The organism is Prauserella shujinwangii, assembly GCF_003001955.1.
Lineage (GTDB): Bacteria > Actinomycetota > Actinomycetes > Mycobacteriales > Pseudonocardiaceae > Qaidamihabitans > Qaidamihabitans shujinwangii.
In genome coordinates, this window is the sequence record NZ_PVNH01000004.1 from 505,782 (window position 1) to 561,877 (window position 56,096).

Annotated in this window: 58 protein-coding genes and 2 pseudogenes (2 of these 60 cut by a window edge); 39 read left to right on the forward strand and 21 right to left on the reverse strand. The window is 71.1% G+C overall.

From position 1 onward, the window contains the following. The 21 genes from B0I33_RS12210 to B0I33_RS12305 form a co-directional block, all read left to right on the forward strand. A protein-coding gene (locus B0I33_RS12210) for a hypothetical protein (protein ID WP_106178717.1) crosses the window boundary here: on the forward strand, positions 1–319 show its 3' portion. 47 nt of this gene lie to the left of the window's left edge; only the last 319 of its 366 coding nucleotides appear in the window; its start codon lies off the left edge, out of view; the stop codon is at positions 317–319. Further along, complete coding sequence (locus B0I33_RS12215) at positions 316–2,001, forward strand: AAA family ATPase (RefSeq protein ID WP_106178718.1); 1,686 nt, start codon at positions 316–318, stop codon at positions 1,999–2,001. Before B0I33_RS12210 ends, B0I33_RS12215 begins: the two co-directional genes overlap by 4 nt. A gap of 1,006 nt (positions 2,002–3,007) precedes the next feature. After that, positions 3,008–3,406: a terminase small subunit gene (locus tag B0I33_RS12220; protein WP_106178719.1), complete on the forward strand. Its 399-nt coding sequence runs from the start codon at positions 3,008–3,010 to the stop codon at positions 3,404–3,406. A 34-nt stretch (positions 3,407–3,440) separates the two neighbouring features. After that, the gene (locus tag B0I33_RS30695) at positions 3,441–5,009 is read left to right on the forward strand and encodes a terminase large subunit (RefSeq protein ID WP_106178720.1); all 1,569 of its coding nucleotides are present in this window, start codon (positions 3,441–3,443) and stop codon (positions 5,007–5,009) included. A 10-nt stretch (positions 5,010–5,019) separates the two neighbouring features. Next, on the forward strand, positions 5,020–5,184 hold the full coding sequence (locus B0I33_RS29930; RefSeq protein ID WP_181193261.1) for a hypothetical protein: 165 nt from the start codon (positions 5,020–5,022) through the stop codon (positions 5,182–5,184). Next, positions 5,184–6,404 carry a phage portal protein gene (locus tag B0I33_RS12230; protein WP_106178721.1) on the forward strand — a complete coding sequence of 407 codons (1,221 nt, stop codon included), beginning with the start codon at positions 5,184–5,186 and terminating at the stop codon, positions 6,402–6,404. Before B0I33_RS29930 ends, B0I33_RS12230 begins: the two co-directional genes overlap by 1 nt. After that, positions 6,401–6,715 carry a hypothetical protein gene (locus tag B0I33_RS12235; protein WP_106178722.1) on the forward strand — a complete coding sequence of 105 codons (315 nt, stop codon included), beginning with the start codon at positions 6,401–6,403 and terminating at the stop codon, positions 6,713–6,715. Before B0I33_RS12230 ends, B0I33_RS12235 begins: the two co-directional genes overlap by 4 nt. After that, positions 6,708–7,283 carry an HK97 family phage prohead protease gene (locus tag B0I33_RS12240; RefSeq protein ID WP_106178723.1) on the forward strand — a complete coding sequence of 192 codons (576 nt, stop codon included), beginning with the start codon at positions 6,708–6,710 and terminating at the stop codon, positions 7,281–7,283. Before B0I33_RS12235 ends, B0I33_RS12240 begins: the two co-directional genes overlap by 8 nt. A 181-nt stretch (positions 7,284–7,464) precedes the next feature. After that, positions 7,465–8,787 (forward strand): phage major capsid protein, encoded by a 1,323-nt coding sequence (locus tag B0I33_RS12245; protein ID WP_106178724.1) that lies wholly within the window; start codon positions 7,465–7,467, stop codon positions 8,785–8,787. Between the two features lie 2 nt (positions 8,788–8,789). After that, a complete protein-coding gene (locus tag B0I33_RS12250) occupies positions 8,790–9,146 on the forward strand; it encodes a hypothetical protein (protein ID WP_106178725.1) in 357 nt (118 codons plus the stop codon). Then, positions 9,143–9,508, forward strand: a complete 366-nt coding sequence (locus B0I33_RS12255; protein ID WP_106178726.1) for a hypothetical protein — start codon at positions 9,143–9,145, stop codon at positions 9,506–9,508. Before B0I33_RS12250 ends, B0I33_RS12255 begins: the two co-directional genes overlap by 4 nt. Continuing rightward, the gene (locus B0I33_RS12260) at positions 9,508–9,933 is read left to right on the forward strand and encodes a hypothetical protein (RefSeq protein ID WP_106178728.1); all 426 of its coding nucleotides are present in this window, start codon (positions 9,508–9,510) and stop codon (positions 9,931–9,933) included. Before B0I33_RS12255 ends, B0I33_RS12260 begins: the two co-directional genes overlap by 1 nt. A 2-nt stretch (positions 9,934–9,935) precedes the next feature. Next, a complete protein-coding gene (locus tag B0I33_RS12265; RefSeq protein WP_106178730.1) occupies positions 9,936–10,280 on the forward strand; it encodes a hypothetical protein in 345 nt (114 codons plus the stop codon). Continuing rightward, on the forward strand, positions 10,277–10,549 hold the full coding sequence (locus tag B0I33_RS12270) for a hypothetical protein (protein ID WP_106178732.1): 273 nt from the start codon (positions 10,277–10,279) through the stop codon (positions 10,547–10,549). The genes B0I33_RS12265 and B0I33_RS12270 overlap by 4 nt, the downstream gene beginning before the upstream one ends. A gap of 221 nt (positions 10,550–10,770) precedes the next feature. Continuing rightward, complete coding sequence (locus B0I33_RS12275) at positions 10,771–11,265, forward strand: hypothetical protein (protein ID WP_106178734.1); 495 nt, start codon at positions 10,771–10,773, stop codon at positions 11,263–11,265. After that, the gene (locus tag B0I33_RS12280; RefSeq protein ID WP_106178735.1) at positions 11,266–13,260 is read left to right on the forward strand and encodes a phage tail tape measure protein; all 1,995 of its coding nucleotides are present in this window, start codon (positions 11,266–11,268) and stop codon (positions 13,258–13,260) included. Beyond that, complete coding sequence (locus tag B0I33_RS12285; RefSeq protein ID WP_106178737.1) at positions 13,257–14,444, forward strand: hypothetical protein; 1,188 nt, start codon at positions 13,257–13,259, stop codon at positions 14,442–14,444. Before B0I33_RS12280 ends, B0I33_RS12285 begins: the two co-directional genes overlap by 4 nt. Next, complete coding sequence (locus tag B0I33_RS12290; protein WP_106178739.1) at positions 14,441–15,559, forward strand: DUF5047 domain-containing protein; 1,119 nt, start codon at positions 14,441–14,443, stop codon at positions 15,557–15,559. Before B0I33_RS12285 ends, B0I33_RS12290 begins: the two co-directional genes overlap by 4 nt. A gap of 2 nt (positions 15,560–15,561) precedes the next feature. Next, entirely contained in the window at positions 15,562–16,290 is a 729-nt protein-coding gene (locus B0I33_RS12295) for a hypothetical protein (RefSeq protein ID WP_106178741.1), read from the forward strand. A gap of 15 nt (positions 16,291–16,305) precedes the next feature. Further along, positions 16,306–16,887, forward strand: a complete 582-nt coding sequence (locus tag B0I33_RS12300) for a hypothetical protein (protein WP_106178743.1) — start codon at positions 16,306–16,308, stop codon at positions 16,885–16,887. Beyond that, on the forward strand, positions 16,887–17,171 hold the full coding sequence (locus tag B0I33_RS12305; protein ID WP_106178744.1) for a hypothetical protein: 285 nt from the start codon (positions 16,887–16,889) through the stop codon (positions 17,169–17,171). The genes B0I33_RS12300 and B0I33_RS12305 overlap by 1 nt, the downstream gene beginning before the upstream one ends. A 209-nt stretch (positions 17,172–17,380) precedes the next feature. On the opposite strand, the gene B0I33_RS12310 is transcribed toward B0I33_RS12305, so the two are convergent. The 5 genes from B0I33_RS12310 to B0I33_RS12330 form a co-directional block, all read right to left on the reverse strand. Beyond that, positions 17,381–17,743: a hypothetical protein gene (locus B0I33_RS12310; protein ID WP_106178746.1), complete on the reverse strand. Its 363-nt coding sequence runs from the start codon at positions 17,741–17,743 to the stop codon at positions 17,381–17,383. A gap of 203 nt (positions 17,744–17,946) precedes the next feature. Next, entirely contained in the window at positions 17,947–18,255 is a 309-nt protein-coding gene (locus B0I33_RS12315) for a hypothetical protein (RefSeq protein ID WP_106178747.1), read from the reverse strand. Between the two features lie 289 nt (positions 18,256–18,544). Beyond that, positions 18,545–19,393 (reverse strand): helix-turn-helix domain-containing protein, encoded by an 849-nt coding sequence (locus B0I33_RS12320; RefSeq protein ID WP_106178749.1) that lies wholly within the window; start codon positions 19,391–19,393, stop codon positions 18,545–18,547. A 10-nt stretch (positions 19,394–19,403) separates the two neighbouring features. Then, a complete protein-coding gene (locus B0I33_RS12325) occupies positions 19,404–19,928 on the reverse strand; it encodes a DUF6879 family protein (protein ID WP_106178751.1) in 525 nt (174 codons plus the stop codon). Between the two features lie 4 nt (positions 19,929–19,932). Continuing rightward, the gene (locus B0I33_RS12330) at positions 19,933–20,139 is read right to left on the reverse strand and encodes a hypothetical protein (RefSeq protein ID WP_106178753.1); all 207 of its coding nucleotides are present in this window, start codon (positions 20,137–20,139) and stop codon (positions 19,933–19,935) included. A gap of 407 nt (positions 20,140–20,546) precedes the next feature. Here B0I33_RS12330 and B0I33_RS12335 point away from each other — a divergent pair, with 407 nt between their 5' ends. Both B0I33_RS12335 and B0I33_RS12340 read left to right on the forward strand, forming a co-directional pair. Then, positions 20,547–20,873: a hypothetical protein gene (locus B0I33_RS12335; RefSeq protein WP_106178755.1), complete on the forward strand. Its 327-nt coding sequence runs from the start codon at positions 20,547–20,549 to the stop codon at positions 20,871–20,873. 37 nt (positions 20,874–20,910) lie between these two features. After that, positions 20,911–21,105 (forward strand): hypothetical protein, encoded by a 195-nt coding sequence (locus B0I33_RS12340; RefSeq protein WP_106178757.1) that lies wholly within the window; start codon positions 20,911–20,913, stop codon positions 21,103–21,105. Between the two features lie 332 nt (positions 21,106–21,437). Here the strand turns inward: B0I33_RS12340 and B0I33_RS12350 are convergent, their stop codons facing one another. The 3 genes from B0I33_RS12350 to B0I33_RS12360 form a co-directional block, all read right to left on the reverse strand. Then, a complete protein-coding gene (locus B0I33_RS12350) occupies positions 21,438–22,280 on the reverse strand; it encodes a GAF domain-containing protein (protein WP_106178760.1) in 843 nt (280 codons plus the stop codon). Positions 22,281–22,642: 362 nt separating this feature from the next. Continuing rightward, complete coding sequence (locus tag B0I33_RS12355) at positions 22,643–24,769, reverse strand: ATP-binding protein (RefSeq protein WP_181193262.1); 2,127 nt, start codon at positions 24,767–24,769, stop codon at positions 22,643–22,645. 2 nt (positions 24,770–24,771) lie between these two features. After that, entirely contained in the window at positions 24,772–25,575 is an 804-nt protein-coding gene (locus tag B0I33_RS12360) for a DUF2637 domain-containing protein (RefSeq protein WP_106178762.1), read from the reverse strand. 39 nt (positions 25,576–25,614) lie between these two features. Here B0I33_RS12360 and B0I33_RS12365 point away from each other — a divergent pair, with 39 nt between their 5' ends. The 6 genes from B0I33_RS12365 (at position 25,615) to B0I33_RS12390 (ending at position 36,467) form a co-directional block, all read left to right on the forward strand. Further along, positions 25,615–26,016 (forward strand): single-stranded DNA-binding protein, encoded by a 402-nt coding sequence (locus B0I33_RS12365; protein WP_106178764.1) that lies wholly within the window; start codon positions 25,615–25,617, stop codon positions 26,014–26,016. Between the two features lie 116 nt (positions 26,017–26,132). Further along, positions 26,133–27,809, forward strand: coding sequence for an energy-dependent translational throttle protein EttA (ettA, locus tag B0I33_RS12370; RefSeq protein WP_106178766.1), 1,677 nt, complete (start codon positions 26,133–26,135; stop codon positions 27,807–27,809). Between the two features lie 75 nt (positions 27,810–27,884). Next, the gene (locus tag B0I33_RS12375) at positions 27,885–30,218 is read left to right on the forward strand and encodes a hypothetical protein (protein ID WP_245900619.1); all 2,334 of its coding nucleotides are present in this window, start codon (positions 27,885–27,887) and stop codon (positions 30,216–30,218) included. 213 nt (positions 30,219–30,431) lie between these two features. Next, the gene (locus tag B0I33_RS12380) at positions 30,432–35,399 is read left to right on the forward strand and encodes an NAD-glutamate dehydrogenase (RefSeq protein ID WP_181193263.1); all 4,968 of its coding nucleotides are present in this window, start codon (positions 30,432–30,434) and stop codon (positions 35,397–35,399) included. Between the two features lie 2 nt (positions 35,400–35,401). Next, positions 35,402–35,839, forward strand: coding sequence for an acyl-CoA thioesterase (locus B0I33_RS12385; RefSeq protein ID WP_425440467.1), 438 nt, complete (start codon positions 35,402–35,404; stop codon positions 35,837–35,839). Further along, a complete protein-coding gene (locus B0I33_RS12390; protein WP_106178771.1) occupies positions 35,832–36,467 on the forward strand; it encodes a DUF8010 domain-containing protein in 636 nt (211 codons plus the stop codon). Before B0I33_RS12385 ends, B0I33_RS12390 begins: the two co-directional genes overlap by 8 nt. 12 nt (positions 36,468–36,479) lie before the next feature. Here the strand turns inward: B0I33_RS12390 and B0I33_RS12395 are convergent, their stop codons facing one another. Further along, the gene (locus B0I33_RS12395; RefSeq protein WP_219927182.1) at positions 36,480–36,875 is read right to left on the reverse strand and encodes a type 2 periplasmic-binding domain-containing protein; all 396 of its coding nucleotides are present in this window, start codon (positions 36,873–36,875) and stop codon (positions 36,480–36,482) included. 5 nt (positions 36,876–36,880) lie between these two features. On the opposite strand from B0I33_RS12395, the pseudogene B0I33_RS12400 reads away from it, so the two are divergent. Beyond that, a pseudogene (locus B0I33_RS12400) lies at positions 36,881–37,480 on the forward strand (MFS transporter); the annotation flags it as partial. A 36-nt stretch (positions 37,481–37,516) separates the two neighbouring features. Here the strand turns inward: B0I33_RS12400 and B0I33_RS12405 are convergent. The 3 genes from B0I33_RS12405 to B0I33_RS12415 all read right to left on the reverse strand — a co-directional run bounded on the left by B0I33_RS12405 (position 37,517) and on the right by B0I33_RS12415 (position 39,348). After that, a complete protein-coding gene (locus B0I33_RS12405; protein ID WP_106178775.1) occupies positions 37,517–37,969 on the reverse strand; it encodes an iron chaperone in 453 nt (150 codons plus the stop codon). Positions 37,970–38,019: 50 nt separating this feature from the next. Further along, entirely contained in the window at positions 38,020–38,643 is a 624-nt protein-coding gene (locus B0I33_RS12410; protein ID WP_106178777.1) for a VOC family protein, read from the reverse strand. Positions 38,644–38,709: 66 nt separating this feature from the next. Then, the gene (locus B0I33_RS12415; RefSeq protein WP_106178779.1) at positions 38,710–39,348 is read right to left on the reverse strand and encodes a DUF305 domain-containing protein; all 639 of its coding nucleotides are present in this window, start codon (positions 39,346–39,348) and stop codon (positions 38,710–38,712) included. A 132-nt stretch (positions 39,349–39,480) separates the two neighbouring features. On the opposite strand from B0I33_RS12415, the gene B0I33_RS12420 reads away from it, so the two are divergent. Continuing rightward, positions 39,481–40,905 carry an LVIVD repeat-containing protein gene (locus B0I33_RS12420; protein WP_106178781.1) on the forward strand — a complete coding sequence of 475 codons (1,425 nt, stop codon included), beginning with the start codon at positions 39,481–39,483 and terminating at the stop codon, positions 40,903–40,905. On the opposite strand, the gene B0I33_RS12425 is transcribed toward B0I33_RS12420, so the two are convergent. From B0I33_RS12425 to B0I33_RS12435, 3 genes are read right to left on the reverse strand one after another with little or no spacing between them, the layout of a single operon-like run. After that, complete coding sequence (locus tag B0I33_RS12425; RefSeq protein ID WP_181193264.1) at positions 40,871–42,427, reverse strand: alpha-amylase family glycosyl hydrolase; 1,557 nt, start codon at positions 42,425–42,427, stop codon at positions 40,871–40,873. The genes B0I33_RS12420 and B0I33_RS12425 overlap by 35 nt on opposite strands. Positions 42,428–42,431: 4 nt before the next feature. Beyond that, positions 42,432–42,833, reverse strand: a complete 402-nt coding sequence (locus tag B0I33_RS12430; RefSeq protein WP_106178783.1) for a globin — start codon at positions 42,831–42,833, stop codon at positions 42,432–42,434. A gap of 48 nt (positions 42,834–42,881) precedes the next feature. After that, on the reverse strand, positions 42,882–43,868 hold the full coding sequence (locus tag B0I33_RS12435; protein ID WP_106178785.1) for a mechanosensitive ion channel family protein: 987 nt from the start codon (positions 43,866–43,868) through the stop codon (positions 42,882–42,884). A 445-nt stretch (positions 43,869–44,313) separates the two neighbouring features. On the opposite strand from B0I33_RS12435, the gene B0I33_RS12440 reads away from it, so the two are divergent. Next, positions 44,314–44,814 carry an HNH endonuclease gene (locus B0I33_RS12440; RefSeq protein WP_106178787.1) on the forward strand — a complete coding sequence of 167 codons (501 nt, stop codon included), beginning with the start codon at positions 44,314–44,316 and terminating at the stop codon, positions 44,812–44,814. 71 nt (positions 44,815–44,885) lie between these two features. Here B0I33_RS12440 and B0I33_RS12445 read toward each other — a convergent pair whose 3' ends face one another. Next, positions 44,886–45,221, reverse strand: a complete 336-nt coding sequence (locus B0I33_RS12445; protein ID WP_245900622.1) for a hypothetical protein — start codon at positions 45,219–45,221, stop codon at positions 44,886–44,888. Between the two features lie 351 nt (positions 45,222–45,572). Between B0I33_RS12445 and ctaJ the strand changes: the two genes are divergently transcribed. Beyond that, positions 45,573–45,809, forward strand: a complete 237-nt coding sequence (gene ctaJ / locus B0I33_RS12450; protein WP_106178791.1) for an aa3-type cytochrome oxidase subunit CtaJ — start codon at positions 45,573–45,575, stop codon at positions 45,807–45,809. After that, positions 45,796–46,293 carry a DUF5130 family protein gene (locus tag B0I33_RS12455; protein WP_106178939.1) on the forward strand — a complete coding sequence of 166 codons (498 nt, stop codon included), beginning with the start codon at positions 45,796–45,798 and terminating at the stop codon, positions 46,291–46,293. Before ctaJ ends, B0I33_RS12455 begins: the two co-directional genes overlap by 14 nt. Before the next feature lie 130 nt (positions 46,294–46,423). Here B0I33_RS12455 and pepN read toward each other — a convergent pair whose 3' ends face one another. Beyond that, the gene (gene pepN, locus B0I33_RS12460; RefSeq protein ID WP_106178792.1) at positions 46,424–48,988 is read right to left on the reverse strand and encodes an aminopeptidase N; all 2,565 of its coding nucleotides are present in this window, start codon (positions 48,986–48,988) and stop codon (positions 46,424–46,426) included. Between the two features lie 166 nt (positions 48,989–49,154). Between pepN and B0I33_RS12465 the strand changes: the two genes are divergently transcribed. Continuing rightward, positions 49,155–49,790, forward strand: coding sequence for a mycothiol-dependent nitroreductase Rv2466c family protein (locus tag B0I33_RS12465; protein WP_106178793.1), 636 nt, complete (start codon positions 49,155–49,157; stop codon positions 49,788–49,790). Here B0I33_RS12465 and B0I33_RS12470 read toward each other — a convergent pair. Further along, the gene (locus tag B0I33_RS12470; RefSeq protein ID WP_245900623.1) at positions 49,777–50,604 is read right to left on the reverse strand and encodes an MBL fold metallo-hydrolase; all 828 of its coding nucleotides are present in this window, start codon (positions 50,602–50,604) and stop codon (positions 49,777–49,779) included. The genes B0I33_RS12465 and B0I33_RS12470 overlap by 14 nt on opposite strands. Positions 50,605–50,693: 89 nt before the next feature. Then, positions 50,694–51,467 carry a 2-phosphosulfolactate phosphatase gene (locus B0I33_RS12475; protein ID WP_106178940.1) on the reverse strand — a complete coding sequence of 258 codons (774 nt, stop codon included), beginning with the start codon at positions 51,465–51,467 and terminating at the stop codon, positions 50,694–50,696. A 59-nt stretch (positions 51,468–51,526) separates the two neighbouring features. On the opposite strand from B0I33_RS12475, the gene B0I33_RS12480 reads away from it, so the two are divergent. Both B0I33_RS12480 and B0I33_RS12485 read left to right on the forward strand, forming a co-directional pair. Then, entirely contained in the window at positions 51,527–52,000 is a 474-nt protein-coding gene (locus B0I33_RS12480) for a ribose-5-phosphate isomerase (protein ID WP_106178796.1), read from the forward strand. A gap of 7 nt (positions 52,001–52,007) precedes the next feature. Continuing rightward, on the forward strand, positions 52,008–52,817 hold the full coding sequence (locus B0I33_RS12485; RefSeq protein ID WP_106178798.1) for an Fpg/Nei family DNA glycosylase: 810 nt from the start codon (positions 52,008–52,010) through the stop codon (positions 52,815–52,817). A gap of 70 nt (positions 52,818–52,887) precedes the next feature. On the opposite strand, the gene B0I33_RS12490 is transcribed toward B0I33_RS12485, so the two are convergent. Next, positions 52,888–53,667 (reverse strand): hypothetical protein, encoded by a 780-nt coding sequence (locus B0I33_RS12490; protein ID WP_106178799.1) that lies wholly within the window; start codon positions 53,665–53,667, stop codon positions 52,888–52,890. Between the two features lie 106 nt (positions 53,668–53,773). Then, a pseudogene (locus B0I33_RS12495) lies at positions 53,774–54,175 on the reverse strand (C40 family peptidase); the annotation flags it as partial. Between the two features lie 755 nt (positions 54,176–54,930). Here B0I33_RS12495 and B0I33_RS12500 point away from each other — a divergent pair. Both B0I33_RS12500 and B0I33_RS12505 read left to right on the forward strand, forming a co-directional pair. Further along, positions 54,931–55,815 carry a TIGR03619 family F420-dependent LLM class oxidoreductase gene (locus B0I33_RS12500; RefSeq protein WP_106178801.1) on the forward strand — a complete coding sequence of 295 codons (885 nt, stop codon included), beginning with the start codon at positions 54,931–54,933 and terminating at the stop codon, positions 55,813–55,815. Next, positions 55,812–56,096: the 5' portion of a nuclear transport factor 2 family protein gene (locus B0I33_RS12505; RefSeq protein ID WP_106178803.1), read on the forward strand. 162 nt of this gene lie beyond the right edge of the window; only the first 285 of its 447 coding nucleotides appear in the window; it begins with the start codon at positions 55,812–55,814; its stop codon lies off the right edge, out of view. The genes B0I33_RS12500 and B0I33_RS12505 overlap by 4 nt, the downstream gene beginning before the upstream one ends.

Here is a 56,096-nt window from a genome sequence, read left to right on the forward strand (position 1 = left end):
CACGAACCGCACGGAGGGCATCGTGACTGACCACGTCAACCGACTCCGGGACTGGCTTCGTCCGGGCCACGGCGCCGTGCTGAACTTGCAGCGCAAAGCGCTGACCCTGTACACCAGCCCCGACGAGGCCGCACAGGGGGTCACGTACGAGCTCGCCAAACCCGCTGACCTGCTGGACTGGGATCGAGCATTCCGCAGGGTCGCTGCCCGGGACGCCTGCGTCGCGGCGTACAACAACCGTGCCCGAAGGCTCGCGCTCCACGAGCGGAGTCACAGGCAGGAGTTGCACCTCTGGAGCGTCGAGGACGGCGCGCGGTGAGCGCTACACAGCAGAGCCGCCCCGCGGAAAACGGGGCGGCTCTCCAAGAGTCTCAAGCTAACTCGAAGTCTAACACGGGTACGACGACCGGTATTGAAACCTGGTCTCAGGACGCACTCGATGCAGAGTGGGAGCGGCACAAGCTCCATCTGCAGGAGTTGGACCACACGCAGGGCATTGCTGAGGCACTCGTGCCAGCGGCGCACTTCTACGGTCGCTGGCTCCACGACTCCTCGCGTCCGGATACCGCGCTTGCGCATGAGGTGATCGAAGAGGTCTGGGGTAGCGCCACCGCGCTCGACGATCTGGGGCTCGTGCGCCCGGTCGCGAAGGCGATCGCCGCAGGGCGCAGGAGTCCGATCATCGCTGTGAGCGCCAACGGCATGCCGGTGCCGACTGCAGCCGAGTACGGGCGACTCATGTTCGAGCGCACGGCCGAGGCCGAGAAGACCAAGGAACTGGCCCGGCGGGAGGGTCGCCGCCGAGCAGATGCTGCCGAGGCACAGGCAACCGTCGCGCCGCCTGCCGCACTGACGGGCACTCAGTTGCTGGCGCAACCGGACGACGAGGAGGTTTACCTCATCGACCAGCTGTGGCCGGCGGAAGGCAACATCGTGCTCGCCGCCCAGCGTAAAGCCGGGAAGACGACGACTGTGCTCAATGTGGTGCGGTCGCTCGTCGATGGGCAACCGTTCCTGGGTCGCTACGCCGTGACACCGTTGCGTGGCTGTGTCGAGGTCTGGGATCTCGAAATGAGCCCGAAGCAGTACCGGCGGTGGCTCCGGCGTCAGGGGGTGATGCACACGGATTGGCTCACCGTACGCCACTTCCGCGGCAATGTCGCCTCGCTGAATCTGCTCAATCCGCAGATCCGAGCCCAACTAGCGACCCAGCTCCGGGCGGCCAACGTACAGGTGCTCGTCCTGGACTGTCTCCGGCCGCTGATGGATGCGCTCGGCCTCGACGAGAACCGTGACTTCGGCCGGCTCTCTGGTCCGCTCGACGCGCTCAAGGCGGAGAGCGGTGTGACCGAGTTGCTCGTGGTGCACCATGCCGGGCACGCCGACCAACCCGGAGAGGCTCGCAGCCGCGGTGACTCGCGTATCCGGGACTGGCCGGACGCCGAGTGGTTCCTGGCCCGCAAGGACAAGGCTGACGCCTCGCCGCGGATGTTCTGGACCTTCGGCCGTGAGGTCGACACGAAGAAGGCCGAACTCACCTATGAAGCCGATCACGACCGGCTCTCGTTGGGGCCAGACTTCTCGTCGCGGATACGCACGCTGCAGCAGGTCGGTGTCCACGGACCGGAGAACCCGAAGGACGATCCGGACCTGTACAGCAAGGTCGTCGAGATGATCCGGGACTACGGCGAGCCGATGGCCGTCAGCACGATGCTGGAGGGCCTCGACATCCCGAAGTCGACGTTGCAGCGGTACCTCAAGCTGTGGCGAACGGCGAAGTACCTGCGCGGCGTGCCGCTCAGTACGCGTAGCCAAGCGCTCGGCTACGAGGTTGTTGAGGAGAAGCAGCCCCGTTCGATCGAACCGCTCGACTTTCCTGGCGTTTACGCAGGTCAGCGGCCTGTCGAGGGGAGTCTCAAGATCACGTCTCACGTCTCACGAGACCAAGATCAAATAGAGGGTTACGGCTCACTCGTGACTCACCAAGAGATTCGATCATGAGACGCGAGAAACTACAGGTCAGGCCCTACGCGTCTCACGTCTCGATCACGTCTCGTTCACGGTTCAAGATCACGTCTCACCGGCTCACCGACTATAGGAGGTGAGCCGGTCGTGAGACGCGAGACAAGGGAAGACAGGAAGGCGAAGGCTGAGCCTGAGAACACGCGAAACCAGACAGAACGGGCTGGGGCTGGTGGCAGCGAAACGACAACCTGCACAGCTCCCGCCGTCAAGGAAGCTGGGCTGAGCCGGGCAGTGAGAACAGGCGAAACCGGACGAGACGGCAGATACATGAGCACCGCATGGAAGAAGGGCAGTAGCAGGGCGTGGCGCAAGGTCCGCGCTCTGGTGCTCGCCCGTGACGGCCACCGCTGCCAACTCAAGCTCGACGGCTGCACCACCGTGGCCACTGAAGCCCATCACACCCGGGGACGGGAGGTCAGCGGTGACGACCCCGACCACCTCATCGCGGCGTGTGGACCGTGTAACAAGCGTGCCGGTGACCCTCGACGACACGACCCGCAGCCACAGCCACGAACACGGTGGTGACGTACGCGCGCCACCGTCAACAGCGGAAGCACCGCGGGCCCTCGTTCCCGGGGTCGGGGGAGAACAGTTCTGGGACGAAGTGGAACGTGGCGATCACGATGAACAGCAGGACGAAGGCGCCCAGGATCCAGAGTGCAGCCGTCCCTAGCATCATCAACAGAGCCGCTGCGGCTCGGCCGATCCCCATAACGTGCTCGCTCCTCGACGGAGACGGTGGGTGCCATAGGTCATGGCGGTCTTCCAATGGAGCGTCGTCGTCCGTCGTCACGTTGTACTGAATCGGCTGACATGGCCACCCGTTACCCAGCCTCGTTTTTCACGGGCCGTGATCGCTCTGGACATCCGCGCCCTTGTGTTTCTCTCTCCCCAGGGGTGTGTCGGCGGTCGCGGGTGCGTGGTGGTGTCGGTGTCGAGCGGTATTGTTGTACCGGGATAGGTATACCGTTCGGAGGTTTGCGTGGCGCGGGAGTCGGGTGGGCTGCAGTCGGCGGAGCGGCTGCTGGCGCCCGCGGTCGCGGAGACGCTGGAGAGTCTGGAGTTGCAGCCGGAGGACGCGGCGGTGTCCAAGCTGGCGGAGCGCTACGCCCGGGAGATCGACGGGGCGTCGGCTGCGGCGGCACAGGCGGAGAAGGTGTTGCGGGAGGTGGGGGAGGACCCGGACACGGCGGAGCTGGTGGCGGCGCTGAAGGCGAAGCTGGGTGCGCGGTCGGCGATGGAGAGCCTGGGTCCGAAGCTGCTGGCGGCGCTCGATGCGCTGGGTGCCTCGCCGAAGGCGCGGGCGGCGCGTGGCAAGGGGGGTGCGTCGCGTGGCACGGCAAGCAAGCTCGCCGCGCTCCGCGCGAACCGCGCCGGCTGAACGCGGTGGCGGTGAGTGTCGGCTGAAGGCTTGCGTGGAGCCGAAGTTCGCCTACGGCTACTGCGAGGGGCATCTGCGGGAGCGGCGCCCGGCCGAGTGGGCCAAGCGGCGCGCGGACGGGCAGCGGCGCCCGCGGGATGGTCGCCCGCGGGCGAAGCGGCTGATCGGGTGCACGGCGCCGCGGTTGTTCACGCCGCCGTTGCGGCGGTTGACGCGCAAGACCACCCGCGGTTTCGAGGTGGTCGACTTCGCGCGGGATGTGCTGGGTGAGCCGCTGTTGCCGTGGCAGGAGTGGCTGGTGGTGCATGCGCTGGAGCTGCTGCCGGATGGGACGTTCCGGTTCCGGACGGTGCTGGCGCTGGTGGCGCGGCAGAACGGCAAGACGCATCTGTCGAAGACGTTGGCGTTGTGGCGGCTGTATGTCGACGGGGCGCGGCTGGTGCTGGGTGCGGCGCAGGATCTCTCGATCGCGCGGGAGGTGCTGGAGGCCGCGAACGAGACGATCGACGCGGTGCCGGAGCTGGCGGAGGAGAAGGATCAGTACCTCACCGCCAACGGCAAGGAGGGGCTGCGGCTGTTCGGCGGGGGCCGGTATCTGATCAAGGCGAGCACCCGCTCGGCGGGGCGTGGCTTGAGCGTGGATCACCTGACGATGGACGAGGTGCGTGAGCAGCGGGATTGGGCGGCGTGGTCGGCGCTGTCGAAGACCACCACCGCGCGCGCGAGCGGGCAGATCTGGTGCCTGTCCAATGCCGGGGACGAACAGTCGGTGGTGCTCAACCATCTGCGCTCGGCGGCCGGGGTACAGCTGGGCAGCGACGGTGTGTCGCTGATGGGGGAGGCGCGGGACGCGTCGATCTTTCTGGCCGAGTGGTCCGCGGCCGAGGGCTGCGAGCTGGATGACGAGCGGGCGTGGGCGCAGGCCAACCCGGCGCTGGGGCACACGGTGTCGGTGGCGGCGATCCGCTCGGCGCTGGGCACGGACCCGCCGGAGGTGTTCCGCACCGAGGTGCTGTGCCAGAAGGTGGACCAGCTCAACGGTGCGATCGACCTGGCCGGGTGGAAGGCGGGCGGCGACCCGGTCGGCACGATGGATGGTCTGCGTGACCGGGTCATCGCGTGTGTGGATGTGGCGCCGGACGGTGGGCACGTCACGCTCACCGCGGCGGCCGAGACCCCGGACGGCCGCTACCGGGTGGAGCCGGTGGCCGCGTGGAATGACACCGACACGGCGCGCACCGAGCTGGGGGAGCTGCTGGCGCGCGTGGCTCCGGCGGCGGTGGCGTGGTTCCCGTCGGGCCCGGCCGCCGCGCTGGCTCCGGAGCTGCGCGCCCTGGGCGCGGTGGAGATCAAGGGCGCCGAGGCGAACGAGGCGTGCCAGGGCTTCGCCGATCTCGTCGCGGCTCGCCGGATCCTGCACCCGGAGGACCCGCTGCTCGACGCGCACATCGCGGGGGCGCAGAAGTACCAGGTGGGCGACGGGTGGCGGTTCGTGCGCCGCGGCGCCGGGCACGTCGACGCCGCCTACTCCGCCGCCGGCGCGGTGCATGTGCTGCGCACGCTGCCGGTGGAGAAGCCGCTGCCGAAGCCGATGGTCGTGTGAGGAGGAGCGTGTGAAGGACTCGACGGCCGTGTGGCCGGTGGCCGCGCAGTGCGCCGGGGGCATCTCGGCGGCCCTGGGCCTGTATCTGCTGACCGGGTTGGCGTGGGCGCTGCTGGCGGCCGGGGCGGTCGCGCTGGCCGTCGGGACGCTGGCGGAGATGAAGGGCGGCCGGTGATGGGGCTGGGCAGGCTGCTCACACGGCAGGCGTCGACCCCGGCGCAGACCCGCTCGGCCGGGGCGAACTTCCAGGTGGTCATCGACGGCAACCCGATCAACTATCCGAGCTCGATCTACCGGGGGGCGATGACGATCCCCGGGGCGTGGCGGGCCGCGCTGCTGATCTCCGACCTGCTCGGCGGAGTGCCGTGGGACGCCTACCGGTCCCGCGGCGGCAACCCGATCGAGCAGCTCGACCCGACCCCGCTGTTGCTGGAGCAGCCCGCGCCCCCGGACACCCGCATGACCACCATGTCGTCGCTGGCGCTGGATCTGGTGTGGCACGGCAACGCGGTCGGGGTGATCGCCGCCCGCAACCGCGACGGCTGGCCGACCGCGCTGGTGCCGGTCCCGGCCGAGCAGGTCGGGGTGCGGCGGGTGCCCGACAACGCGGTGGCGCCGCTGCCGCCGGGCACCGTGGAGTACCAGGTCGGTGGCCTGTCGTTCGCGCCGTGGGAGGTGCTGCACATCAAGGGTCCGTGCGCGCCCGGGGCGCTGCGCGGGTTCGGGGTGCTGGAGGCGCACCTGGACGGCACGCTGAACCTGGCGATGGAGCAGGCTAAGCAGGCCGCTTCCATCTCCCGGCACGGGGTGCCCACCGGCGTGCTGAAGGTGTCCAACCCGGACGCCACCGAGGGCGACCTGCGCGAGGCCAAGGAGGGCTGGCTGCGCTCGCAGCGGGACCGCACCGTGGCCGCGCTGAACTCCACGACCGAGTTCGAGCCGCTGTCGTGGAACCCGGAGGAGCTGCAGCTGGTCGAGGCGCGCAAGTTCAGCCTGCACGAGCTGGCGCTGATCTTCGGGCTGCCGCTGTCGTTCCTCGGCGCCGACCAGGCCAGCCGCACTTACTCCAACATCGAGCAGGAGGCCATCAACCTGCTCAAGTTCACCCTCGGCGGGCACCTGGCCCGCTTCGAGCAGACGTTCTCGCAGCACATGCCGCGAGGCACCACGGCGAAGGCAAACCTGGACGCGATCCTGCGGGCCGACACGCTCAGCCGCTACCGCGCGCACCAGATCGGCCTCACCGCCGGGTTCCTCACCCGCGACGAGGTCCGCGAGCTGGAGGACCGGCCGCCGCTGACCGACGAGCAGAAGGCCGAGCTGGACCGGCGCGCGCTGCCGAACCGTGATCCCAAGCCCCACCCCGACGAGGTACCGGAGGTCGAGCCAGCATGACCACCCGCGCGCGCAAGCGCACCACCACCAAGCCGCAGGCCACCACCAAGCCGCAGGCCACCACCGAGCCCAACGCGGCCGAGGGCGCCGCACCGGTGGCCAGCGCGGCCCCGGCGGAGCAGGCCACCACCGAGCGCGCACCGGCGTCGGTGCCGCGGCGCAGCGGTGACGGGCGCCCGGCGTGCACCGCGCACGAGCACGATCCTCGGCTGGCGGTGTGCGACGTGCCGGAGTTCCTGGACAACGCGGGGCTGTGCGGCGGGCACTGGGCCACGCGGCCCGACCTGAGGAAGGGGGCGCGTCGTGGCTGAGGTGTTCACCCGGGCGTTCACGCCGGAGCTGGAGGTCCTGACCCGCGCCAAGGGCGGCGATGGCCGCACCATCGCCGGGATCGCCGTGCCCTACGGGGTGCCGCAGCGGATCAACCCGCACCTGACCGAGCAGTTCGCCCGGGGCGCGTTCAACGCGCAGATCCGGGCCGCCCGGCGGATCCCGTTCTCGCGTGAGCACCTGGTCCTCGGGGGGACGCTGATCGGGCGCGCGGTGCTGCTGCGCGACGACCCGGTCGGGCTCTACGGCGAGTTCCGGGTCTCGGCGACCCCGGCCGGGGAGGAGACCCTGGAGCTGGTGCGCGACGGCGCCCTGGAGGAGCTGTCGGTGGCCTTCCGCGAGGGGCAGAACAAGCGGCTACCCGGTGGCGTCACCGAGCGGATCACCGCGGAGCTGCGGGAGGTGGCGGTGGTGATGGAGGGCGCCTACGGGGAGCTGGCCGCGGTGGCCGGCGTGCGCAGCGCCGCCCCGCCCGAGCCCGGCTCGCCGCGTCTGGACCAGGCGCGGCAGCTGCTGGCCGGTCTGCCCACGCTGCCCGGCGTGGAGTAGCGCCCGACGCGTGCCACCGCGCGATATACTGCGGTTGCTGGACACCGGCACCCCGGCCAATGGGACGCGGCGGCCACCCGGCCTCTCACGGAAGCCGACACCCCCGCCACGTGCACGCCGACACCCCGGTCAATCGGAGCGATGTGACAACGCCATCACCCCGTGACCGGAGGACCGGACCATGTCCAACCCCTACCTCGCCTCGCTGCGCGAGCGTTACGACGGGCTGCGCGAGGGCATCGCGGGCCTGCAGACGCGGGCCGCCGAGGAGAAGCGCGACCTCACCGAGGACGAACTGCGCAGCATCACCGAACAGGCCGAGCAGGCCAAGGCCCTGGCCACCCAGATCGAGGACCTCACCGAGATCGAGACCCGCAACCGCAAGGTCGCCGAGCTGGGCGCCCAGCTGCTCACCACGACCACGGGCCAGGACGGCCAGGACGGTGAGGACACCACGCAGTCCCGCTCGCTGGGCGCCGCGCGCACCCAGGACCGCGACCCGGGCCACTACACCCGATCCAGCCAGCACAGCTTTTTCGGTGACCTCTACCGCTCCCGCGTCTTCGGCGACGAGGTCTCCAGCCGGCGCCTGCACGAGCACACCCGGGCCCTGGACACCGGCACCGAGGGTGTGGGTGTGGTGCCGCCGAGGTGGATGACCGACGAGTTCGAGACCCTCGCGCGGCAGGGCCGGGCGCTGGCCAACGCGGTGCGCAACATCCCGCTCGGCGACGACCCCCGGCCGATCACGCTGCCCAAGCAGACCGCGGGCACCGACAACGTCGTGGCCGAGCAGGCCAACGAGAACGACCCCGTCGATGGCACCGACGCGTGGGACTCCGATGTGGACCTCGTCGCGCCGAAGCCGACCGCGGGCAAGCAGACCGTGTCCCGGCAGATGCTGGACATGTCCAGTCCCGCGATCGACATGCTGATCTACGGCGACCTGATGAGCGTCTACAACCTCAAGGTCGAGCAGAAGGTCGGCGGCGCGGTCATCGCCGCGGCCGGGGCGCCGGTCACCGCGTTCGCCACCGAGGCCGAGTTCGCCGCCGACGCCGCGGCGATCGACGCGGTGATCGACACCTCGATCGCGGTGCGCAACGCCCGCAAGCTCGGCGCCAACGTGGTCGCGATGACGGTCAACCGGTGGGGCAAGTTCAAGAAGCTCAAGGACGCCAACAACCGGCCCCTGATTCCGGTGTCGACCTACGGGCCGCAGAACGTGGCCGGTATCGGCTCAGTCAACGTCGACGGCGTGATCGAGGACCTGGCGGCGGTGGCCACCGACGCCATCGGTGACGGCGTCACCTACCCCGAGTCGGTGGTGGCGCTGCGCTCCACCGACACGCTGCTGTTCGAGTCGAACCTGCTGCGGTTCCGGTTCGAGGAGCAGGCCGGTCCCGAGTCGGTCGTGCTCGGCATCTGGGGCTACACGGCAGTGATCGTGCGCCAGGCGGGCAAGTCGGTGAAGCGGTTCCAGATCACTGCGGCGAGCGTCTGATCATGGCGTGGCCGCCGACGCTGGACGCGCTCAAGGACGACCTTGGCAGCGAGTACAAGCAGGGCAGCGACCGCGCTGACAGCCAGCTCGAACGCTGCCTGGACGCCGCGGTCAGGTTCGTGCAGCGGGTGCGGCCGTCGTTCGACTACGACGGCGACCCGCTGTCCGACCTGCCCGCACCGACGCCGGACCTGGAGCTGGGCACGATCCGCTTGGCCGGGCGGTGGTACATCCGCCGCCGCTCACCCGACGCGCTCATCGCGATGGGTGAGCTCGGGTCGGCGCGGGTGCCCAGCTTCGACGCGGACATCGACCGGCTGCTCGGCATCGGCCGTTTCCGAGGGGCGGTGTTCGCATGAGTAGCAGCGTCGCTGAAGCCGCGCGGCGGCTGCTGGCCGCCGTGGAGACCGTGGACGAGCTGCGGGTCTACCGCGCCCCGGGCGCCAACGTCGACCCGCCGGCCGGGTTCGTCGGGCCGCCGCGGCTGCAGTGGGAAACCGGCTGCCCGGAGCCGACCACCGCCACGTTCGTCGTGATCGTGATGGTCGCGTCGAACGAGCGCGTGCTGGAGCAGCTGTGGGAGCTGGTGCCGCGCGTGTCCGAGGCCGTCGACGAGCTGCTGCCCGAGGCCGCGGTCACCACCGCTCTCCCGAACATGTTCACCACCGGCAACGGCACCGAGCTGCCGTCGTACGAGATCACCGTGGAGGTGAGCCTGTAATGGCAGCGCACAACAGGCGACTCAAGCAGATCCTGTTCACCATCGGCGCGGTGTCGTTCCAGTGCCAGATCCGCACCTGGAACCTCGACCCAGGGGTGCAGGACGGTGACCGGCAGTACACCTACTGTCCGGACGGCGCGTTCATCGAGGACACTGACGACGAGCCGACGCTGGAGCTGACCGCGTTCAGCGACTGGCGCTCGGAAGGGTTCAGCGACTTCCTGTGGTCGCACGCCAACGAGGTTGTCGACTTCGTGCTCGACCACCACCCCGACATTCCCGGCGAGCACGTGCGCTGGACGGGCAAGGTCAAGATCAAGCCGGGCCCGGTCGGCGGGGACGTGCGCACCACCGAGATCACCGAGGTCACGCTGCCGATCATCGGCACGCTGGGCGACGGCCTCGACTACGAGAGGGTGGCCTGAACATGGCACGCGAGATCGTGGTGACGCAGAACGTGGTCGACGAGGGCCTCAACCCGGTGTTGACGGCCCCGACGATCGACGGTGACGTGATCGACACCGGCCGGGTGCTGCTGTGGGTGGACAACGCGGGCGTGGCCGCGCGCACGGTCACCATCCTCACCCCGGTCACCGTGGACGGCCTGGAGCTGGAGGACCTGGTCGTCACCGTGCCGGCAGGTGAGCAGCGGCTGATCGGTCCACTGCGGCCCTCGACGTTCGGGCGGCCGGTCGGCTCCCCGGACGCTGGAAAGGCCTATGTGGACTACGACGACGTGACCGACGTGGTGAGGGGAGTGTTCGGCCTGTGATCGAGTTCAAGGTCCGGCCCGAGGGTGGCGAGCTGTTCGAGGTGACCGCGACCACGCGGGACATCCTGAGCTGGGAGAAGGTCACCAAGGGCGCCTCGCTCAAGCAGCTGATGGAGAACCTGCACACCGCCGACCTGTACAAGGTGGCGCACTTCGCGGCGAAGCGTCAGCAGCTGTTCACCGGGTCGCTGCAGGAGTTCGAGGAGACCTGCGATCTCGAGTTCGAGATCGAGGAGGAGGGGCAGGACCCTACCCCGTCGGCACGCTGAGCCGCACGCTCGTCGCTCTCGCCGTCGAGACGGGCATCCCGGTCAGCGTCTGGGCCGACGAATCCGACCGCGACATCATCACCGCCGTCCATCTGCTGGAGGAGAAGGAAAAGGCCGCCTCACGGGGCAAGGGCAGATCCGCCGACCGTGAGCCCGGGGCCGGAGGCCCGACAGGAGACATGCAGCTGTCGGGCTAGCCGCGATCCGGGAGGTGACAGGGAATGGCCGCCAAGCAGGGACTCACGGTCAACCTGTACATCTCCGGGTTGCGGCCGACGCTGGCGGCGTTCCGCGAACTGCCGAAGGACGCCAACAACGAGCTGCGGGACCGGTCGCGGGAGCTGGCCGAGACGCTGGCCGGGCGGATCCGCACCGCGGCGCAGGCCGAGGGCGGCCAGGCGGCGTTGCTGGCGCGCACGGTCAAGGCGCAGCGCGACCGGGTGCCGGTCGTCTCGGCCGGGGGCACCCGCAAGCTCGGCCGCCACCGGGCACCGGCGTGGGCGCTGCTGTTCGCCGCCGAGTTCGGCATGAACAAGCGCTCCGGCTGGTATGCGCGCCCGCGCTACCGCGGCTCGTCCGGGCGGCAGTACCCGCCGCATTCCGGGCAGGACGGCTACTGGTTCTTCCCCACCGCCCGCGAGTTCGAGCCCGAGATGGGGCGGCAGTGGCGGCAGGCCGCCGATGCGATCATCCGCCGGTTCGCGGGGGTGGCGTAGATGGCTGCCGGGGAACGCACGATCCGCATCCGCTTCGACGGCAGCGTGCGCGGCCTGGCCCGCGCCGTCAAGGTCGCCACCGCGCAGCTGCAGGGTGTGGAGAAGCGCGTCGGGGCCCTGCGCAAGTCCACCGCCGGGTTCACCCAGGGCGTGAACAGCTCCGTGCGCAGCCTGGTGAAGCTGGCCGCCGTCCTGTCGACTCTGGTGTCGGGGTTGAACATCATCGGCGGCCTCAGCGCTGCGATCGGCGCGATGTCCGGGGTGCTCGGGCTGCTGCCCGCGGCCGGGTTCGCCGCCGCGGGGGCGCTGGCGGCGGTCAAGCTCGGCGCGGACGGGATCACGCGCGCGTTCGAGCGGCTGACCCCCACCCTGGACACGCTCAAGACGCGGGTGTCGGCGACGTTCGAGCGGTCCCTCGCGCCGGCCGTGACCGATCTGCGGGCCGTGCTGCCGCGGCTGACCGGTGGTATCCAGCAGGTCGCGGAAGCGCTCGGTCGTGCGGCGTCGCAGTTCACCGGGATGCTCAACACCGGGGCACGCACCGAGCAGCTGCGGCTCATCCTCGACAACACCGCGCAGATCATCCGCAACCTCGGCGCGTTCCTCGCGCCGGTCGGGGCCGCGTTCATCCGGATCGGCGCGGTCGGCTCGTCGGTGCTGGCCACGATGAGCGACAACCTCGGGGCCGTCGGCGAGCGGTTCAACGCGTTCGTGCAGCAGGCCGCCGACGACGGCCGTCTCCAGGCGTGGATCGAGAACGGCATCGCCGCGTTCCAGCAGCTGGGGCAGATCGTGGGCGACATCGCCGCCGTCGTGCGCGCGGTGTTCCAGGCGCTCAACGACGCCGGGATCGGGCTCGGCGGCACCCTCGGTGTGATCACCGGGCAGATGCGCGCGTTCGTCGAGTCCGCCCGAGGGCAGGAGGCGCTGCGCGCGCTGGCCGAGGCGCTGGGCACCGTCGCCTACGCGGTGGGCACCGTGCTCAACGCCGCGCTCCAGGCTGTCGCCCCGGCCATTCCCGGGCTGGCCTCGGCGTTCGCGCAGCTGGCCACCCAGGTGGCGTCGCTGCTGGTGCCCGCGATCCAGCTGGTCGGGCCGCTGCTGGCCGGGCTGGCGGGGTTCCTGGCGCAGAACATGTCCTGGCTCGGGCCGCTGGCCATCGCGGTGGCCGGGGTGGCCGCGGCGATCCGGGGCGTGACGCTGGCGGTGCAGCTGTGGCGGGCCGCCGTGGTGGCCTACACGGTGGCGCAGTGGGCGCTCAACGTCGCGCTCAGCGCCAACCCCATCGGGCTGATCATCGCCCTGATCGCCGGGCTGGTGGCGGCGTTCGTGGTGCTGTGGAACAAGTCCGCCGCGTTCCGCGGGTTCTTCATCGGGGTGTGGAACGCGATCAAGGCCGCCGTCGCCGCGGTCGTGTCGTGGTTCCGCTCGGCGTGGAACGCGGTGTGGAACTGGCTCACCGGGCTGTGGCGTGGCGCGGGCCGGTTCTTCGGCTCCGTGTTCAACGGCGTCCGCAGCGTCGTCGGCGGGGTGATCACCTGGTTCCGCAACGCCTGGAACGGCGCTGTCAACGCGGTCCGCGGGTTCTTCTCCGGGCTGGCCGGGTTCGCCTCCGGCGTGTGGGACGGCATCGTGTCCGGGCTCAAGGGCGCGCTGAACATCGCGATCGGCATCCTCAACGGACTGATCAACGCCGCGAACTACATCCCCGGCGTGAACATCTCACCCATCCCGCAGCTCGCGCGCGGCGGCACCGCCCGGGCCGGGATGACCTACCTCGTCGGCGAGCGCGGCCCCGAGCTGTTCACCCCGGGCCGCACCGGGCGCGTCACCAACGCCAACACCACCGCCGAAGCCCTCGGCGGTGGGGCGCAGACGCTGCAGCTCACCCTCGACCTCGGCGAGGGCATCCAGCAGGCGTTCGAGATCAAGCTCGACCGCCGCGACCGCGCGATGGTGCGCGCCGTGCGCGCCGGGACAGGGGGTGCCCGATGACGCTGACCGCGACCTACGATGCGCAGCTCTCCCGCGTGCGGCTCTCGGCCGACAGCCTCGGCGGCGCGCTCGCGGTGCGGTTCGAGCGGTCGACCAACCAGGTCACCTGGTCGACGGTGCGCGGGGGCGCGGCCGTGCCGGTCGAGTCCGGGATCGCGGCGCTGGACGACTACGAGTTCGCCGCCGACGTGGTCAACCACTACCGCGCCATCCCCTCGTCGCTGACCGAGGACTTCGAGTCCGACATCCTCGCTATCACCATCGACAACGGCACCTCGGATGCCGAGTGGATACGAAGCAACTCCGACGCATACAGCGGGATCTGGTCGCTGCGCTCAGGCACGATAGTTGGTGACCAGACCTCCGACGCCGTGGTGACCGTGCCCGCCGGGGCCACCACGCTGGACTACCAATACCGGATCTCCAGCGAAGACGGGTTCGACTTCCTGCGGCTGTTCGTCGATGCCGCCGAGGTCACCCCGGCCGCCTCCGGCGAGGTGCCCTGGACCGCCCACGGCACGGTCGACATCACCGGCGCGGCCACCGTCACCTTCCGCTACGCCAAGGATGGGTTCGTATCCGCGGGGCAGGACGCCGCGTGGATCGACCAGCTCGTGTTCGGCGGCTACCCGGTGCAGACCGCCTCGCTGACCCCCGCGCTGTCGAGCGTGTGGCTCAAGTCGATCGCGCGACCATTCCTGAACAGGCCGGTCACGGTCACCGACTGGTCCGACATCGAGCGCCCGTCCCGCAACGGGGTGTTCACCGTCGTGGGCCGCTCGGTGGCGGTCGCGGTCACCGACGTGCGCGGCGGCCGGCAGTACGAGCTCGTGGTCACCACACCCACCCTGGCCGACGCCGACGACCTGGACCTGTGCCTCGCCTCCGGGGATCCAGTGTTCGTGCATGTGCCCGGCGACCCGGACTGTCTGGTGCCGCGCAGCATGTACGCCGTCGTCGGCGACATCTCGATCGAACGCCACTCGGCCAAGACCCGGCGGCGGTTCTTCCGGCTGCCGCTGACCGAGGTCGCCGCCCCCGGCCCGGACGTGGTGGGCGCGACGATCACCTACCAGGGCGTGCTCAACGCCTTCGCCACCTACGAGGCACTGCTCGCGACCGAGCCCACCTACGCCGACGTGCTGGAGCGGATCAGCGACCCGGCCGAGGTGATCGTCCCGTGAGGCCCGTCTCGCCGAAGTTCCTGCGCGTGCTGCGCGGCAGCCACCGGATGCGCGCCCGCGCCCGCATCGTGGCGCCCGGTCAGACCGGCACCGACCCCGCCGGCGTCGAGGTGCCGATCCTGACCGGCAACGTGGTGCTCGACGCCACCGCCGACGTGCGCGCCACCCTCGACCTCATCACGCTCACCGACTGGCCCCGCGGCGCCGGCGGGCTGGTCGCCCCCTACGGCGCCGAGGCGTTCGTCGAGCGCGGCCTGGTCTACGGCAACGGTGACACCGAGTGGGTCAGCCAGGGCTATTTCCGGCTGTATCAGACCGAGCAGCAGGACGTGCCCCGCGGCGCCATCCAGCTCGCCGGACGCGACCGCATGTCCGGCATCGCCGACGCTCGCCTGCTCACCCCGCTCCAGTTCGCGACCGGCACCAGCGTGCGCGAGGTGTTCGAGTACCTCGTGCAGGAGGTCTACCCGACAGCGAGCATCGAGTTCGACTTCGACGCCGACAACGCCACCCTCACGCGCTCTCACATCGCCGAGGAGAAGCGCTACGAGTTCCTGCGCGACCTGGCCACCGCGCTCGGCAAGACGATGTTCTGGGACCACCGCGGCGTGCTGCAGGTCCGCGACGCACCCGACCCGACCCGCCCCGCCTGGGAGGTCAACGGCGGCGAGGGCGGCGTGCTCGTGCAGATGTCCCGCACGCTGACCCGCGAGGGCGTCTACAACGCCGTCGTGGCCACCGGGGAAGCCCCCGACACCGAGAACCCCGTGCGCGCGGTGGCCTGGGACGACAACCCCGACTCCCCGACCTACTGGAACGGCCCGTTCGGCAAGGTCCCCCGCTTCTACAGCTCCCCGTTCGTCGAGACCGTCGAGCAGGCCAAGGCCGCCGCCCGCGCCCTGCTCGTCAAGAGCATCGGCCTGCCCTACAACGTCGACCTCACCGCGATCCCCAACCCCGCCCTCGAACCCCTGGACCCGGTGCAGGTCCGCTACGACAGCGGCACCCGCGCCGAGACACACGTGCTGGAACGCCTCACCCTGCCGCTGCTGGCCACCGAGGCCATGACGGCCACCACCCGCGAACAGACCCTCATCCGAATCGGGGTGACCTGAGCATGGACACCGCACACGAACTGGCCGGGCTCATCGCCATGGCCGGACGGTTCGGCCCCGGCGGCAACCCCGCCTCCGGCGGTGGGGACATCGGCTTTCACCAAGGCGTGGTGACCGCGTGGAACGCCTCGACGGGCGAGAACACCCTCACCGTCGCCGGGGGAGTGGTCAACAACGTGCCCGTACTCACCACCGCCGACTCCATCATGCTCAACGTCGGCGACGTGGTCGGCCTGCTCCGCTTCAAGAGCACGTACTTCATCCTCGGGCGGATCGCCCCACCCGGCGGCGGGGCGGCGATGAGCATGCGCACCGGCGAGCTGTCTGCCACTGAAGGGCTCTCCACCGGCAACAACGACCCCACCGGCACCTGGGTGGACCTGGCCACGGTCGGCCCGGTCGTGCCCGATGTCTACATCGGATCGTCGCGCCGGTGCCTGGTCCTCATCGGCTGCGCGGTGCGGGCGAACAACGCGTCCGGGTTCATGTCGTTCGAAGTCTCGGGCGCCTCGACGATCGCCCCGCCCAAGGCCACCGGACTCGGTGTGAACAACCACCAGAACGGCGGCTCGACGGTCTCGGCGACCACCTCCGCGGCGCGGCTGCTCGTCGCCGAAGACGGCCTCAACGAAGGGTTCAACACCTTCACCGCGAAGTACTGGTACACGGTCAACAACAACGGCACCGGCTGCGAATTCGAAGCCCGCTCGATCACGGTTTTCCCGTTCTGAGAAGGGAAGGACGACATGCCCGCAACCCCGAACTACGGTCTTCCCTACCCGGCGCTGACCGACCCGCCCAACGTCCCGGCCGACGTGCAGGCGCTCGCCGAGGCCGTCGACACCGCGCTCGGCAACACCGACAGCGCCGCCGCCGCGCTCGACACCCGCGTCGACACCCTGGAAAGCGCCGTCACCAAGGGCCGCTGGGAGCGCGTGGCCGTGCTCAACGTCCCGAACTTCGCGGTCACCACCATCACCTACGACACCACCGTGCGCGCCAGCCCGGACGTGACCCTCGATGCCGGCGGGCAGACGTTCACCCTCAACCGGTCCGGCTGGTACCGCATCTGGGCGCGCATCCGCATCAACGGCGGCAGCACCAACGGGACCGACAAGGAACGCCTCCTCTGGGTTCAGCGTGTCTCCGACGGCGTCACGCTCGCCATCGACCAAGGGCCGATGAGCCTGGCCGACACCTACCACAACGCCTACACGGAGATGTTCCTCGCTGCGAGCACACAGTTCCAGGTAAACACCAACCAGCAAGGCACAGTCGCCGTGGACGGCTCGTCCATCGTCCTGACGGTCTGCCGGGAGGGCGACTGATGAGCGAGCCCGTCGTCATCGCGCTGATCACCGCCCTCGGCGCGCTACTGACCGCTGTGCTCGTGGAGATCGTGCGCCGCGAGCGTGCGCAGCGCCGCACCGACGACACGCTGCGGGGCCTGGCCGGGCAGATGAGCCCGAACGGCGGCGCGTCGATGCACGACGCCGTCACAGAGATCCGCCGCGACGTGCGCGAGATCAAGCGCCAGCAGGGCCAGCAGGGCGAGCGCCTGCGGGCTGTCGAGGTCCGCCTGTCCGACCACCTGAACGCGCCGAGGAGCTGACCATGGCCAGCAAGACCTAGTGGGCCCGAGCGCGGGTTCGGCGGCGGCACACAGCCACCTGGCGTCACCCTCGACGAGAACCCGGCCGCCTTATGCCGCGGCGCTACCGCGCGTATCCATGTGTGATCTCGGCCTGCGTGGCCCGAGATTCCATGAGTGGATCAGGGAGTTCGCGAGGTCTCTAAAGTCCGTCGTCGCCAAGGGGTAGTTCAGGATTCGTCCAGGGTCGTCGCTTTTCCTTTGTACGCCAGTGGAAGCTCCAGAAGCTCCGAGGCCAGGTCATTGAGGAAATCGCGGTCTGTCTCGTCGGCCTCACCGGTCAACAACTCGCCCAGTGCCTGCGCGTAGAGCGCAGCCCTCGTGCGGTCGATCACGATCGGTCGACTGACTTCATCGACACCGCCAAGATCAGCGACAAGCGTGTGGTGGTCGATCGGGTTGCCGATCGGGTCCGTGGTCTCGACGGTCACGTAGTCGTCCGGTGAGATCCCTGCAGCACGCGCATGGTCAGCGAACCGGTACAGGTCGCCGAAGGTCACCTTGTCGAGGTCGAGTCTGTGCATGAGGCCCATGGCGGGGTCCTCTCGGTGTGGGGACGGGTATCGAGAGGGTAGCGGGCTGGTCAGGCATCCAGTCGGAATCAAGCCAGCGTGGCGGACCATCCGCAGAGGCAACCCGGCGATTCATGACGACATGGGTCTGCAACGCGCTGCCCGCGTGCGAGCCGCCCCGGCCGACTCCACCCCGCCAGCGCGTTGCCGCTACGTCGACGCAGTTACCCGGCGCTCGTCTCGCGCGTGGAGGGAGACCGCTGGACGAGCACCGTGCCCGCCAAGGCGACCAGCCCAATCCCGACCAGCGACCACGACCACAGACGCCTGGTCGAGATGGCGCTCTCGCACCGCTCCGCGCCCTCGTCGCTGAGCGTGAACGACCCCGTGAACGACGTCGGGTCGGTGTAGGTGGCGCTCCAACCGCTGCCGCAGGGCGTGCCGGAGGCGGTGCTCACCGGGACGGTGAGCCCGGCCAGCCCGATGAAGAGCAGGAGTCCAGCGACGACACCGCTGAACTGGCGAATGGTCATGAGTCCTCCCGGAGCTGTCTACGCACAGAGTCGTCGGTACTGCGCCCACTGTTACGGAGGCTGACAGTCGTAGGGTGCTGGCCTCGGGTCGATGAGCGTGCGGGATACTCTCCGCTCTCCGGCCGGTCGAGGTTCGTATCGCGATGAGGCGGCCAGCGGCGGTCACTCAGGAAGGTGAAGCCACGCGGAAAGCCCCGAACACGCCAACGGCGAGCGGCATGGTCGTCAGGTGAGCCTTCTACCGCTGCCCGAGTACGAGCCGCCGCCGACCGAGACGGGCCCGGCTCTGTCAGGAGTTCGCTGCGACGTCGCTGGCAAGCCGCGCAAGCATGGCTCGGGCCTTGTCAGCTTCGGCGGCGACGGTCCAGAGTTCGTCGATCACTCGGTGATACAGCGCGATGTCGGCGGGGTCCTCGGCAGTGATCTCGGAGTCGATGGTCTCGATGACGACGGCTCGGTCGTCGAGGATCCAGAAGCCGTGCATGGGGATGACGGGCGTGGGGATGCCTTGCGGGACGATGCCGAACCGCACGGTGGATAACCCGCACACGGTGAGCAGCCGGTCGAACTGTGCGGTCATGACCTCGGGGCCGCCGACCGGGTAGCGCAACGCCGACTCGGCCACGAGCAGCTCGATCGACCGGTCCGGGTCGTAGAGGACCTGCTGGCGTTGCATCCGCACCCGCACGGCCTGATCCACGTCGGGGGAGGAGCCATGGAGCCGCGCGTGGATGGCGAGCACGCGGCGGGCGTACTCTGGTGTCTGCACGAGGCCGGGCAGCAGGGCGAACTCGAAGGCGCGGATCTTGCGCGCGGCCAATTCGGTGTCGCGCACCGTTTCCTGCCGCGCGGCGTGCCCGGTGCGCAGCTGGCGGCGCCAGCTCGCCGCTTCGATCCTGATCTCACGGAGTTCGTCGAGCAGTTCGGCCGCCACCGAGTCCGATGCGCCGCTGGCCTCGCACCAAGCGGTCACGTCGGCCTCGGTGGCGGTCTGTGTGCCGGTCTCGATCCGCGACACCCTCGACTGTGGCCAGCCGAGCTGGGCGGCGAACTCCTTGCCGGTCAGGTACCCGGCGCGGGCGCGGAGCTTGCGCAGGCGGTCGCCGAACGCTGCCCGGCGGCGGTCGATGTCCGTCACATGCTCCTCGTCAGCGCAGCTTGGCCAGGTAGGCCTCCAGCGTCACGGCGTGTTCCTGCGCCAGGTCCCGCCACCTGCGGTGCTGCGCCACCGCGTCGGGCTCGGTGATGATCTCGGCGCCGGTCATGCCGTGGCCGCCGAAGTGCATCCGAGCCACGGTCCGGTCATCGAACAGGCAGAAGTCGTAGTCGGGCATGCCCAGCTCGCGAGCGCGGCTCTCGGTCATGATCCGCACGTCCTCGCCTGCGTCGATGTTGGCCGGAACGATAGTCAATCCCCAGCGCTGATACTCGGTGGGCGGCTCGTGGCACAGGCGCACGCGCTGGAACGACCGGCCCGCTGCGGTCGCGGCCCGCAGGATGTCGAGCCAGTCCGCCAGCCAGGCGAGGTCGTCCGGCTCACCCGCCTGCCAGCGACGGAACGGCTCCGCCTCGCCTGGCTCGTGGTAGGCGGGTTGGGCCTCCCAGCGCCACACGCTGCGCTCGAAGTCGGTGTAGAGCTGGTCGAACTGCTCGACCGACACCGCTTCGCCCATCGGCTCAGCGCTCCTGCCGGAAGTAGCTCAGCAAAGCCTTGGGGATCTCGACGGCGGTCTCGTGGTCAGGCAGCCCCCGGCGGCGCAGCTCGGCGAGCGCGTCGGCGTCGGTGACCTTGTAGCCCTGCACCACGTAGGTGCCGCGATCGGTCTCGAACGCGCTCGGGCAGTGGCCACCTTGGGACGTGGTGCCCAGGAACGTCAGCTTCACAGTGCCTCCTCTGTCGGTCGGAACGGATTCGCATCCTGTCTGCATTCGCCGCGCAACGTCAACGTCCGCGCCGGTGGAGCGCGCTTACTCAGTGTGATGTGCCTGCTCCGATCGAGTGCTTATGCACAAGTAATGCAAGTTTGGTGCGTGTATGCATTGCCAATGCAGTCCGTGCGCGCGACGCTGTCCCTCGTGCTGGAGACCCTGACTCCGTGGCCCGCTGTGGGCCTGTTCCTGGCGCTGACGGTGGCGCCCCTGGTCGCCGTTGTCGCTCGCCGTTGGTGGCATCACAGCGTCACAGCCGCCTTGCTCCGCGACCAGTTCCGCCGCCCCATCAAGCCCCCGGCAGGCGCGTCCCGTCCCCCAGCACAGCGCGCCTGCCGGGCTCCAGGCCGGAGGCCGCGCCGGTGAGCACCGAGGCCATCGCCCTCGACCGGCTGGCCGTGCTCCGGGAAGCGGGCTGGCAGTTCCTGCCGGTCATCGACGAGGGCGGTGAGCTGACCGAGCTGCGCGGCGTGCGCGCCTGGCCCACCGGTCACGCCGACGCGTTGCTGGTCCGGGATGCCACCGACGCAGCCGGGTTGCGTTGCGACGCCAACGGCGGTGTGGTGTGGCAGCGCGAAGGCGGCCTGCCCGAGGTGATCGACGGGCTCCTGACCCTGCCGCCGCCGGACGCGCCCGGTGCGCCCCGGCTCGTGCGCGGGCGGGCCCCGAACGGGCTGTGGGTGCCGTAGCTGGCCCCCTGGCTAGTCGGCGGCTAATGTCGAACGCATGTTCGAGAAGCGGGATCCGAAGCCGGGCATGGTGTGGAAGCTGACGCTCAGGGGCGCCGAGAAGATGATCAGCCACCCGGCGCCGTTCTACGCGCGCACGGTGGCCGAGTTGGACTGGGTCGACGGACGGTGGGACCTCACGATCGACGGCTACCTCATCGAGGAAGTGCCGGACCCGATCGACCGAGCCTGACCGCCGGCTTACTCGTTCGGGTAAGCGACAGACTCCAAGGCGGTATGAGCCTTAGTCTGTCGTCAACCGGCCTTCCTAACGAAGCGCCCCCGACTGTGGCTTCTGCCGTGAACGGTTGTCCTGGGGTTCCGTTTCGCGTCGCCCTTCGTCACGAAGCGACCGGTCACAGCGCTACGCGCACGGCTACGTGCGTTGGCAAAGTACTTGTCGGGGTCGCGCAGCATCTCCTCTGCGCGCTTGACTGACGGGCTCTTGTCGATCTTCATCGCGTGAACCTCCGTACGTCTATCGCATCAGCTTTGCGGCTGGTTATCAACGGAGCGAGCCGAAAATCAGGAGGACGGAGGCCCAACCAACTGATCTGTCGCCTTCGCGCTCGACAGGGCCAACGCCAAGATCGATGCGAGCATCTGGACCACGGCCACGTCTTCGTCGGTCAAGCTGCCGGGGTCGTCGGCGTCCACGGTCAACATTCCGTATGGCCGGGTGGACCGCACCGGCACCACCAGGAAGGTCCCGTATTTCGTGCTGGTTGCGCTCGGCTGCCAGTTGCCGGGTTTTTCCTTGCTGAGATCCGGCCATAGCTCGGGGGTATCTCGAATGAGGTTGTTGATCAGTTCGTATCCCCGTCGATTCTTGCTTGTAAAGCTGGTTGACGGCTTGGCGCCCCGTCCGAAGTGCTGGCGCGGGACAAGCTTGATCTCGTCCGGCGTATCGATGACCATCTCGTACCAACAGGCACGCGCCTTGTTGCCGGGATCGCATACCTTCGCGGCGGCGGCAAGGACGAGGCTTATCGCCCCCGCCTTCAACTCGCGACGCTTCTCTGGATCGTCACTGCAGCAGCCTTCCACGACGTACGAGATGACGGGTAGTAGCCCATCTGTCAACGCAAGGCGCATCTCCCCGGCGGACTCGATGACCGCAGTTTCCGCATCCTCGGCGCGTCGCTCCGCCTGCACCGACTTGGCTGCCGGGACAGCAAACCCCGCCAACGCGATCACGGCGAGCAGGCCGGTAACCACCCACCGCCACCAGCCGTCGGTAGCGGTGAGTAGCGTGTTGAGCACAGGTGCAAGGGCGACTGCACCTGCGCCAACCCACAATGATCGCTGGGCAAACCAGGCGGCGACCCGTTCGAGCCGACGATCTTCGGGGTCTTGCACCGTGGTCATGACGTGGAACTCTCCTGCCGTTCGGGCTTCGTTACATTCGCCTGGTGACGTGGCACCCAGCACGCCGCAGAGCAACGGTGAGGGGTGAAGGCGCGTGCGAGAAGCGCAACCCAGTTCACGACGGCAAGGTAGACCAGCACCGGAACGCCCGTCGCCGGAGGTCTGTCCCGCGCGTCCAGGGGTTAGACCGCAAGTTAGGTCGGCGAGACCGAGTTAGGTTTGTAACTCGAAGAGTTACCCACCCTCGCACCCCTGGGACCTGCGAAAAGTTAGGAAGTTAGCCGAGTTACCCCTCGTCTCAGGCCCCACCGAATCCGGCCTGAGAAGGCCGCGACCGGGGGCGGCCGACGACCTAACTCGCGTCACTCGCCGTCCTGGGCACGGTCCGCCAACGCCGCGCGGACGGCGGCCGGGTCGACCGGCCACCGGTTACCCGTCGAGGAGACCTTGACGCCCTCGGCGGCGAGCCGGTTTCGCAGCGCCTTGCCGGTCAGCTTCCGGTATGGCAACCAGTCCGGCGCATGCTGGGCGAGCAACGCGGGCACGTTGGCAGCCGGGACCGGCTCGTCCCCGAGGACGTCGGCCACGTCCTTCAGGAGATCCCGGCTGGTGATCAGGGGTGCCTCGTCGGCGGCCGTGGTGCCGCGCTCCTCCATCGCGGCCACGGCCCGGTCGATGATCGGCGTGATCTGGTCGTTGGTGCGGGACACGTCGATGAAGTACACCTGCACGATGTCGGAACGCTCGCCGGTGAAGCCCTTCACCACGGCGGTGCCCTTGTCGGTGCCCGGGATCAGCTCCGTGGCCCGGTGCCCGGCCGAGTACGCACCCTGACCGAGCAGGGCGTCATTGGCCACGTGGTCGCCCACGGCGAAGGCGATGCCGTTCGAGCAGTTGCGGGTCACGTCGCGGGGCATCGAGTCCTTCGTCGGCGCCTGAGTGGAGACGATGAGGTGGATGCCGCGCTTGCGGCCCAGCCGCACGATGTCGGCCAGCAACCGGGAGATCTCCTTGCCGTAGGTCGGGTGCTGGATGGCCACGTGCGCTTCCTCCAGCAGGCAGAACAGCGGGTGCAACCCCACGTTCTTGCTGGCCAGTTGCCGCGTCACGACCGGTTCCTCGAACCGGATCAGCAGCTCACCCCGGGTCTGCACTTCGGCGTGCAGCTCCCGCAGGTGCGCCAGGATCTCCGCGATCTTCTCGTCCTCGGCACCCATGACGTAGCGGGAGCAGCGGGGCCGGAAGGCCTCGAAGTCGAAGTTGGCGTCGGGCACCCAGATGCGCAGCTCCACCGTGGAGTCCAGGGCGGCCCCGGCCATGATGACCCGGGCGGCGGAGGACTTGCCCTGGCCGGGCATGCCGCCGGTGATGGTGTTGCGCTCCATCAGCGGTGCCGTCACCGGCGTGCCGCGCAGGGTCTTGCCGAAGGGCACCCCCTGGAACACGTCGACCGTGCCGTCCTCCAGCAGCGGGTAGTCACCGGCGCCCTCGGCCAGGGCGCCCTTGTCCGCCACCCACAGGTCGAGGATCCCGGCCTCGGCCCCGGTGGTGGGCCATACCTCCTTGGCCAGCCGGTGCAGGCCGGTGGCCAGGTCGGCGCGGCGACGGGCGATCTTGTCGGCGGTCACCCCGGCTGGCAATCGCACCACCGCGTGGGTGCCGCGTCCGTCCCGGCGGGCCGGGGTGAGGTACTGCAGCGGCAAGCCCTGCTTGACGTAGGTGGTGACCTGCGGGATGCGCAGCGCCTCCAGGGCGCGGGCGATCGTGGTCTCGTCGATGACGATGTCGTCGGCCTCGCGAGCAGTCGCCAGCCAGCCCGGCGGCCGTCCCCGGCGGCGACCTTCCCGCCACGCCGCCAGGAGGGTCAGCAACGGCGCGACCATCACCAACGGAGTCCAAACAAATGCGACGGCCGCGATGACCCAGCGGATGACGTTGAGGGTCCCGACCAGCACGGCGGTGAAGCTGCCCTCCCCGGACAGCTGGACGAACAGGCCGACCACGAGCACGAGGGCCACCAGCGCCGCCAGGCTGCCGAGTACTGCCTTGGCGACTCCGGCGAGCATCTCGGGCAGGTCCTTCAGCCGGTCGTGCCGAGCCTCGGTGGCCCGCTCCTTGCGGTCGACCCACTCCGCCAGCAGCTCCTGGTTGCCGGAGGCCTCGGCGGCGCGGATCTGCCGCCGGTAGAGCCCCAGGGTGGAGGCGTCCCAGGCGCGCTTGGCCCAGGACTCGAAGCCCTGCGTCACCGTCAGTCCGTGCCGCAGCACCGCCTTGCCCGCCTGGCGCGACCGCTCGGCGCGCACCACCTTCACCACCGTGACCACCGGGGTCGCCACCCGGCGCAGCACCACCTCGCGCACCAGGCTGGTGGTCGGCTCGTCCTCGACGATCTCGCCCTCGATGGCGGCGTCCGGCACCAGCTCCTTGCCCGGTGCCTCCACCAGCTCGGCGCCAGGCTGGTGCTCGCGGTCGTCGTGGTGGGTAGCCATGGTCAGCTCCCCGCCTCGGTCACCAGGTGGATGGGCGGTGGGTGGCGCCGGTCGGCCACCTGGCGCAGTACCTGGCGCGCCTGGTTCTCGGTGATGCACAGCTCGCGCGCCAACCTGGCGCGGCCGACCTGGCGGCCTTCTTCTTTGCCCGCCGCCACCAGGTCCGTCGCCCGGTCCACCAGGGCGTCGTCCACCTGGCGACCAGGTGCCTGGCGAGCCTTTCGCCGGGTGGTGCGCGGCCGGGTCGCCCCCTTCTTCTCACCAGGCTGGTGCACCTGGTTTCCGATGTCCTCCAGGCTGGTGTCGGGTGCTGGCGCTACCTGGTGGTGTGGCTCTGGTTCGCCAGGAGGCCCCACCTCTGGGGCCGGGTTCTCCACCAGCCCCGGCACCCGGTGGGTCGCCAGGTTGTCGGCCTGGTGTGGCACCTGGCGTACCAGCCGCAGCACCAGCTCGAACGACACGGCGAACGCCAGGGGCGGCCAGGCGGCCACCAGCCGGGACACCAGGTCCGGTTCGGCTGCCGCCACGTTCGCCGCCAGCGACACCAGGACGCCGACGATCAACGCCGTCCACGCCAGCCAGGGTGTCTCGCCCCGGCTGCGCCGAGCGTTGACGATCACCAGGGACGCCACCACCAAGAGGCCGTCAACCGAGAGCGGTACCAGGAACGCCAACCACGCCTCGCCGTGCGCCGCGGCCAACTCGCGCATGTGCGTGTAGGAGGCGATCGCCGCCACCAATGCCACCAGGGCGCCGGACACCAGTCCGGCCGTGCGGGTGGCGCGTTCTGCCTGTAGTGCTGACATCGTGATCGCCGAGTCTCCAATCAGGTCACCAATAGGTGTGTGCTGACGGTCGTCGGCAACGTGTGCAGCGACCTGACCCGGCGCACGGTCGCGAACGGCGACGAGGTGGTGAGCTTCTGGCTGCGCAGCAATGAGCGGCGCTTCGACCGGGAGACCGCGCGCTGGCGGGACGGCCGGACGCTCGCCGTGCGGGTCACGTGCTGGCGGCGCCTGGCCGCCACCGTGCGGACCTCGCTGGCGAAGGGCGACCCGGTCATCGTCAACGGCAGGCTGCACACCAGCACGTACGAGGCCGAGGGCACGGTGCGCGCCGTGCCCGAGCTGGAGGCGCTGGCGATCGGGCCGAACCTCTCGTGGTGCACGGCGAGCGTCACCCGGCTCGGCCGGAACAACGCGGACGGCACCGCGGGCGGCGAGCGGAAGGAGGTGTCGGCGGCGTGAGGCGGGCACGTCGCGTTCCGTGCCCGTGTGATCACGCAGTGAACGACGAGCCACCCTGGGTGGCTGGGTGGTGACCGCCGTCAGTGCGCGGAACGGCTCACTCTACGATCGATGGCATGGCCGAGTTCATCTACACCATGAAAAAGGTGCGCAAGACGGTCGGGGACAAGGTCATCCTCGACGACGTCAGCACCGCGTTCTACCCCGGCGCGAAGATCGGCGTCGTGGGCCCGAACGGTGCCGGGAAGTCCACCGTTCTCAAGATCATGGCGGGACTCGACCAGCCGAGCAACGGGGAGGCGTTCCTGCAGCCTGGCGCGAGTGTCGGCATCCTCCTGCAGGAGCCCCCGCTCAACGAGGAGAAGACCGTCCGCGGCAACGTCGAGGAGGGCCTCGGCGAGATCAAGGTGAAGCTCGACCGCTTCAACCAGATCGCCGAGCAGCTCGCCACCGACTACAGCGACGAGCTCATGGAGGAAATGGGCAAGCTGCAGGAGGAACTCGACCACGCCGACGCGTGGGAGCTCGACTCCCAGCTGGAACAGGCGATGGACGCGCTGCGCTGCCCACCGGGCGAGGAGGAGGTCACCCACCTCTCCGGCGGGGAGCGGCGCCGTGTCGCGCTCTGCAAGCTCCTGTTGTCGAAGCCGGACCTGCTGCTGCTGGACGAGCCCACCAACCACCTGGACGCCGAGAGCGTGCTGTGGCTCGAACAGTTCCTGGCCACCTACCCGGGCGCCGTCCTGGCGGTCACCCACGACCGGTACTTCCTGGACAACGTCGCCCAGTGGATCATGGAGCTGGACCGTGGCCGCGTCGTCGGGTACGAGGGCAACTACTCCACCTACCTGGAGAAGAAGCGCGAGCGGCTCGAGGTGCAGGGCAAGAAGGACGCCAAGCTCGCCAAGCGCCTGAAGAACGAGCTCGACTGGGTGCGGTCCAACGCCAAGGCCCGGCAGACCAAGTCCCGCTCCCGTCTCGACCGGTACGAGGAGATGGCCGCGGAGGCGGAGAAGACCAGGAAGCTGGACTTCGAGGAGATCCAGATCCCGCCCGGCCCCCGCCTGGGCAACGTGGTGGTCGAGGTCGAGCACCTGCGCAAGGGCTTCGAGGACCGGCTGCTGATCGACGACCTGTCGTTCATGCTGCCGCGCAACGGCATCGTCGGTGTCATCGGGCCGAACGGCGTCGGCAAGACCACGCTGTTCAAGACGATCGTCGGACTGGAGCAGCCCGACTCGGGCACGGTGAAGATCGGCGACACGGTCAAGCTGTCCTATGTGGACCAGACGAGGGCGGGTATCGACCCGGACAAGACGGTGTGGGAGGTCGTCTCCGACCGGCTGGACTACATCAACGTCGGGCAGGTCGAGATGCCCTCGCGCGCCTACGTCAGCGCGTTCGGGTTCAAGGGTCCCGATCAGCAGAAGCCCGCGGGCGTGCTCTCCGGTGGCGAGCGGAACCGGCTCAACCTCGCGTTGACCCTGAAGCAGGGCGGGAACCTGATCCTGCTCGACGAGCCGACCAACGACCTCGACGTCGAGACGCTCGGGTCGCTGGAGAACGCGCTGGAGCAGTTCCCCGGGTGCGCGGTGGTCATCTCGCACGACCGGTGGTTCCTCGACCGCGTGGCGACCCACATCCTCGCCTGGGAGGGCGACGACACCAACCCCGCCAAGTGGTTCTGGTTCGAGGGGAACTTCGAAGGCTACGAGAAGAACAAGGTGGAGCGGCTGGGTCCGGACGCGGCGCGCCCGCACCGGGTGACGCACCGCAAGCTCACCCGTGACTGACCGAGTGATGTGAACCAGGTCCCCGACGCCCGCGCTGAGCGAGCACGCCGGAGCCAACACTGAGCGGAGTCCCCCGTGGTAGCCAGTAAGCACACCAGCCGAAGCGCGGCCAACGGCCGCCGTCCCGCGGTTCGCAGCGGTGCCGAAGGGGGGACGTACTCCGTGGAGCAGCTCGTCGAGCAGGCGGGCCGGTTCGGCCTGCGGGCCCCGGAGCTCGCGCTGGTGCTGGGCGAGCGGGCGGCCTCGCTCGCCGAGGCCGCCGGCGCGAACGAGCTGTGGGTGCGGGCGGAGACGCTGGTCGTGCAGGCCAGGGTGCGCCTCGGGCACCGGGCACCGACCGTGGGCAGGGCGGTCGCGGCGATGCGGGCGGCCGAGGACGCGGGCAGGCCCGAGCTCGCCGCCCAGCTGCGGACCGACCTCGCGGTGTGCGCCCGGAGCGTCGGGGCGCCGCTCACCGGGCTCGCCGCGCTGCGCCCGGTGCTGACGGTCACGGGGCTGTCCGCCATCCAGCGCGCGACCGCCCTGTGCCACCTCGTGGGCTGTCTCGGCACGCTCGGCCGCAAGGTCGAGCTCGACCGGGTGCTCATGGAGGGCGACCGGCTGGTGTCCGGCGACGACTCGCTCGACGGTGACGTGCAGCTACTGGCCCGTGCCCTGCTGCGGGTCGGCATCTCCGCCCACCGGCGCAGGCACGGCGACCTCGTCGGGGCCGCCGACGCGTCCCGGACCGGCATCGGGTTCCTCGACCACCTCGACGACCCCGCCGCCGACGGCGGCCTCGCCCGGGTGCGGCTGGTGCTGGAGCTGGTCTGCGCGCTCCTCGACCGCGGCGAGCTGGAGCTGGCCGCCGAACTCGCGCAGCCGGTCCTGGACGCGCCTGTGCGAGCGGCGAGCGTGGCCCCGGTCGCGTGGTTGCGGCTCGCCATCGCCACCCGGGTGCACCTGCGCAACGGCTCCGCCGAGGCCGCGGCGCGGGTACTGCGGGACGCCGCGCACAGCGCGGCCCGGCACGACCTGCACGCGCTGGCCGCCCGGCTCTGGCTGGAGCTGGCCAACGTGGAGGAACGGGTGGGCGAGCTGGCGGATGCCATCCAGTGCCTGCACCGGGCCCGGGCCGCCGAGCACGTGCACGCCCGCGCCCGCAGCCAGGCGCGGGCGCTGCTCACCGGCGAGTTCGGTGCGGGGGAGCAGGCGCCGGTCGACCTCGCCGAGGTGGTGGCCGCCGCGGCGCGGTCCGCCGTGCCCGCCAGGCCGGGTACCGCGGAGACCATGGTGCTGCCCGCGCTGCGGCTGGCGCCGGAACCGGCCACCGCGGCCGGTCGTGCGGCTTCCGGGGGCCCGGTGGTGGCCGACGAGCGGCCGTCGTCCCCGGCGAGTGCGGGCTGGGCGGACGAGCCCGCGCGGGCGCGGCGACAGGAGACCGCCGCGCCGTCGTGGACCTTCGAGCCCCCGCGGGAACCCGAACGGTCCTGGGCGGAGTGGTCGGAGGAGCCCCGGCCGGCCGAGCGGGAGCAGCCCACCGCGGGCGGCAGGCGGCGCGCCCCGGACACCGAAGACGCCCAGCGGGGCGGGGAGACGGGCACCGGGGAACGCACCGCCTCCACCTCGACCACCTCGAACACCTCGACTACCACCTCGACGTCCTCGTCCACCGGGGCGGGCCGCAGCACCCGGCACGACTCCGAGCACGGTTCGGTGGCGGCGCGCTCGGTGCTCGACCGGCTCGGCATCACCGCGGGGGGCTCGGGCGGGCGCAGGCGGGCTCCCGAGAGCGAGGAGGGGTCCCGCTCCCGCCGTAGCGCCGAGCCCGAGTGGGCCGGCGGCGGCTTCTCCGGCGGCGGGTCCGCCGACTACATGTCCGCGAACTACGCGTCCGTCCCGAGCGCCGAGGGCGGCGGTGACACCGGCGGCACAGACCGCACTCACGCCACGCACGGCACCGGCGTGGCCGGGGATTCCGGCGACACCCGGCGGAGCGAGCCGGCGTACGACACCTCCGCCGAGTCCGGGGGCGGGCAGCCGTCCGCTGAGCGGCGGGACGAGGAGAGCGGCACCGCGCACGACGACTACGGCTGGTTGCCCCGCCTGCGGCTGCCGCCCTCGCTCGCCCCGATCGACGACTTCTCGCCGGGCTCCTCGGCCCCCGCCGCCGAGGAGGACCGGGCGCCCGACCCGGAGCCGCCCGCCGCCGAACCCGTCGGCTACGGCTCCGGCTCGTACGATGGCGGCCAGCGGTTCGACGACGAGCCGCCACCGGGTGCCGGGCTCGCCGAACTGCTCGCCAGGGCCCTCGCCGAGCACAAGGCGGGTACCTCCAGCGCCGCCGCCCTGGTGAAGCAGCTCGGGACCCAGCACAGCGACTATGACCAGCCCCGGCGCGTCAACGGCGGGCAGCACAACGACGACTGACCCCAGCCCGGACAGGGTCGTGAGTGGCTCGTTGCGGACACCTCTCGTCAGTAACGAGCCACTCAGGGCATCCGCCGGAGCGGGAACCGGGGCCGTCGAGGGGGCCTGGAGTCGCCAGGCCGCAAGCCGTCGGCGCGTCCGATCGCAGTAGGGTGTGCGCGGATCGGCACGACGGTGTGTCACGGCCAGGAGTGGAGAGTTGCGTTGCCTGACATGAGCTCGACCGGAGTCTCGGCTCGGCCCTCGAGCGAGACCATGGACGCCGGAACCCGGCGAGCGAGCCCGGAACAGATGCGGGACGAGCTCGTCGAGGTCACCGCCGAGCGCGCGCCGGACATCGCCGAACTGATCCGCCTCTACTACCGGCTGATCCCGGCCGAGGAGATCGTGGGCGACGATCCCGTCGACCTCGTCGGCGCGGTCCGGTCCCACCTCCAGCTGGCCGAGCGGCGGGTGCCCGGCAGGCCCGTGGTCAGGTTGCTGAACCCCACCTCCGCCGAGGACGGCTGGAGCCGCGAGTCCACGGTCGTGCAGCTGGTCACCGACGACATGCCCTACCTCGTGGACTCGGTCGCCGCGGACCTGTCCCGCAGCGGCGTCCACGTGCACCGCATCGTGCATCCCATCGTCGTCGTGAGCCGCGACGTCACCGGGAACCTGCTGGACGTGCACCCGGGCGCCGACGTCGCCGCGCCGCCGCGGGGCTCCACGATCGAGTCGTGGATGTATCTCGAGATCGACCCGATCAGCGACCCGCAGCGCGCGCGGGAGATCGAGAACGAGCTCACCGCGGTCATCGGCGACGTCCGGGAGGTCGTCGAGGACACCGACAAGATGATCGAGGCCGCGCGGGGCATCGCCGCGTCGCTGGACTCGGACCCGCCGCCGCTGCCGGAGGACGAGGTCAGCGGCGGCGCCGACCTGCTGCGCTGGCTCGCGGCGGGGCACTTCACCTTCCTCGGCTACCGGCACTACGAGCTGGTCGAGGAGCCCGGCACCGGTGAGCCCGCGCTGCGGGCCGTGCTGGCCTCCGGGCTCGGCGTGCTGCGCCAGGACAGCCTCGCCGCGCGCAGCCTCATCGCGGGCCCGGACAGCGGCGCGCAGGCGCTGGCGCCCTCGTTGCTGGTGCTCACCCAGGCCAGCGCACCGTCCACAGTGCACCGTCCGATCTACCCGTACTACGTCGGCGTCAAGACCTTCGACTCCCGGGGCAACGTCACCGGGGAACACCGTTTCCTGGGCATGTTCACCACGTCGGCGCTGCACGAGGACGTGCTCGACATCCCGGTGATCGAGCGCCGCGTGCGGGAGGTCATCCACCGCGCGGGCTTCCCGATGGAATCCTACTCCGGCCAGCGGATGCTGGAGGTCCTGCAGAACTGGCCGAGGGCGGACCTGTTCTCCGCCGACGTCGAGTCGCTCTACGCCACCGCGACCGGGGCCATCACCCTCGCCGACCGGCGCAGGCTGCGCCTGTTCCTCCGCCGCGACCCGTACGGCCGGTTCTACTCGTGCCTGGTGTTCCTGCCGAGGGACCGCTACACGACCCGCTCCCGGCTGGCCATGCAGGAGGTGCTGCTCGAGGAGCTGGAGGGGACGCACCTGGAGTACAGCACCCGGCTCGGCGAGACGATGCTCGCGCAGGTGCACTTCACCGTGCACACCGAGCCCGGCGGCGCGGGGGAGCCGGACACGCTGCGCATCCAGGAACGGCTCAACGAAGCCGTGCGCAGCTGGGACGACCTGCTCGTCGAGGCGATCCTGGCCGAGCGCAGGGAGCGCACCGGCACCGGCAAGGCGCTCACGGTGGCCGGTGAGGAGTCCGCCACCGAACTGGGCCACCGGTACGCCTCGGTGTTCCCCGAGGCGTACAAGGAGGACTTCACCGCCGAGGTCGCGCTCGCGGACCTGCGCAAGCTCGAGTCGCTGAACGACCAGAGCGACCTCGAGATGACGTTCTACGTGCATCCCGACGCCGCCCCGGGGGAGCGCCGGTTCAAGCTGTACCTGCTGGGCGAGGGCGTCACGCTGTCCACCGTGCTGCCGATGCTGCAGCGCATGGGCGTCGAGGTCATCGACGAGCGGCCGTACGAGATGCGCCGCGAGGACGGGACCCGTTCGTGGATCTACGACTTCGGGTTGCGCGTCGAGCAGCGGGTGCTGGAGCAGATCAGCCAGCGAGACGAGCGCGACCTTCAGGTCCGCTTCCAGGAGGCGTTCGCCGCCGCCTGGCACGGCGACTGCGAGGTCGACGGGTTCAACGCGCTCGTCCTGCGCGCGGGCCTGACCTGGCGGCAGGCCGCCGTGCTGCGCGCCTACTCCCGCTACCTGCGGCAGGCGGGCAGCCCGTACTCGCAGGAGTACATCGAGAACGCGGTCCTCGCGCACACCGACATCGCCACCGCGCTGGTGCGGCTGTTCGAGATCCGGTTCTCGCTCGACCTCGCCGAGGAGCAGCGGCAGCACCAGGTCGACAGCCACATCGCCGAGATCAACTCGCTCGTCGACGCGGTGACCAGCCTCGACGAGGACCGGATCCTGCGCAGGCTGATGTCGGTCATCGTGGCCACGCTGCGCACGAACTACCGGGTGACCGACCGGGACGGGCGGCCGAGGCCGTACCTGGCGTTCAAGCTGGATCCGCCGAGCGTGCCGGACCTGCCCGAGCCCCGCCCGGCCTACGAGATCTTCGTGTACTCGCCGCGGGTCGAGGGCGTGCACCTGCGCTTCGGCTCGGTGGCCCGGGGCGGGCTGCGCTGGTCGGACCGGCGGGAGGACTTCCGCACCGAGGTGCTGGGCCTGGTGAAGGCGCAGGCGGTGAAGAACGCCGTGATCGTGCCCGTCGGCGCCAAGGGTGGCTTCGTCGTGAAGCGCCCGCCGGCTCCCACGGGCGACCCGGCGCTGGACCGCGAGGCCCACCAGGCGGAGGGCATCGCGTGCTACCGCATGTTCATCTCCGGCCTGCTGGACCTCACCGACAATCTGGTCGACGGCCGGACGGTGCCCGCACCCGACGTCGTGCGCTACGACGGCGACGACAACTACCTGGTGGTGGCCGCCGACAAGGGCACGGCGACGTTCTCGGACATCGCCAACGAGGTGTCGGCGAGCTACGGCTTCTGGCTCGGCGACGCCTTCGCCTCCGGCGGCTCCGTCGGCTACGACCACAAGGCGATGGGCATCACCGCCCGCGGCGCCTGGGAGAGCGTCAAGCGGCACTTCCGGGAACTGGGCGTCGACACCCAGAGCCAGGACTTCACCGTGGTCGGCATCGGCGACATGGGCGGTGACGTCTTCGGTAACGGCATGCTGCTGTCCGGGCACATCCGCCTGGTCGCGGCGTTCAACCACCTGCACGTCTTCCTCGACCCGAACCCGGACGCCGCCGCGTCGTTCCGGGAGCGCAAGCGTTTGTTCGACCTGCCGCGCTCGTCGTGGGACGACTACGACCGCTCGGTCATCAGCGAGGGCGGCGGCGTGTATCCGCGCAGTGCCAAGACGATCCCGATCACGCCGCAGGTACGGGAGGCGCTGGGCATCGACGACGACGTCACGAAGATGTCGCCAGCCGAGCTCGTGCACGCGATCCTGCTCGCCCCCGTCGACCTGCTCTGGAACGGAGGCATCGGCACCTACGTCAAGGCGGAGACCGAGACCCACGCCCAGGTCGGCGACAAGGCCAACGACGCCGTGCGCGTCAACGGCAGCCAGCTGCGGGTCCGGGTCGTCGGCGAGGGTGGCAACCTCGGGCTCACGCAACGCGGGCGCATCGAGTTCGCCCGCGCGGGCGGCAAGATCAACACCGACGCGCTCGACAACTCGGCCGGCGTGGACTGCTCCGACCACGAGGTCAACATCAAGATCCTGCTCGACCAGCTCGTCGCCGCCGGGGAGCTGAACCGCGAGCAGCGCAACGAGCTGCTCGAGCGGATGACCGACGAGGTCGGCGAGCTGGTGCTGGCCGACAACTACCGGCAGAACGCGGTGCTCGGCATCAGCCGCGCGCACGCCGCGCCGATGCTGTCGGTGCACCAGCGGCTCGTCGCCGCCCTGGAGGAGAAGGGCGCGCTCGACCGCGACCTGGAGGCGCTGCCGAGCGACGCCGCGTTCGGCGAGCTGGAGCGGACCGAGGAGGGCCTCACCTCCCCGGAGCTGGCCACCCTGCTCGCGCACGTGAAGCTGGACCTCAAGGACGAGATCCTCGACAGCGACCTGCCCGACGCCGAGGTGTTCGCGCGCAGGCTGCCCGACTACTTCCCGCGGCCGCTGCGCGAACGGTTCGCCGGACTGATCGGCCAGCACCCCCTGCGCCGCCAGATCACCACGACCCTGCTGGTGAACGAGGTGGTCGACGGCGCGGGCGTGTCGTTCGCGTTCCGGCTCGCCGAGGAGCTCAACGCCACCGCGACCGACGCGGTGCGGGCGTACGCCGTGGTCACCAGCGTGTATGGGCTGCCCGCGCTGTGGGACAGCATCGACGGGCTCGACAACGTGGTGTCCACCGACACCGCCGACGGCATGGTGCTGGAGACGCGGCGGGTGCTCGACCGGGCGGCGCGCTGGTTCCTGACCAACCGGCCGCAGCCGCTGGCCGTTGGCGCGGAGATCAACCGCTTCGGCGAGACGGTGGGCCAGCTGCTGCCGAAGCTGGGCGATCTGCTGCGCGGCCAGGAGGCGGAGAGCGTGCGCCGCGACGCCGAGCGGCTGTGCGCCGAGGGCGTGCCCGCGGAGCTCGCCGACCGGATCTCGATGCTGCTGTTCGGTTACGGCCTGCTGGACGTCACGGAGGTCGCCGAGCTCGCCGAGCAGGAGGTGGGCCTGGACACCGAGCGCAGCCCCGTCGAGACGGCGGAGCTGTACTACGCGCTGTCCGACCATCTCGGGATCGACAACATGCTCACCTCCATCAACAAGCTGGAGCGGGGCAACCGCTGGCACGCCCTGGCCCGGCTGGCGCTGCGGGACGACCTGTATTCCTCGCTGCGGGCGATCACGCTGGACGCGATGCGGCACAGCGATCCGGAGGACCCCGCCGACGAGAAGATCGCCAAGTGGGAGCAGGCGAACGCGTCCCGGCTCGCCCGCGCCCGCTCGACCCTGCGGGAGATCGAGAGCTCCGGCAGGCTCGACCTGGCCACCCTGTCGGTGGCGGCCAGGCAGATCCGCAGTACGGTGCGCTGATCGTGGGCGAGTACGCGGCGCTGGTGCGGCCCCGGTGGTCGGACATGGACGCCTTCGGGCACGTCAACCACGCGAACCTGGTGACGCTGCTGGAGGAGGCCCGCGTCCCGCTGCTGTTCGACCGGGCCTCCTCGGCCGGGCTCGGGGAGTTCGCGAAGGGTATCGTCGTGGTGCGGCTCTCGGTGGACTACCGGGCGCCGATCGTCGTCCAAGGCCAGGACATCCGGGTGGTGATCACGTTGCGGGACCTGCGGCACGCCTCCTTCGCCCTGGACTACCGTGTCCACTCCGGACCGTCCGAAGCGGACCCGGTCGCAGCCACGGCGCGGACCGTGCTCGCCCCCTACGACGTCGGCGGCGGGCGGCCGCGCAGGCTGACCGAGCGGGAACGCGAGTTCCTCGCGGCCGCCCTGCCCAGCGGGGGAGTGGACGGTGCCTGAGCTGCGCATGCCGGACGCGGCCGACCGCGAGACGCTCGGCGCGTTCATCGCCCGCGCGGTGCGGATGGACGCGCAGGCCGTGGTGCGGCTGCGGATGCGCGCCGAGGGCATCCTGGAGGCCTGGGTCGCGACGCCGTTCGACGTGCTGGTGACCCGCGCGGTGGCGGGTGAGGTGACTCCGGCCGACGTCACCGTGTCCGGCGGCGAGCTGCTGGCGGCGCTCACCGTGTCGCCGGGGGAGCGGATGGACCCCGGACCGCCGAGGGACCTGCAGTGGCACTCGGAACTGCCGCCTGCCGCGCGGTGGCGCCCGGTGGACGAGCTGCCCGCGTCGGTGGTCGCCGACCTGGCCGACCGCGGCGTGGCCCTGGCACGGGAGAACGTCGGCCCGCACGGCACGCCGCCCGCGTCGCTGATGGACCAGACCGTGCTCACCGTCACCGGCGGCGACCTGGAGGTGAAGGTCCCGATGCGGTGCCTGTTCGCGTTGTCCGGCATGGGTTTCGTCGACGGTTCGCTCGCCGGTGACGTGGTGCGCGTGACCGCCACCGACTCGTGGCTGCGGCTCGACGCGCGGTACGGCGCCGTGGTGCGGCGCAGGCACGCGCTGCTGCCCCTGCTGCTGTAGGCATCCGGACGCTCAGCGCCGCGCCCATGCCGGGGCCCAGACCGCACCGTCGGGGCGGTGCGGCCGGGTCCTCGTGAGGTGCTCGCGGAGTGCCGCGAGCGTGGGGTGCGTGTTGTCGGCGCGGCACACGAGCGCGTGCGGATAGACCGGAACCGGGTCGCGCAGCGGGATCCGGCGCAGGTCGACGTCGGCGGGCCAGACGAGCCGGGTCAGCTCGCCGACGAACGTCACCAGGCCCGCGGAGTCGGCGATCGTGTCGAGCAGCGGCTCGATGCCGAAGTCGGGTCCGGTCACCTCCACCGTGAGCCCGAACGCGGCGGCGAGTTCGTCGTAGAAGGTGGCCCACTCGGTTCCGGGCACGATGCCGGGCATCCAGATCCGGTGCCCGGCGAGGTCGGCGGGTCGCACGGTCCCGGCCGCGCGCCCGTGACCTGATCGCCGGGTGGCGGCACATCCTGGCCGATCCGGTGCTGCGACCCCTGTTTGGCAACGCGGTCGTGGTCAACGGCCTCGTCATGGCGACCTCGCCGGTGCTGGCCGTGCTCATGCTCGGCCCGCTCGGGTTCGCCCCCTGGCAGTACGGCCTCGCCTTCGCGGTGCCCTGCGTCGGCGGCCTGATCGGCGCCCGCCTGGCGGACCCGCTCGTCCGCCGGTTCGGGCGGCACCGGGTCCTGCGGGCCGCCGGGTCGCTGCGCGCGGGCTGGCTGCTGGGGCTGGCGTTCGTCGGTCCCGGAACCGGCGGGCTCGTGCTCGTCATGGCCGTCGAGCTGGGGTTGATCACGTGCATGGGGGTGTTCAACCCGCTGCTCGCGACCCGCCGGCTCGAGCTGACCCCGGCCGACCGGATCACCCGCACCCTGTCCGCGTGGTCGGTCTCCAGCAAGGCCGCCGTCGCCGTCATGACCGGGCTGTGGGGTGTGCTCGCCGGGCTGGCCGGCCCGCGCGCCGCGATCGCGATCGCCGGGCTGCTCGCGCTGGCCACGCCGCTGCTGCTCCCCCGGCGCGGTGGCTGACCGGCCCCGGCGCCGGGGGAGCGGCGGCGGGGCCGGTCAGCCGGCCGCCTGGCGGACGAGGGCGGCGATGCGCTTGCCCACCTCGGCCGTCACGTCGGTCACGGCGAACGAGGTGGCCCACATCGGTTCGTCGTCCAGCCTCGCCTCGTCGTTGAACCCGAGCGTCGCGTAGCGTGCCTTGAACTTGTCCGCGCTCTGGAAGAAGCAGACGACCTTGCCGTCCCGGGCGTAGGCGGGCATGCCGTACCAGAGTTTCGGCGCCAGCGCCGGGGCCTCGGCCTTGACGATGGCGTGGACGCGCTCGGCCATGGTGCGGTCGGGCTCGGGCATCTCGGCGATCTTCGCGAGGACGTCCCGCTCGGCCTCCGCCGCCTTGTCCGCGCGCGACCTGCGGCGCGCCTCCTTCTTCACCTCCTGGGCGTGCTCCTTCATCGCGGCCCGCTCTTCGGCGGTGAATCCGGCGTACGTGCTGGTCGTGGTGCGGCTCATGGTGGATTCCCTTCGGGTGTCGTGGTGCGGGGGCAGCCGGTGGTGGCACATCAGGACCGGGCCGCCACGGAGGAGGGCTCCCAGGTGAACCCGTCCGGGTCGGTGAACGGCTCGGACGCGCCGCCGATCGCGATCCGGTGCGACCCGCTGCCTTCGGGCGACACACCGGCGTCCTTGGCGAGGGCCTTCCGCCGGTACAGCCCCAGCTTGACCTGGCCGGACTCGGCGAACTCGACGTACATGCGGCCGAAACTCTTCGCCACGGTGAGGCCGCGGTCCAGGTAGAACCGTTTGCTCGCGGCCACGTCGCGCACGCCGAGCAGGAGCACCATGGCGTCGATCCGCCGGGTGGCGGGGCCGGTGTCCTTCTTCGCCGGGGTCGCGACCTTCCAGATCGTCCCGTCCGGGGCCTGGACGACTCCGCCGTGACCCCACATCGACTTGGCGACGGGCTTGAGCGTCGTCGCCCCGGCGTCGAGGGCGGCGCCGACCAGTGCGTGGACATCGGCGGGCTGGGACACGATGAGCGACAGGGTGAACCCGCGGAAGCCGGTGGCCGGTTCCTGCGCGGCCCGCAGGCGGAGCCGCCCGTCCAGGGCGAAGGCGGCGGTGTAGAAACGTTCGGCGGCCTTGGGGTCGGCCACCTCGAGGGTGATGGTGTCGATGCAGGTCATGGCGGTAACGCTAGGCGCGGCCCGCCCGCCCGCGCTTCTCGATTCCTGACCGGTCCCGGCCGGGAACTACCGCGAACCGTCCAGCAGGGCCCGCATCCGGTCGATCTCGGCGGCCTGGCTCGACAGGACGTCCTGGGCCATCTCCAGTGCCCTCGGCTCGATCCCGTTCGCCTGCTGGTCGGCGGCCATGGTCAGCGCGCCCTCGTGGTGGGCGATCATCAGGCGCAGGAACAGCCGGTCGAACTCGGGGCCGGACGCCGCCTTGAGCGCGGCCATCTCCCGCGGTGTCGCCATGCCCGGCATGAGCCCGTGCGCGTCCTCGTGGCCGCCGTGCCCGTGCCGGTCGAGCCACTGCCGCATCGTGACGATCTCCGCATCCTGCGCCACCGCGATCCGGCCGGCCAGCGCACGCACCTGTTCGTCGGCCGCGCGATCGTCGACGAGATCGGTCATCTCGATGGCCTGGTGGTGATGCGGGATCATCATCGACATGTAGCGGACGTCGGCGGCGTTCGGCTTCGTCGCGGCCCCGCCCGCCTGGTCCGCGGGCAGCACCGTCGCCCGCTCACCGGGCCCTCCCGGCACGATCACCCCTGGCGCGTCGCCCGCCTGCCCGTCCTCGTCCGCCTGCCCGCCGGTGCACCCGGCGACCACGAACACCGCGGCCACGCATCCGGCCAGCCATCCGCGGCCCGCACGTCCCATGGCGCACAGCGAACAGCGTGCCGCGGGCGGAAGTCAATCGCCGGCCGGCAAAAACCCTCCGTTGGTCGCTGTTGCCCGCGCCGGGGGCCGGTGAGAATCAGCCGGAATGCCCGGCGAGAGGAGAGTCCCACGGTGAAGAGGTCCCGGAACGCTCGTCGGCTGAGCGGAGTGCTCGTCGCGGCGGTCGCCGCGCTGACCGCGGGCGCCATCACGGCGCCCGCCGGTTCCGCGCAGGGTGAGATCCCCGGCGTCGACGAGATCGTGCACAGCCCCAACCTGCGGCAGATCGCCCACCTCGACAAACAGCCGCCGTTCGACCAGCAGAGCGCCTTCGGCACGGACATCGCCTTCACGGGCGGCCACGCGATCGTCGGCAACTACGACGGCTTCACCATCTACGACGTGCGCAAGCCGCACAAACCGCGCGTCGTCAGCCAGGTGTACTGCCCCGGTGGGCAGAACGACGTGTCGGTGTCGGGCGACCTGCTGTTCCTGTCCACCGACTACGCCCGCAGCAACGACTCCTGCACCAGCGAGCCGCTCGCGGCGTCGGACCCGTCCTCGTGGGAGGGCATCAAGGTCTTCGACATCAGCGACCTCTCCGCGCCGGAGTACGTCGCGTCGGTGCGCACCGACTGCGGGTCGCACACCCACACGATGGTGCCCGACCGCAAGCGCAAGTCGGTGCTGCTGTACGTGTCGTCGTACTCGCCCGCGCCGCAGCTGCCGAACTGTCAGCCGCCGCACGACAAGATCTCGATCGTCGAGGTCCCGCTCGCGCATCCCGAGCGCGCCGAGGTGGTCGCCACGCCGGTGCTCTTCCCGGACGGCGGCAACGAGGGCGGCACCAACCCGGACGGCACGCGCCGTGCCGCCACGAGCGGCTGCCACGACCTCACCGCGTACCCGGAGCGGAACCTCATGGCGGGTGCGTGCATGGGTGACGGCCTGCTGATCGACATCCGCGACCGGCTCCGCCCGCGCGTGATCGACCAGGTGCAGGACAACGTGAACTTCGCGTTCTGGCACAGCGCCACGTTCAACAACGCCGGCACGAAGGTCGTGTTCACCGACGAGCTGGGCGGCGGTGGCCAGCCGACCTGCAACGCGCGGTTCGGGCCCCAGCGCGGCGCCGACGGCATCTACGACGTCACCGGCCGGGGAGCCACGGCGAAGCTGGAGTTCCGCTCGTACTTCAAGATCCCCCGGCACCAGGCAGGCACCGAGAACTGCGTCGCCCACAACGGGTCGCTGATCCCCGTCAAGGGCCGCGACATCATGGTGCAGGCGTGGTACCAGGGCGGGGTCTCCGTGTGGGACTTCACCGACTCGGCCAACCCGCACGAGATCGCCTACTGGGAACGGGGACCGCTGTCCGACACCGAGAACGTGGTGGGCGGTTCGTGGTCGGCGTACTACTACAACGGCCACATCTACTCGTCGGACATCCAGAAGGGGCTCGACGTGCTCGCGATCCGCGATCCGCGCACGGCTCCGGCGAAGTCGGTGCGGTACGACGAGTTCAACGCCCAGACGCAGCCGCACTACGGCCGCTGACGATCCACGCGGCGGCGCCGGCAGCCAGCCTGCCGTCCACCAGCGGGGCGCTCGACAGGAGCACCTCGCCGGGCGGCAGCGGCACCGGCGCCGCCGACGTGTTCAGCGCGCACACGAGCCCGCCGCTTCCACGGCGGAACGCGAAGCAGCCGGGTGGCGCGCCGTACCACTCGATGTCGTCGCCCGCGAACGCGGGATGACCGCGGCGCAGCTCCAGCGCGGCGCGGTACAGCGACAGCGTGGAGTCCGCGCGCTCCAGTTGCGCCTCGACGGTCAACGGCGTCCACTCGCGCGGCGCCACCGGCACGGAGGTCGCGGTACCGGTGGTGAAACCGAACGGCGGCGCGGTGCCCTCCCACGGCATCGGCGCGTTGCCGTCCCCGCCGGGTGCGCTGTCGTCCAGACCCAGCTCCTCCCCGTAGTACAGCCAGGTGGCGCCCGGCAGCGCGAGGTGAACCAGGGCCATCGCGCGGGCCCGGTCGCGGCCCGCGGCACCGCCGCCGTACCGCCCCGCCAGCCTGCCCACGGCGTGCCCCGCGGGCGCCCACGTCACCGGCGCCCCCACCGACGCCGCGACGGCCAGGGAACGGCCGATGGCCGTCTGCACCGCGTCGGCGTCGAACCGGGTGTGGCCGAGCCGCGCGTCCAGCCCCAGGTGCAGCTCGTCGGAACGCAGGTAGCGGGCGAACCGTCGCTCGTCGAGCGCGCGGATCTCCCCGATCGCCACGGTGTCCGGGTACTCGTCGAGCACCTTGCGGATCATCTGGTGGATGTGGTGCACGCCGTCGTTGTCGAACCGGGGGTCCGGCGCGCCCGGTTCGGCGTCCGGCAGCCCCGCCGGCTTGGCCATGCCGTGCGCCGCGCCGATACGGAACCCGTCCACCCTGCGGTCGAGCCAGAACCGCAGCGTCCGTTCGAAATCCGCCTGCACCTCGGGGTCGGCCCAGTTGAGGTCGGGCTGGCCGGGCCCGAACAGGTGCAGGTACCACTGCCCGTCGGGCGCCCGCGTCCAGGCGGGCCCGCCGGTGACGGACACCCAGTTGTTCGGTGGCAGCTGCGCACCGCCTTCGCCGGTGTCCCGGCCGTCCCGGAAGTGGTAGCGCTCGCGCTCGCGGCTGCCCGCACCGGCGGCCAGCGCGGCGGTGAACCAGGCGTGCCGGTCGCTGGTGTGGTTGGGCACCAGGTCGAGCACGACGCGGATGCCTGCCCGGTGCAGGTCGGCGACCAGCTCGTCGAACGTCTCGAGGTTGCCCAGCACCGGGTCGACGGCGCGGTGGCCCGCGATGTCGTAGCCACCGGCGGCGGTGGGGGAGAGGTAGAACGGTGTCAGCGACACCGCGTCGACGCCGAGCAGCTCCAGGTAGCCGAGCCGGGTGCGCAGGCCCTCCAGATCGCCGACCCCGTCGCCGTCCGAGTCGGCGAACGAGCGCAGGTGGACGCGGTAGAACACGGCGCCGGCCCACCAGCCGCGCCGCCGCGGTCGTTCGCGCGTCGCCCGCCGGGCGCCGAGGGTTCTGCGCACCCGGTCACACCCAGCTGTTCATCATCGAGTGCGCCGCCATCTCCAGGTACTCCCACAGCTGCGTGCGGTACGGCTCGTCGAGGCCGGCCTCGTCGACCGCGACCCGCATGGCGCGCAGCCAGGCGTCCCGCTCGATCGGCCCGATCTTGAACGGCGCGTGCCGCATCCGCAGCCGGGGATGGCCGCGCTGGTCGGAGTAGGTGTGCGGGCCGCCCCAGTACTGCATGAGGAACAGCCGCAGCCGCTCCTCGGCCGGCCCGAGGTCCTGCTCCGGGTAGAGCGGGCGCAGCACCTCGTCCTCGGCGACCTCGGCGTAGAACCGCGCGACGATCTTGCGGAAGGTCGGTTCGCCGCCGACGGCCTCGTATAAGCTGCGGGGGTCGCTCGCCTGCGGTTCGCTGCTCACGTCTGCCACGTCTCCATTCTGCCTGTCTGCCTGCGGCCGCGGCCCGGCTCAGCCACCGTTGCCGCCGGTCTGGCCGGTACCGAAGAACCTGCCCAGTGGCGGTTCGAAACCCGCGTCCTCGATGGCGTTCATGATCTTGGCGCGCAGGGCGCGCTGCACCGCCCACTGCCTGCCGGGCCGGACCTTCACGGTCAGCCGCAGTGTGACGCTCTCCGGTGTCACGCTCTCCACGCCGAGCACCTCGGGCGGCTCCAGCACGTCGGGGGCGATCGACTCGCTCGCGGCGGCGCTGGTGGCCACGCCCTCGAGCACGGTGGTGGCCCGGTCGACGTCGGTGTTGTAGCTGAACGGGATGTCCACCAGCGCGACGGCGTAGCCCTGGCTGGAGTTGCCGACGCGGAGCACTTCGCCGTTGCGGACGTACCACACGGTGCCGTTGATGTCGCGCAGCGTGGTGATGCGCAGGCCGACCGCCTCCACCTCGCCGACCGCCTCGCCCACGTCGACGATGTCGCCGACGCCGTACTGGTCCTCCAGCATCATGAAGATCCCGGAGAGGAAGTCCCGCACCAGGTTCTGCGCGCCGAACCCCAGCGCGACACCCACGATGCCCGCCGAGGCCAGGATCGGGCCAAGGTTGATGCCCAGCTCGCCGAGCACCAGCACGAAGGCCAGGCCGTACACCACGAACGAGGTGACCGACTTCAGCACCGAGCCGATCGTCTTGGCCCGCTGCCTGCGGCGCTCCAGCACCACCGGGCCCAGCACCTCGGGCGCCCGTTCCCGCAGCGGCCGCAGCACGGCGGGCAGCTTGTCCCCGTTGCCGGGGGTGGTGGTGAGCCGGTCGATCAGCTTGCGGATGAGCAACCGGGCCAGGACGGCGATGACGACGATCAGCAGGATGCGCAGCGGCTTGGCGACGAGCCAGTTCGCCGATCCCGCCAGCCAGGCGTTGCCCGTGAGGTGCCAGACCTGCTGGCACCAGCTGCCCGCGTCCTCGATGCACGAGGGCGGTTCGCTCAGCGACCAGTTCACGTCGGGGACTGCTCCTTCCGCAATTGTGACGCCGCCCACTCCGGTGGTTCCACGGCGCCGCTCGCCGGGGCATGGTGACCTCGTCGAGTCACCAGCAACCGTACTTGCGGACGACACGTGGCCTAACGCACGTGCGTTCCGGGGGCGATCTGTGGTCGACTAGGACTGCACCGGTGGAGGTGGTCGCGTGCCAGACCGACAACCGATCCCCGACGGCGCCCCATCCCGGCATCCGGCCGGGCAGGCGCCGGAGGGTTTGCTGTGCGCGCCGGTTCCGGCCGGGGGCCTCACCGCCCCGCATCCGGCCGCGATGCCGGGCGGTCCGACGACCGGGCCGCAGCCGACGGGACCACCGTCCGGCCGTGGCCGCGTCACACGCTCGCACGGCCAGCGCCGTTCGCGGGATCCGGGAACCGGTCCGACCACCGGCTGGGGAAAACGCCGGGTGCTCCTGCTCAATGCCACGTTCGAACCGCTGACGGCGCTGCCGCTGCGGCGCGCGATCGTGCTGCTGGTCTGCGGCAAGGCGGAGGTGGTCCACGAGGACCCGGCGGGGCTCACGCTGCATGCGGCGACGATGGCGGTGGAGGTCCCCTCGGTCATCCGGCTCAGCAACTACGTGCGGGTACCGTACCGGGCGCAGGTGCCGCTCACGCGCGCGGGGCTCATGCATCGGGACCGGTTCCGCTGCGCCTACTGCGGCGGGCGCGCGGAGACGATCGATCACGTGGTGCCGCGCAGCCGAGGAGGTGCGCACACGTGGCAGAACTGTGTGGCCTGCTGTGCCAAGTGCAACCACCGCAAGGCGGACAAGCTGCTGTCCGAGCTGGGCTGGCGGCTGCGGGTGGTGCCCCGGGCGCCGCACGGGCCGCACTGGCGGCTGCTGGCGCACTCCGGCGAGGCGGATCCGGTCTGGCAGCAGTACCTTGGCGCCCCGGCCGCGTGAGCCGCGGCCGGGGGCGCGCCAGAGTGGAAGGTGGGCCGACGCCGGGTGGCGGCCGTTTTTCTGTCGTGTCGTCAGGCGGCGAGGGCGTACTCGGAACGCGCGGTGACCCGCACGCCACGGGTGACCCGGACGCCGCGGTCGGCGCTGGCGGTGACCCGCACGCCGCGCGTGACCCGGACGCCACGCTGTGCGCAGGAGGTGACGCGCACGCCACGGGTGACGCGCACGCCACGGGTGACGCGGACGCCGCGGTCGGCGCTGGCGGTGACCCGCACGCCGCGCGTGACCCGGACGCCACGCTGTGCGCAGGAGGTGACGGGCACGCCACGGGTGACCCGGACGCCGCGGTCGGCGCTGGCGGTGACGCGCACGCCGCGGGTGACCCGGACGCCACGCTCGGTCGACATGGCGGGCAGTGACGAAGCGCTAGCGGATGTCGCCTGGGTGGGGGTGAGGGCGCTAGGCATGGAGTCCTCCTGTGACCGGTGCGTGATCTTGCGGGGGTGGGATGGGGTGGGCGCAAGGCCCGTACAGGTGAAAAACGTACGAGCATTTCACGGGGGGAACAAGGCGAGTGCGCCCGGTGCCGCCGCACGTACGTTGAACTGCGACCTTTCGCGCGGCGCTTTTCGGCTCAACGTGGGAGCGGGTCCGTGGCAAACGATGGACGGCCGGTTTCGGACGACAAACGGCCTCCCGGGCGGGCTCCGGCCGTGCCGCCTGGTGGACGTGCCGACGTCGTCGGATACCCTGCGCGCGTGAACATCGTCGAGACGATCCTGGTCTTCGTGGGCATCCCGCTCGCGATCTACGGCGTCTGCGCGCTGGCCACCCTGCGGTCAAAGCTCGCCGGCAGCCCGAGGTACCGGCCCGGGCAGCCGTGGGAGTACCCCCCGATGTGGTGGAGCGCCCACCCGGACGGCGTCGCCCAGCCCGCTGCCGCCGAAGGCCCGTCCCCCTCGAAGGACCGTGGAGGTGCTCGTGGCAACTGGTGAGCTGGCCCGCGAGAGCAAGTCGACCGGCCTCGAGGGCACCGAGCTGCAGCCCGGCGCCGCCGTGACGGCGAGTGGCCGAGTCTCGGTCGCTCAGATGTACGAGCCTCCTGCTCCATCCGGTCCATTCGGCACTAGGCAGCTTGCCCGGTTGGACGAGGCCCTGACGCTGGCGAGCCGGGAGACCGGCCTGGAGTTCAGCATCTACCTCGGCGAGCTCGGTGACGACAGCCGCCAGGGTGCGGAGTCGCTGCACGACACGCTCGGCGAGCAGGGCGATCGTACGGTGCTGATCGCCGTCTCGCCAGGGGAGCGTGTCGTGGAGGTGCTCACCGGCGCCGACGCGAAGTACCGGGTCACCGACCGCGCCGCCAAGCTGGCCGTGATGAGCATGGTCGCCTCGTTCAAGGAGGGCGACCTCATCGGCGGGCTGATCAGCGGCCTGCGCATGATGGCCGACCAGGCGGGCCCCGCCCCCCAGCGCTGACCTTCGTCCCCCAAGGCCACCTTGGTCGCGCCCACCCGTCTCCCACCACCGCCCCAACGGAGACGCTGCGCGCCGCTGTGCTCGATTCCACCAACCAAGGTCGCCTTGGGGGGACTTGTCGTCTCCGCTGTCAGCTTTCGTCGAACTGGCGGGCGGCGAGCGCCCGCACGATGCCGGCCCTGCCCTCGGACACCAGGCGGCGCAGTGCGGGAGCGTGCTCCCCGGCCAGCCACTCGTCCGCGGCCGCCACGCCGTTCTCCGACACGTCCCACGACGGGTACAGGCCCACCACCGTCGGCTGCGCCCGCTCGCTGGACCGGCGGCTCCACACCTCGTCGAGCACCGCGAAGTACTTCTCGACGTACTCGCCGAGCAGGTGCTTCTGCGCCGGGTGGGCGAAGCCGGAGATGATCGCCTCGTTCACCGCGTTCGGCAGCTCGTCGTCGTACACCGCCCGCTGCCACGCCTCGGCCTTGGCCTCCGCGTCCGGCCGCAGTGCGCGGGCCCGCTCGGCGTGCCGGTGGCCCGCGGCGGTGTCGTCCCGCCGCCGCTCCGCGCCGATCTCCGCCTCGCCCGCCGCGCCGTGCGCGACGAGGGCGTGCAGCAGCCGCCAGCGCAGGTCCGTGTCCACCGTCAGCCCCGGCAGCGGCGCCGTGCCGTCGAACCAGCCGGACACCGCCCGCAGCGCCTCCTCGCCCAGCACGGAGCTCGTCAGCGAGTTGACGAACGCGAGCTGGTGGTCCGACCCCGGTTCGGCGGCCCGCGCCAGCTCCAGCAGCCGCTCGGTGAACGCGGGCCAGCCGTGCTGCCGGGCCCACGCGGGCTCGGCGTAGGAGTTCAGCGCCGTCTGCGCCTGCAGCAGGAGCCGCTGCACGACACCCACCTCGCTCTCGGCGCCGATTCCCCGCAGCACCAGCGTGACGAAGTCGCGGGCCTTCAGCTCCGCCTCGCGTGTCATCTCCCACGCGGCCGACCAGCACAGCGTGCGCGGCAGGGGCTCGGCGATGTCGGCGATGCGGTCGACGAGTGTCACCAGCGAGTCGTTGTCCAGCCGCATCGTGCAGTACGTGAGGTCGTCGTCGTTGACCAGCACCAGCTTCCCGCGATGCACGCCGACCAGGTCCGGCACCTCGGTGCGCTCGCCGTCGACGTCCAGTTCCACCCGGTGGGTACGCACCAGCCTGCCCGAGCCGTCGTCGTCGTAGACGCCCACGGCCACGCGGTGGGTGCGCAGCTCACCGGCGCCCGGCTTCGCGCCGCCCTGCAGCACCGCGAACGAGGTGAACGCGCCCGTCTCGTCGACCTCGAAGCGGGGCCGCAGCGAGTTCAGCCCGGTGGTCTCCAGCCACTGCGCGCTCCACCACGACAGGTCGCGCCCCGAGGCCTCCTCCAGCGCGGCGAGCAGGTCGGCCAGGGTGGCGTTGCCCCACGCGTGCTTGGTGAAGTAGACCCGGAGGCCGGACAGGAAGTTCTCCAGGCCCACGTACGCCACGAGCTGCTTGAGCACGCTCGCGCCCTTGGCGTAGGTGATGCCGTCGAAGTTCACCTCGACCGCGTGCAGGTCCACGATGTCCGCCGCGATCGGGTGGGTCGAGGGCAGCTGGTCCTGCCGGTAGGCCCACGACTTCTCGATGTTGGCGAAGCTCGTCCACGCGCCCGTGTACTCGGTGGCCTCGGCCTGGGCGAGCACGCTCGCGAAGGTGGCGAACGACTCGTTCAGCCACAGGTCGTCCCACCAGCGCATGGTGACCAGGTCGCCGAACCACATGTGCGCCATCTCGTGCAGCAGCGTCTCCGCGCGCCGTTCGTAGGCGTAGCGCGTGACGCGGCTGCGGAAGACGAAGTCCTCCAGGAACGTCACCGCGCCGGCGTTCTCCATCGCCCCGGCGTTGAACTCGGGCACGAACAGCTGGTCGTACTTGGAGAACGGGTAGGTGACGCCGAAGTTGTCGTGGTAGAAGCGGAATCCCTGCTTCGTCTCGGTGAACAGCCGGTCGGCGTCCATGTACTCGGCCAGCGACTCCCGGCAGTAGATGCCGAGGGGGATCGTGCCGTGCTCGTCGGTGTAGGTGTCGCGCCACTCGTGGTACGGGCCCGCGATGAGGGCGACCAGGTAGGTGGAGATCCGCTCGGACTCGGCGAAAACCGTGCGGACCGCACCCTCCGGCGTGGTCTCGGTGGACTCGACGAGCGCGTTGGAGACGATCTTCCAGTCGCTCGGCGCGACCACGGTCAGGCGGTAGGTCGCCTTGAGGTCGGGCTGGTCGAAACAGGCGAACATCCGCTTCGCGTCGGCGGTCTCGAACTGCGTGTACAGGTAGACGCCGCCGTCCACCGGGTCGACGAACCGGTGCAGGCCCTCGCCGGTGTTCATGTACCGGCAGTCCGCGTGCACCACGAGCTCGTTGGTGTCGGCCAGATCCGGCAGCGCCACGCCGTCGTCCTCGACGTATCCGGACACGTCGAGAGGGGTCCCGTTCAGCGTCGCGGAGCGGACGTCCTCGGCGACGATGTCCACCCACGACCGCTCACCGGGACGCGCGGCCGCGAAGCGGATCGTGGTCCGGGAGTCGAACGTGCGCTCGCCGGGACGGCCGTGGCCGTCGGTGAGGTCGAGCTGGATGTCGTACGAGTCCACGGTCAGGAGTTCGGCGCGCTGCTGGGCTTGTTCACGAGTCAGGTTCGGGGCGGGCACGGGCACCTCTGTGCTGGTAGCGGTTGTCAATTGCTCTAGTGCTCTGTGGAGCATCCAATCATGCACGACGGCGCGGCGCCGACGGGGAACAAGTGGTGGGTCGCCGGTGTTGCCGCGGGATGGGGAGTTGCTCACGTGCGGTTCCGACGGCGGAAGAGGAGAGACCATGAGCGCCACGAGCGCAGCCCGGCAGGACTCCAGGACCCGAATCGACTTCTACTTCGATCCGGCCTGTCCGTTCGCCTGGATCACGTCCCGGTGGATCCTGGAGGTGGAGCGGCACCGCGAGCTCGACCTGCGGTTCCGGATCATGAGCCTGGCCGTCCTCAACGAGGGTCGCGAGGGGCTGTCCGAGGAGTACCGGGAGCTGCTGACGTCCGCCTGGGGGCCGGTGCGCGTCGGGATGGCGCTGGCGCAGCGGGACGGCGAGGAGGCCCTGCGGGACTTCTACACGGCCGTCGGCACCCGCAGGCACAACCAGGGCAACAAGGACTGGGACGCCGTGCTCGGGGAGGCGCTCGCCGAGATCGGCGCGCCCGCGGAGCTCGCCGAGGCGGCGCACTCGACGGAATACGACGAGGCGGTGCGCAAGAGCCACCACGAGGGCATGGAACCCGTCGGCCTCGACGTCGGCACGCCGACCATCCACATCGACGGCGTCGCGTTCTTCGGCCCGGTGCTCAGCTCGATCCCGCGTGGCGAGGACGCGGTCCGGATCTTCGACGGCGCCCGGCTGCTCGCCGGGTACCCCGACTTCTACGAGCTGAAGCGGACGCGCAGCGGGGACCTCAACTTCGACTGACCTCGGGGGCGAGCGCGGCGCGGGTGACGTCCTCGGCGAACGGGGAGCGGGCGAGCGCCGCGGCGAGGGACAGCCGCCCGGAGCCGACCGCGGCGCGCAGGTCCGCGAGTGCCGCCAGCGGCTCCCGCACGGCCGCCACGAACGCGTCGTCGACCGGTTCACCGTGCCCGGGCACCACGATCCGCGCGCCGAGGCTCAGCAGGGTGCCGAGCGCGGCGGGCCAGCGCGCCAGGTCGGCGTCCGGCCCGAACGACTCCGCCGTGAACGACCCGCCGGGAGCGTGCTCCACGAGGTCGCCTGCGAAGACGACCCCGGCGTCCGGGACGTGCACGGCGAGGTCGTGATCGGTGTGCGCGGGGCCGGGATGCACGAGCGTCACGCGCCGACCGCCGAGGTCGAGCTCCGCGCGGTCGCGCACGAGGCGATCGGGCGGCACGATCGTGGTGGCGGCGAGCGCGTCCGCGGTGGCGTGTTCGCCCGCCGCCCGGTACCGCCCGGCCCAGTCGGCGCGCTGCGCGGCGCCCTCGCGGGTGAGCGCGGTGCGGCACCGTTCGTGCGCCCACACCGGGCATGGCAGGAACGCTCCGGCGCCGAAGGCGTGGTCGAAGTGGGCGTGGGTGAGGACGACCGTCCACGGGCGGGGGGTGAGCATCCGGACGGCGGCGGCCAGCTCGGCGCCCTGCGCGGCGTCGCCGCGGGTGTCGACGACGAGGCAGCGCCGCTCACCGAGCACGAGCCCGACGGAGAGGTCCAGCTCCCGGTGGCGCCGCACGAACACCCCGTCGGCGACCTCGGCCCACCACCCGTCACTCACCGTGACCACCTTCCCTCCCGCCCCGGAGGAGCGAGGGAGCTTTGCTACCGCCTAACGGTAGTAAAGCTCCCTCGCTCCGCATTGGTGAGTCAGGTGGGGGGCATGTGGGTGACATTCTGGAAGACGCCGTCGACGAGCAGCGGGGCCACCGACGAGCGGTTGACGGCGATCGCCAGGTCCACGTCGCCGCCGTGCCCGGCCTCGCGCAGCTCCTTGCCGGAGGCCGATCCGGCGACCACCGCGCCGACGTCGGGGCCCGCCGCCCGGAACGCCCGCGCCGCGAGTGCCGCCTCGGGCGACGGCCACTGCGCCCCCGCGCCCAGCAGCGCGTCCACGATCGCCCCCGCCCCGAGGTGGTCCTCGACACACGGCCGCAGCGTCCCGGTCGTCACCGTCTGCGAGCGCATGTTCACGCCCCAGCGTTCCCCGGCGGGGATCACGCCGATCGGCGTGCCGTCCGCCAGCGCGTACGCGAGCTCGGCCACCGCCTTCGCGTTGCGCAGGCAGCCGGTCAGCACCCGTGCGCCCGCCTCGGCCGCCAGTGTGCACAGCGTCGCCCCGTTCGGCGACGGCAGCGCGAGGAACGTGCCCGGCGGCGTGGAGAGCACGGAGAACGGGCGCACCGGCCAGCCTCGCTCGTCCGGCAGGATCGCCCCCGCGCGCCGGGCGGCGTCGGCGGCCGCCTGGTCGCCCCAGCGCAGCGGCATCAGCCTGCCGCCCCGCATCAGCGCGAGATCAACGGTGGTGGAGAACGACAGCACGTCGACCACCACGAGCACCCGGCAGTCCTCGCCGAGCGCGCGGACGCCCTCCGCGCTCCACTCCAGCCGGACGTCGTAGCCTCCCTGGCCGAACACGCTCATGCCGCCCAGCATGCCGGGTGGGCGCCGCGCGACCGCGCGGGGATGGCACACTCCCTGCCGTGCGTGTCTATCTGGGAGCCGACCACGCCGGCTTCGAGCTGAAGAACCACCTCGTCGCCCACCTGAAGGAGCAGGGTCACGAGGTGACCGACGTGGGTCCGCACGTCTACGACGCCGCGGACGACTACCCCCCGTTCTGCGTGGAGACCGCGCGCCGTGTCGTCGCCGACGAGGGCAGCCTCGGCATCGTCATCGGCGGGTCGGGCAACGGCGAGCAGATCGCCGCCAACAAGGTGCCCGGTGCACGGGCCGGGCTCGCGTGGAGCGTGGAGACCGCGAGGCTCACCCGCGAGCACAACCACGCCCAGCTGATCGGCGTCGGCGCGCGGATGCACTCGCTGGAGGAGGCGACCGCGATCGTCGACGCGTTCCTGGCCACCCCGCCGTCGCCGGACGAGCGGCACGTGCGGCGCGTGCGGCTGCTCACCGAGTACGAGCGCACGGGAACGCCCCCGCCGATGCCGCAGAGCTGAGCCGACCATGCCGGAGGGCCACACGCTGCACCGGCTGGCGCGGTTGCACCAGCGGCGCTACGCCGGTGCGCCGGTCGCCGTGTCCAGTCCGCAGGGCCGGTTCGCGGCCGAGGCCGCGCTGCTGGACGGCCGCGTCCTGGAACGCGCGGAAGCCCACGGCAAGCACCTGTTCCACCATTATGGTCCACACGGGACGGTGCACGTCCATCTCGGACTGTACGGCACGTTCAGCGAGGCGCCGCTGCCGGTGGAACCGCCCGTCGGGCAGGTGCGGATGCGTCTCGCCGGCCGGACACACTGGACGGACCTGCGCGGGCCCACCCGGTGTGAGCTGCTGACCGTGGCCGAGGCCGACGCCATCAAGGCCAGGCTCGGTCCCGACCCGCTGCGCCGCGACGCGCGGCCCGACGACGCGTGGGAGCGGATCTCGCGGTCGCGCACGTCGATCGCCGCACTGCTGATGGACCAGTCGGTGCTGGCCGGGGTCGGCAACGTCTACCGCGCCGAGGTGCTGTTCCGGCACGGTGTCGCGCCCATGCTGCCCGGCCGGTCGCTGGACGCGGTGGTGTGGAAGGAGATCTGGACCGACCTGGTGACCCTGATGCGGGCCGGGGTGCGCACGGGGCGCATCGACACGGTGGCCGACGAGCACCTGCCGGAGGTCACCGGCCGGGCTCCGCGCCAGGACCGGCACGGCGGCGAGGTCTACGTCTACCGCCGCGCGGGGCAGCCGTGTCTGGTGTGCGGCACGCCGGTCGCGCACACCGAGCTGGCCGGCCGCAACCTCTACTGGTGCCCGGTCTGCCAGCCGGTGTGACGACGACCCGCTCGTGAGTGTGAAACGCGGTTCTAACCACGTTTCACACTCACGAGCGGTGACCAGGCGCTCAGAAGCCGCCCATGTCGCCGAAGCCGCCCATGTCTCCCATGCCGCCCATGTCTCCCATGTCGCCGCCGCCGAAGTCGCCGCCGTCGCCGCCCGCGTCGCCCATGTCGCCGGACTCCATGGCGTCCTCCTGGCCCGCGTCGTAGCCGGCCTCCCAGGCGCCCGCGCTGGCGACCCCGGCCATGCCGGTGAACATGGTGCTGAACAGCAGCATCGAGCCGAAGCCCCAGGCGCCCGCGACCAGGGCGGGCTTCCACCACGGCTCGCTGTACCAGCCTCGTGGCACGGGGCGGCCGGCCACGCGGCCGCCGGGGTAGTAGTGCGGTGTGTTCTGGCTCGGCTCGGGCGAGAGCTCGTAGGTGTGGCCCTCGACGTCGACCTTGCGGTGCTCGGTGACCTCACCCGCGCGCTGCCGCTCGGGATCCTCCGGCAGCGGCGGGCCCGGGTCGATGCCCATCGCCTCGCGCGCCGCGCGGACGTAGTAGAGCCCTTCCAGCGCGGTGTGCTTGACCAGCCGGGCCTGTTCGACGGTCTGCGCCTGCTCCATCTGGGAACCGGCGGCGTTGTAGCGCTCCGCCGCGTCGGCCAGCGCCTGCTGCGAGGCCGTGTCCGTGCCGGTGAGGTTCAGCACCTGGCCGCCGAGGCGTTCCAGCCAGCGCCGGGCGTCGGCCTTCGCGTCCTCCAGCCTGCGCCGTTTCGCCTCGGCCTGCGAGCGGACCAGGTAGAACCCGCCCGCGACGATGACGATCACCAGCACGGCCAGCACGATCGCGGTACCCATCGCCCTCACTCCCGGTTGTTGGGGTGCTCTGAACCGGACAACGAGGACAGTATCCCAGGGGTTCCCGGGGCCGGGCGCGATCGGCCCGCCCGGCCCCGGGCAGGCGTCACCAGGCGCGGCCCACCGTGTAGGCGCTCGTCCAGATGTCCTGGCGGCGCACCACGTCGCCCGGCTCGGGCGCGGCCCAGATCTGGTTGCCGCCGGCGTAGATCCCGACGTGGTAGACGCTGCCTCCGTCATGGAAGAACACCAGGTCACCCGGCCGCTTCGCGTGCTTGGCGAGGTGCGGCACGGCGGCGCGCTGCTGGCTGGACGTGCGGGGCAGGGCGATGCCCACCTGCCGGTGGACGTACCGCGTGAAGCCCGAGCAGTCGAAGCTTCCCGGTCCCTCGGCGCCGTACCGGTACGGCGTGCCCGCCAGGGACGCCGCCACCTCGACGATGCGCCGGCCGACCGGGGCGGCCTGCTCCGGTTCGGGTTTCGGTTGGGGCTTCGGCTCGGGTGGTGGTGGGGGCGGGGGTTCCTTGGCGTCGACGGCGACGGCCCGGGAGGCCGCCGGGTCGTACACCTGGTTGCCGGGGAAGCGCAGCCGCCATTGCGCGTCCCGGGTGACGGCCGCGCGGACGGCCACCTCGCCGTCGGCGTCCGTGGTGTCGTGCGCCGAGGTCCGCCAGGGCTGGCCCGGTCCGGACCGCCACTGCAGGTCCACCCGCTGCCGGGTGAGCGGCCGGTCGACCAGGCCGGTGAGGTCGCCGCTGAACGTGACCTTCGTGCCCTGCTCGACCGTCGTGGGCACGTCCGCGAGGGTCTGCCGCGCGGTCAGCACCGCCGAGCCGGTGCCCGGGGAGCCGAGCAGGGTGGCCGCGGTCAGCGCGGTCCCGGCGGCGGCGGAGGCGACGCGACGTCTGCCACTCCGGGACGAGGTACTGGTGAGCACTTTTTCCTCCACATCGAATCGATTTCCCGAAATGTGCTCCCCCGGTTACGCACCGGAATTGACTGCCGGCGCGAGAAAACGCTAAACACACTCGCCGGGCACGGTCGATCGCTGTGTCACCGCAGGTGGTGACGTGCTCGACGGTGCGGAAATCGATGTTTGACTCCGATTCGGCCGGAGTCGTGCGGAACTGTGGAGCCGGGCCGCCGAAAACGGTGCCGGCGGGCGTGATCCAGTTCACCGCGACACTGTGGCGTCGGCCACCCGGTCCCGGTCTCCCGCCGGACCCTGGCGAAGAAAACTAGAACACGTTATAGTTCGGCCGCATGAAGTTCACGTTGTCGGTGGCCCTCAGCCCGCTCGACCAGCTCACGGAGCTGGCCGCGACCGCCGAGGAGTGCGGGTTCCACGCCATCGCGCTGCCGGACTCGCTCTTCTACTCGGAGCGCGTGTCCGCCAGGTACCCGTACACCCCGGACGGCAGCCGGTTCTGGGACGAGGAGACGCCCTGGGCGGACCCGCTCGTGGCGACCGCGGCGATGGGCGCGGTGACGCGCCGGATCCGCTTCTACACCTCGGTGCTCAAGCTGGGCTCCCGCAACCCCGTGCTGCTGGCCAGGCAGGTCGGCTCGGTCGCCGCGCTCACCGGTGACCGGTTCGGGCTGGGCCTCGGCGTCGGCTGGTCGCCCGAGGAGTTCGAGTGGTGCGGCGCGCCCTACGCCGAGCGCGGCAAGCGCGTGGACGAGGCCATCGAGGTGCTGCGGCTCATCCTCGACGGCGGAATGGTCGAGTACCACGGCCGGTTCTTCGACTTCGGCAGGCTCCGGATGAGCCCGGCGCCCCGGGAACGGGTCCCGTTCTACATCGGCGGGCACACCGACGCGGCGCTGCGCCGCGCCGCCCGTGTGGGGGACGGCTGGGCCTCGGCGATGATGGGGTTCGACGAGCTGCGCGACACGATCGAGCGGCTGCGCGTGCTGCGGGCCGAGCACGGCCGCGACGGCGAGCCGTTCGAGATCCAGGCGGTGTGCGTCGACCGCTTCGGCCTGGACGGCTACCGGCAGCAGGCCGACATCGGCGTGACCGACGTGATCACCGTGCCGTGGGTGTTCGACGGGCTGGGCTTCGACGCGGGCATCACCGAGAAGAAGGACTCGATCAAGAAGTTCGGCGAGGAGATCATCGGCCGGTTCGAGGAGGTCCGGACATGACCGTGACGGTGTGCTGGGATCCGGCGGCGGAGCAACCGCCCGCGCGGGTGGCCGCGTGGCGCTCGATGAACGCCGTGGTGGCGGGGGAGAAGGAGGCGTGGCTGTCCCTGTTCCACCCCGACGGGGTGATCGAGGACCCGGTCGGACCGTCCATGTTCGACCGGGAGGGCAAGGGACACCGCGGCACCGAGGCGATCTCGGCGTTCTGGGACACCGCCATCGCGAACGTGCAACGCTTCGAGTTCGTGATCCGGGACTCGCACGCGGCGGGCGACGAGGTG

What these genes read in the sequence shown, in the direction of transcription:
- B0I33_RS12255 (WP_106178726.1), top strand. Translation starts at nt 9,143, where the DNA reads ATGAGTAGCAGCGTCGCTGAAGCCGCGCGGCGGCTGCTGGCCGCCGTG.
- B0I33_RS12300 (WP_106178743.1), top strand. Translation starts at nt 16,306, where the DNA reads ATGCCCGCAACCCCGAACTACGGTCTTCCCTACCCGGCGCTGACCGAC.
- B0I33_RS12485 (WP_106178798.1), top strand. Translation starts at nt 52,008, where the DNA reads ATGCCGGAGGGCCACACGCTGCACCGGCTGGCGCGGTTGCACCAGCGG.
- B0I33_RS12230 (WP_106178721.1), top strand. Translation starts at nt 5,184, where the DNA reads ATGGGGCTGGGCAGGCTGCTCACACGGCAGGCGTCGACCCCGGCGCAG.
- B0I33_RS12340 (WP_106178757.1), top strand. Translation starts at nt 20,911, where the DNA reads ATGTTCGAGAAGCGGGATCCGAAGCCGGGCATGGTGTGGAAGCTGACG.
- B0I33_RS12380 (WP_181193263.1), top strand. Translation starts at nt 30,432, where the DNA reads ATGAGCTCGACCGGAGTCTCGGCTCGGCCCTCGAGCGAGACCATGGAC.
- B0I33_RS12445 (WP_245900622.1), bottom strand. Translation starts at nt 45,221, where the DNA reads ATGTCGACCGAGCGTGGCGTCCGGGTCACCCGCGGCGTGCGCGTCACC.
- B0I33_RS12490 (WP_106178799.1), bottom strand. Translation starts at nt 53,667, where the DNA reads ATGGGTACCGCGATCGTGCTGGCCGTGCTGGTGATCGTCATCGTCGCG.
- B0I33_RS12475 (WP_106178940.1), bottom strand. Translation starts at nt 51,467, where the DNA reads ATGAGCGTGTTCGGCCAGGGAGGCTACGACGTCCGGCTGGAGTGGAGC.
- B0I33_RS12315 (WP_106178747.1), bottom strand. Translation starts at nt 18,255, where the DNA reads ATGACCATTCGCCAGTTCAGCGGTGTCGTCGCTGGACTCCTGCTCTTC.
- B0I33_RS12245 (WP_106178724.1), top strand. Translation starts at nt 7,465, where the DNA reads ATGTCCAACCCCTACCTCGCCTCGCTGCGCGAGCGTTACGACGGGCTG.
- B0I33_RS12260 (WP_106178728.1), top strand. Translation starts at nt 9,508, where the DNA reads ATGGCAGCGCACAACAGGCGACTCAAGCAGATCCTGTTCACCATCGGC.
- B0I33_RS12465 (WP_106178793.1), top strand. Translation starts at nt 49,155, where the DNA reads ATGAGCGCCACGAGCGCAGCCCGGCAGGACTCCAGGACCCGAATCGAC.
- B0I33_RS12410 (WP_106178777.1), bottom strand. Translation starts at nt 38,643, where the DNA reads ATGACCTGCATCGACACCATCACCCTCGAGGTGGCCGACCCCAAGGCC.
- B0I33_RS12250 (WP_106178725.1), top strand. Translation starts at nt 8,790, where the DNA reads ATGGCGTGGCCGCCGACGCTGGACGCGCTCAAGGACGACCTTGGCAGC.
- B0I33_RS12500 (WP_106178801.1), top strand. Translation starts at nt 54,931, where the DNA reads ATGAAGTTCACGTTGTCGGTGGCCCTCAGCCCGCTCGACCAGCTCACG.
- B0I33_RS12280 (WP_106178735.1), top strand. Translation starts at nt 11,266, where the DNA reads ATGGCTGCCGGGGAACGCACGATCCGCATCCGCTTCGACGGCAGCGTG.
- B0I33_RS12360 (WP_106178762.1), bottom strand. Translation starts at nt 25,575, where the DNA reads ATGTCAGCACTACAGGCAGAACGCGCCACCCGCACGGCCGGACTGGTG.
- B0I33_RS12235 (WP_106178722.1), top strand. Translation starts at nt 6,401, where the DNA reads ATGACCACCCGCGCGCGCAAGCGCACCACCACCAAGCCGCAGGCCACC.
- B0I33_RS12305 (WP_106178744.1), top strand. Translation starts at nt 16,887, where the DNA reads ATGAGCGAGCCCGTCGTCATCGCGCTGATCACCGCCCTCGGCGCGCTA.
- B0I33_RS12275 (WP_106178734.1), top strand. Translation starts at nt 10,771, where the DNA reads ATGGCCGCCAAGCAGGGACTCACGGTCAACCTGTACATCTCCGGGTTG.
- B0I33_RS12350 (WP_106178760.1), bottom strand. Translation starts at nt 22,280, where the DNA reads ATGACCACGGTGCAAGACCCCGAAGATCGTCGGCTCGAACGGGTCGCC.
- B0I33_RS12285 (WP_106178737.1), top strand. Translation starts at nt 13,257, where the DNA reads ATGACGCTGACCGCGACCTACGATGCGCAGCTCTCCCGCGTGCGGCTC.
- ettA (WP_106178766.1), top strand. Translation starts at nt 26,133, where the DNA reads ATGGCCGAGTTCATCTACACCATGAAAAAGGTGCGCAAGACGGTCGGG.
- B0I33_RS12265 (WP_106178730.1), top strand. Translation starts at nt 9,936, where the DNA reads ATGGCACGCGAGATCGTGGTGACGCAGAACGTGGTCGACGAGGGCCTC.
- B0I33_RS12295 (WP_106178741.1), top strand. Translation starts at nt 15,562, where the DNA reads ATGGACACCGCACACGAACTGGCCGGGCTCATCGCCATGGCCGGACGG.
- B0I33_RS12415 (WP_106178779.1), bottom strand. Translation starts at nt 39,348, where the DNA reads ATGGGACGTGCGGGCCGCGGATGGCTGGCCGGATGCGTGGCCGCGGTG.
- B0I33_RS12405 (WP_106178775.1), bottom strand. Translation starts at nt 37,969, where the DNA reads ATGAGCCGCACCACGACCAGCACGTACGCCGGATTCACCGCCGAAGAG.
- B0I33_RS12355 (WP_181193262.1), bottom strand. Translation starts at nt 24,769, where the DNA reads ATGGCTACCCACCACGACGACCGCGAGCACCAGCCTGGCGCCGAGCTG.
- B0I33_RS12310 (WP_106178746.1), bottom strand. Translation starts at nt 17,743, where the DNA reads ATGGGCCTCATGCACAGACTCGACCTCGACAAGGTGACCTTCGGCGAC.
- B0I33_RS12325 (WP_106178751.1), bottom strand. Translation starts at nt 19,928, where the DNA reads ATGGGCGAAGCGGTGTCGGTCGAGCAGTTCGACCAGCTCTACACCGAC.